The organism is [Clostridium] ammoniilyticum (assembly GCF_025566905.1).
Taxonomy (GTDB): domain Bacteria; phylum Bacillota_I; class Bacilli_A; order Erysipelotrichales; family Coprobacillaceae; genus Faecalibacillus; species Faecalibacillus intestinalis.
This window is the reverse complement of sequence record NZ_JAOQJR010000008.1, coordinates 57,006-113,968: the sequence shown is the minus strand read 5'-3', so window position 1 is coordinate 113,968 and position 56,963 is coordinate 57,006. Positions and strand designations below refer to the sequence as shown.

Below are 56,963 nucleotides of genomic sequence, written 5' to 3'. Positions count from 1 at the left end.
ATTATTATTTCTTGTGAAAACCCAAAAGGAATTGTACAAATTTCTCATGGTATGTGTGAGCATAAAGAGAGATACATCGACTTTATGAATTTCTTATCAAATCAAGGATATTTATGTATTATTCATGACCATCGTGGGCATGGAAAAAGTATAAAAGACAAAAATGATTTGGGGTATTTTTATGATAATGGTCATCTAGCAATTGTTGTTTAATCATCAAATTACTTTGATGATTAAACAACAATATCCTTATCTCCCACTCTATCTTTTAGGACATAGTATGGGGTCTTTAGTCGTGCGCTGTTTTTGCCAAAAGTATGATCAAGATATTGATGGTTTAATTGTTTGTGGAAGTCCTAGTGATAATCCTCTTGCTCCTATAGGAATAAAAATAGCTCGTATCTATTCAAAAGTCAAAGATGATCATTATCGTCCTCAATTAATTCAAAATTTAAGTTTTCAAGCTTTTAATAAAAGGTTTCATACAGATATTCCTAACAGTTGGATTTGTAGTGATGAAAATATTGTAGATTCTTATAACAAAAATCCTTTATGTTATTTTACTTTTACCGCAAATGGCTTTGAATCTCTCTTTAATCTTGTAATAAATACATATCATAATGAAAACTGGACAATGTCTAATCCCTCTTTACCTATTTTATTTATTGCTGGTAAAGATGATCCTTGCATTACAAATGAAGTAAAATTCAACAAAGCTGTTTCCAACATAAAATCTAAAGGTTATATGTGTGTAGATTCCTATCTTTTTGAAAATATGCGTCATGAAATTTTAAACGAAAAGCAAAATCAGCTTGTATATCAATATATATTAGATAATTTAAACGCATGGCAAACAAATATATAAAAATTGTAATTTGAAATACTTATTAATCATTTAGATTATTTTTCAAATCATACCGTGATATAATAAATTAAATAAAAATGACTTGAAAGTGGCGATTAAGATGAACAAAGAAATAAATAATAATCTTCCTCTTAATATAATTGATATTTTTAACGCTTTGGAAAATAACTTCAGCAAAATTTATACAGTTGATTGACAAACAAAAAGTATTACCATTTATCGTTATAAAAATTCAAACATGAACGATGAAGAATTTCCTAAAGATGTTCTTCCTTTTGAAGAAGAAATAAAAAAATATATTGATAAATATGTTTTAGGAGAAGATAAAGAAGCTCATGTTTCAACATCCTCTTTTTATCGTCACTATAAAGATAAATATGACGTAATGAATGATAATTATAAAAGGATTCTAGACCAATATATGCATAGTAGTCAAAATCACAATTATGAAGATGTCTTCATTAATTTATTTAATATGAGTAAAGAGCTTCATTATTTAAAAAATGCTTTTGATTATACCGGTATTAATTCTTTAGGAGATTTTATCTACCAATATTCCTATAATACCTTTATTGAGATGTGTAAAATAAAAAACATCCAATTTGAAGATAAAGATCTTCTTTTATTAGATGTTTTTTGTGGTGGCGCTTCTATCATGTACCAACATTATATTCTTGGTAAGTTTGATTTGTCTCCTCAACAAGCTGGTAAAATACTTTATCAAATGTTTCCTGACGTTTTTAAAATTTCATGGTAAAAAATCAATTACTTTTCATTTTCTTTTAAAATTTGATGCTCTTTTAATAATTTTTCAATAACCGTTCCTTTAATACTTCTTATTAAAGGCTTTTTGATTATATTTAAAGGACCTAAATTCATCTCTAAGGGTGATTTACCATCCATTAATTTTACTGAACTGTCTAAAAGTTCTCGAATATCATAAACACTGCCCCATACTTCTGGAACGCCTCGATCAACACCTAATAAACCATAAACAGCTTCCATCGCTGTTCTTACCGAATATTCTGTAGTAAATACAGTATCTCTTGGTGTATGTGCAAATTGTCCTAAAAAGGCAAAATTAATTGCATCTTTGACAATAACATCCGGACGATCTTCTTTTCTTCTTGGCATAAAGAAAGCTGTAATATAAGGCATCATAGTTGGTATACAGATAGCACTGTTGGTTGCATAGTCTTCTATTAATTCTTCTGGAACACCAAGGTGATACAACCATTCCATGGTAATTTCTTTTCCTGTACAATCTTTCATTGGCTTTTTAACATAATCTCCTATTGTATCAGTAAATAATCCATAAACCCACACACAGACTTTATCTTTATCTTGTTGTTTAAATTGACCTTGACGATTAATGGTCCAACTTAAAAGCCATGATGAATCTTGACAACTGACAATTCCTCCTGTAACAACATGTCCTGTTTTAGGATCTCTTTTACAAATATTCGTAATATAGGGAATAATCTTATCATCTAATGTTGTAACTGTTGCCGATTCCCAATTTGTTTTTTGAATATCACTACAGAATTTTTCAGGATGACCAAAAGATTTATCTTGTTTAGCAATATTTTTCCATAAATTCCAACATCCACTTGTTCGTATTTCTGCATTTCCATTAGGAGCATGATTTTGATCTCCATAAATTGTACCCTCTGTACAGCTTCCATTGGTAATTAAAACCAAATCATTTTCGCTAAGGGAAATTCTTTTTTCTTTTCCTTTTACGTTACATTCAATCGTTTTAGCAACTTTTTTATCAGGTTTAATATCAAATAAAACATTCGTTACCTCTGTGTTAAATTGAAAATCAACCCCATGTTTTTCAAGATACTTTTGCATTGGTAAAATAAGTGATTCATATTGATTATAACGCGTAAATTTTAAAGCGCTAAAATCAGGTAAGCCCGAAATATGGTGAATAAAACGTTGAAAATAAAGTTTCATTTCTAAAGCACTATGCCAATTTTCAAAGGCAAACATGGTACGCCAATACATCCAAAATGTTGAATTAAAAACTTCTTCATCAAAAACATCTTCAATCGTTTTATCATAAAGATCTTCATCTTTTGTCATAAACAGTTTCATGATTTCCATGCAACCTTTTTGACTTAAATTAAATTGTCCATTGGTTTTAGCGTCTTGTCCTCTATTAATAGTTGCTCGACATAAAGAATAGTTAGGATCTTCTTTATTTAACCAATAAAATTCATCTAATACACTGGCATCTTTGATTTCTAGTGAAGGAATACTTCTAAATAGATCCCATAAACATTCAAAATGATTTTCCATTTCACGACCACCACGCATGATATAACCTCTAGAAGGATCAAAAATACCATCACAGGCACCACCAACAATATCCATTGCTTCTAAAATATGAATATTTTTTCCAGGCATTTGTCCATCTCTTACCAAGAAACAAGCTGCCGCTAAACTTGCTAGACCACTTCCTATTAAATACGCATTTTTATTTTCAACACCTTCTGGTTTTTTAGGTCTGGCAAAAGCTTCATAATTTCCATTTGTATAATAAATTCCTTTATCATTTTTATCATACCTTCCTAATTCTGTATTTCGATACGTATTTACCTTTTCATCCTTTTTATTATTCTTTACTTTTTTAGCAACAAGGACTGCTGATGAAACGGCCGTCACTGTTGTTGCAGCAATCGTTAAACTTTTACGATTCATAAACAACTCCACCTTTCTTTTTACACTTCAATCATAGCATTCCCCTATTTTAGATAAAATTTACAATAAAAAAGAAATGATAAATTTTTTATCACTTCTTCTTATTTGTAAAGTTTTGTATCGATAAATCGATTATTCCTAATACCGTCATTTCTAAATCATCTAGAATCATTTGATAATCTTCATCCATTCCCGAATCAATCCAATCCAACATTACACCAACAAACCCATATTTATAAAAATGAGCAATAAAATCCTTTTGTTGATTTAAAATCAAAACATCTTTACTTCTTTCTTCAACAACAGATTCTATCAATTCATGAACAAGTTTGAATCATATTTTTTCAATTTTATCTCGAGAAATATCATGATAGACATTTAGAATAAATGGTTTATTAATATAAACCGCTTCAAAAATATTAGAAAGTCCTTCTTTCCAATGTGCATAATTTTTCTTTTCATTCAAAGCTTTTCGAGCATCTTCTATTAAAATCCATTCTATTAAATCATACAAATCTTGAAAATGACAGTAAAAAGCTATGCGACTTACATGGCATTTATCCGTAAGATCTTTAATCGTTATTTTACGAAATGTTTTTTCTAATAAAAGTTCTTTAAATGCATCTTCTAATTGTAATTTTGTTCTATTTGACATATTTATCAATTCCTTTAAACAATCTTTTACTTGTTTTGGTGGATTCTTCTTATAAAGCAAACCATAAGGCATCTGATAGTCCCATTCAACCGGTAAAGTAATTAAAGAAGGATGGATATTATCCCAAGCATCCAATGTTAATAAAAGACAGCCCTCTTCTTCACAACGATTAAAAGTATCTAAATCATAAAAATAACCAACATCCTCTAAAATAATTTGAGGATAGAATGTTTGCATATCCTTTCTAAAATCATCAAGATTTAAACAATCTCCACTGCTGACACATAAAAGTTTTTCATTATATAAATCCGTAATTGATAGTTTTTCCTTTTTTGCAAGTGGATGACTTCTAGGCAGAGCTACACAAACATTATAAGTTCCTAATTGTTTGCAAGAAGCAAAAGAAAGAATTGGATTTGAATTAAACGCACCAATTAAAAAATCAAATTTTGTCCCTAATGATTGATACACTTCCATAATTTTATCATAATCATCTTCATAAGGAACAACACGTAATTTATAACGTTGAGATAAGGTTGGTATACTATGACATAAATCAATATGAATCATAGAAGATGTTTTCTCTTGGATTTTATTTAAATAATTATCTAAATTTTCGATAAGTATTTTAGCTTCATCATAAACTTTTTGTCTCTATACTGTTAATTTAATGCCAAAAAGACCATTGCAAGCAAAGCAAATAAAACAGCATGCCATCCATAACTTTTAATATGGATTGCTTCATTGAAGTTTGGTCTTACTTCTAATACCTCTTTGAGGATACGCCACATATCATAAAAAGGAACTAAAGCAATAAAAGCACTAATAGCAGCTAAAATACATGAAGCATAAACGTAATACTTATGATTTCCTGCAAAGTGCATCAACTTTGATAATGTACTCTCTTTCTTTTCTTTCATAAAATCCCTCCTATTGGTTAGTTTTTGCTAACTATCGATGTTAACTTTAGACAGGTTTCCCTGTCTATTTACTCATCAATTCCCATAACTGCTTTCCAGCCAGCAACATTAAATAACTTTGTGCTATTCATAAATGATTGAGCTTCTTTATAGGAACAATCATGTGCAACAAGTTCATACATCGTTTGCCATCCTGCCCGGCAAAATACATGAATAAAGAATGGATCTACTGTAAAACCTTCTTTACCATATTTATCAACAAGCTCTTGGTAATAGGATTCTTCGATTTTTCCAAGTTCATCTAAAAAATGTTCATATTGAGAACCGGTAGAACAACAAAAAATCAATTTAAACTCTGTAAAATGTTGATAAATATAATCTAAAACAAAATCTGTTCCTTCCTCTCCTTCATAATTAGCTTGATTTAGATCAGGACTATAAGTTGCTTTTTGAATACTCTCAAGATAAATATTCATCAACCCATCCGCTGTTTCTTTGACAATTGTTGAAAACAATCCTTCTTTATCTTTAAAACGAGTATAAATAGAATTCGTACTGACCTTGCTTTTGGCAGATATATTTCTTAGACTTGCTTTCATAAATCCTTTTTCTAAAAATTCTTCTGTTGCACTTTTTAATAGGTTTTCTGTAACACCTACGGTTTCTTGCCTCATAATTGCCTCCATCATTAAATAACACCGTTATTATAACAATGTTATTTAATGTATGTCAATAAAAAAGCCTTAATGAATATTTATCATTAAAGCTTATATAAATCTTTATTCTATTTTTCTTTTAACTCTGATAATAAGTTTTTAATTCTACTGAAAGCTTCTTCAATATTTTCTTTTGATGAAGCAAATGAAATTCTAATAAAATTATTTAAACCTTTCCCAAAACCACTTGCTGGTACAACAGCTACACCATAATCAAGTAACTTATCCGCAAATTCTTGTCCATTAAATCCCGTCTTAGAAACATCAACCATAATATAGAAAGCCCCATGAGGTTTAATGTATGAAAGATTTTCACATTGATCCAATTGTTCCATAATGAATGTTCTTCTTTCATGAAATGTTTGAATCATATGTTGAACTTCTTTTTTTACATCTTCTTGATCTATTGCTTTAGCCATTCCTATTTGCGCAAATGTCATTTGTGAAGTTGTTGTATATTGATGTACTTTTAAAATATGATCAATATGTTTTTTACTTGCAGCAATATATCCCATTCGCCAACCAGTCATCGCATATGCTTTTGAAAAACCATTAACAATAATTGTATAATCTTTCATGTTTTCAAATGAGGCAATAGAAACATATTGCTTTTCATAATCGAGTTGATTATAAATTTCATCAGCTAATATTAAAATATTGTTTTCTCGAGCTAGTTGGCATACCTTTTCTAAGGTTTCCTTTTGATAAACAGCTCCTGTTGGATTACTAGGGTTATTGATAATCATCATTTTTGTTTTATTTGTAATTTTTGATTTCAATTCTTCAATATCAATTTGAAATTCATTACTTACTTTTAATGGAATTTCTACAGGAATTCCCTCACATAATAAAACTGTATTTTGATAAGAAACGAAGGCTGGTGTAAATATAATAACTTCATCTCCTGGTTCAATAAAAGCAAGACATGCATTATTGATTGCTTCACTACAACCACAAGTCATAATGATTTCTTGATCACTATCATAATCAACTGTTGTTTGTTCCTTTAACAATTGAGCTACTTTTTGTCTTAAACCTAAATATCCTCTATTAGAACTATAATGCGTTTGATTATTATTTAAAGCTTCTATCGTTGCTTTCTTAATTCCCTCTGGTGTATTAAAATCAGGTTCTCCTGCACATAAAGATACAACACTTTTCCCTTGACTTTTTAATTTTTCAACCTTTTCCATAACAACACGAATAGATGACATTTGTACTTGATCTATTCTTTTAGCGTATATATTTTCTTTTTCCATTTTGACACTTCCTTTTTGATAACTATTATATACTAATTATCGTCAAATACACAACAAAACATCTTAAATAAAAATACCTAATTTCTATAAAATATATCTATAAATTTTCTTCTTAATATCTATTAGATTTATCTATTTTTTGTTTTTATAATAAAGATAAGGAGGATTATATTTATGAATAAAGAATTTGAAGGAAAATATGCTGTTGTTACTGGAGGAGCTGGCGGAATCAGTTACGAAGCTGCAAAAACACTTGCAAAAAAAGGATTATCTGGTGTTGTTTTAGCTGATTTAAATTTTGAGCAAGCAACAGAAAGTGCTAAAAAACTAGAAGAAGAAATAGGATGTCACTGTTATCCATGCAAAGTAGATGTTTCTAATCCTGAAGATATTGAACATCTATTTGAATTTGCATTAGAAAAAATGCCCGCTGTTCATATTTTGATTAATGGAGCTGGTGTTTGTCCAACAACCCCTATTGAAGATTTGGATGCTGATAAATGGGATTGGTGCATGAATATTAATTTAAGAGGTGCTCATTTATGTGTAAGAGAAGCCATCAAAACTATGAAAAAACAAAAATATGGAAAAATCGTAAACATTTCTTCTGTGGCTGCACGAATTGGAGGTATCGCTTCTTCTGTAAGTTATGCTGCAAGTAAAGGTGGTCTTTTATCTGCTACAAAAAGTTATGCAAAAGTTTTAGGAACTTATAATATTAATGTTAACGCTGTTTGTCCTAGTGTCATCAACACAAATATGACAGCTAATACAAATTACAGTGCTGCTGGTATCCCACTTGGACGTTTAGGTGAAACAGAGGATGTTGCAGAAGTTATTGCCTTTCTAGCAAGTGATGCCTCTAAATATATTACTGGTCAAGGTATAGATATAAATGGTGGTTCTTATATGAACTAAAACACAAAAAAAGCTTCATCATGAAGCTTTTTTATTATCTTTATTTTTCTTTAACAAGTTTACTTCCTGAGTTGAAACCAATCATTAATCCTAATGCAACAAGTAAGATTGCGACTACTAATTGTAAACCATCAACCATTAAAACAAATCCACCTGTTACAAATAATTTCATAACGATTCCATAGATAGCTTGTACTAATGCTGTCATTGTAACGATAAACATTAATACCATTGGGATATATAACATAAATCCTTTTCTTCCAGTAACTTTTAAGAAAACAGCTAATGAAATTAAAACCATTGCAGCTAATAATTGGTTAGCTGATCCGAATAATGGCCAAATATTAACATATCCACCTAAACTTAATAAATATCCACAAACTAAAGAAATAATTGTTGAAACGTATTTATTAGTTAAAACTTTAACTAAACCACTTGGTTCTTGTCCTTCTTCTACTTCAAAGAATTCTTGGAAAGACATTCTTGAAATTCTTGCAACAGCATCTAATGAAGTTAAAGCAAGAGCTGAAACAAACATTGTCATAATGCATAATCCCCATGATTGAGGTAAACCAAGTTGAGCAACTAAACCAGTAACACCAGCTGAGAATTTAGTAAATGGTGTCGCTGTATCAGCTAAAGCCATATTAGCAAGTGTACTATCTAAGACACCCGATGCTTTTAAGTTTGGTAAAGCACCAACAATAACGATAACTAAGATAGCAAGTAATGATTCAAGTAACATAGAACCATAACCAACTTGTAACATATCTTTTTCGTTTTCTACTAATTTTGAACTTGTTTCAGATGAGACAAGTGAATGGAAACCAGAAACGGCACCACAAGCAATTGTAACAAATAATGTTGGGAAGATATAACTTCCTGAAGCAGATTTAAATCCTACAAAAGCAGGTGTTGTAATTGTTGGATTGCTTACAAATACACCAATTACAGCAGCAACGATCATTCCAATGAATAAGAATGTTGTTAAATAATCACGTGGTGTTTTAAGTAACCACATAGGTGTAACTGAAGCAAAGAAAATATATACAAAGACAACATAAATCCAAGTTGTTTTAGTAGCATATACTGGAAACATAATTCCAAGTGCTAACATAGCAATAATTAAAGCAATACCAAGAATCACTTTTGGTAAACCTTCTAGTTTAACTTTTTTCAAGAATAAACCAAAGGCCATTGCTACGAAAACATATAAAATTGAAATTGAAGCAGCACTCGCATTTGGTGCAAGTTTAGCTCCATCAGCACTAATTCCATTAAATGTTCCAGCAACCATATCAGCGAAAGCTGCAATAACAATTAATGTAAAAATCCAACAAAATAAGAAAAATAATTTTTTACCTTTACGTCCAATATATTTTTCAATGATTTGTCCCATTGATTTTCCTTCTGTTTTAACAGAAGCATAAAGTGCTCCAAAATCTTGTACAGCACCAAAGAATACACCACCAACGATAACCCATAAAAAGGCTGGTAGCCAACCAAACATCATTGCCATAACTGGTCCAGTTACAGGTCCAGCTCCTGCAATTGATGAGAATTGATGAGCAAAGACTGACCATTTGTTTGTAGGTACAAAGTCTGTCCCATCTTCTTTTGCAACAGCAGGTGTTGTTGCTTTTGGATCAATTCCCCATGTTTTAACTAAGTAACGACCATAGAATAAATAAGCCACTACTAAAATTAAAGCACTTAATCCAAGTAATAGTAAACCATTCATAAATGAATCCCCCTCTTTTAAATCAATCATCACATATAAAAAGGTTTTCGCTTAACTTTACGCTAAGACGAAAACCTTGTTCCGCGGTACCACTTAGATTGCGATATTTAATCGCCCCTTCACATCTTTTTATAATGCTATTTCTTTAACGCAGAAATTACGATTTCCCTACTTTTATTTCAAGATAATAGCTCACAAGTGATGGTCTTATATCATTACCTACATTCTTTCCACCAACCGAATGTTCTCTATAGGAAGCGGATGTAAAATCGTATCTTGTTCATCGCTCATTTATATGTATGCCTATATATTATACCTCTTTTTTTGTTTGTCAATAGTTTTTTATTTTAATAACTATATTTTTTATCAATAAATATTTATTTCGTTCAGTCAACTCATCTTTTGATACATATAATATATTGGTGATTATATGTCTCTACCTTACATGAATACTGTTTTACTTAATCAGATGATTGTCATCATTTCACAATCATTTAATGAATGTTTTTCAAATGATGAACAGGCCATTATTGGCGCTTTTTTAACAACTCTAGGAGATATGCTCTCTTTAAATAGTGCTTATATCTCTTATTTACAAGATCAAAATTCCCTTTCTAAACAAAATCAAAATGATTATGATTTATTAGAAAAAAGTATTGAAAAAATAAAAGTAGAACTTAATAAAATGAAAAGTAATGTCCAAAAATGAACATTACTTTTATTAATTATTAACACTTTGATGTGGGGCATATGTCGCATCATCAATTCCTTTAAAAGTATAGCCTAAATTTTTATAGTGTTCAATAATAGCAGGTAAGGCTTGAACAGTGGTATCCTTAGCTTGTGTATCGTGGCATAAAATCATGACATTATTATCATGACATGATGTCCCGTTTCTAATCAACTTATCTACAGCTACATGATTTCCTGAAGCATCTGTTGAATCTCCATTCCAATCATAATATTGATATCCTTTTTCAACAACTTCTTTTGTAAGAGTTGACATAATTCCTTGACAATATCTTCTTGACACTGTATTTGAACTTCCACCTGGGAAACGAATATAATGTGGTACAAAACCGATTTCTTTTTTTACCATTTGACCTACTTTATTTAAATCATCAAAATAAGCATCAACTGAAGCATAGACAGTTGAATATTCATGACTATACGTATGAAGAGCAATCGTATGTCCTGCATTATAAGCATCTTTAATCAAATAATTATAATCTTGATTTCTTCCTGTTACAAAAAATGTTGCTTTAGCATCATATTTTGCAAGTATATCCATGATTTTTTTAGTATTTTCTGATGGACCATCATCAAATGTTAAATAAACAACTTTTTCATTAGATTGTTTATCACTACCAATTTTTTTAATTACATTTACTTTTCTTTTAACAGTTATTTTGTTTCCAGAACTATCTTTTGCCACATAAGTAACTTCATACGTTCCTTCTTTAGAAGTATCTAAATTTTTATCATCAATTTTATATTGGATATCTTCTAAACTATTATCACTTACTTCCACACCAGCTTTTAAATCAGGTGTTGTATTTAAAGAAACCGTCAAATCATCCAATCCCTTAAATACAGGTTTTTGTGTATCTACAACTTGAATCGTTGTTGTATATTCTCTATTTTTATATGTATATGTCACTTCATATTTTCCTAGCTTTTTAATATTTAAATTTTTGCTTTGACATGCTACATCTTTAACATTTCCATGTTCAACTTCACTAATATAGCTATTGGGATTAAACTTCCCATTAATTTCTACTGTCAGATTTTCTTTAAAATGCAGTTGTTTTTTTATAAATGTTTGATAAACAAATAAACCTATTCCTAAGACGATTACTCCAATCAAAGTAATCACTAATTTTTTTCTATTTTTCATATAGACTCCTACTCTTTTCTAAATATTCTTGTACTTTTTTAATAAACCTATCAATAACTGGTGAAAGACGTGTATATTTCTTCCATATAAAAACGGTATTTGTTGATAGTTCTGGATAAAAAGGAATGAAACAAATATTCTTTTGATTTAACACCTGATAGGCTCCTTCTACTGTAATCGCTGCTCCTTGATCATCTTGAATAAAAGGAAGAATTGCTGAAGCAAAATTATAAGAAAACATGCTGTGCAACGAAACATCCCCTTTTAACCAATTAGAAATTTCACTTTGAACAATTTCCCTATTTGTTAAAAACAATGGTAATTCTTTTAAATCCTCTTTTTTAACATAGGGCTTATTAGCCAAAGAATTAGTTTTTGAAACAATGATTCCCCATTTTTCTTGAAGCGGTATACGTAAATGATTATATTTTGAAATATCTACTGGTTCCAACAAAATCCCAACATCTACTAATCCTTGATCAACTCTTTCTTTAATCAAATCCGCATTTCCTACATAGATATCAAATTTTACAAGAGGGTATTCATCATGAAACTCTTCAATCACTTGCGAAAGAACCGTTTGTGAAGATGAAAAAATACCCGTTCCAATCATAATTTGACCAACCATTTCTTCTTCACTTTGAGTAATCTCTTGTTCTGTTTTATTAACAAGTGATAAAATTTCTTCTGCTCTTCTTCTAAGTAAAACACCCTCATCTGTGAGTTCTATTTTTCTTTTTCCTCGAATAAATAAAGGCTTCCCTAATTCATCTTCCAACTGCATTAATTGTCTTGATAATGTAGGTTGTGTCATATGTAGTTGCTTAGCTGCACGCGTAATATTTTTCTCACGCGCAACCATTAAAAAATACTGAAGTATTCTAAGTTCCATGATTTTTACCTTCCTTTTTATTTTAACCCATATTTCTTAAAAAAAATCTAAATTATTCTAAAGATTTCTAAAGAATTATATTTTTTCTAAATATCCGCTTTCTATCCAGCCTATTTCTTTATTTTTGATAATATAGGCAAATTTTCCATATAATCCTATTACTTTAACATCTTCATTTTCATGAACCGTTATAAAATGATCAATATAATCATCTAAACAATAAAAGTGTTTATTTTTCAAATAAATAAATTCATTTTTGATCCATAACATTTGGTTTGTATGAATAACTTTACAAAATGAAAATTCTTCTCTTTTTTCTAAAATTTCTATTTCAAAATTTGGCCAGGAAACCTTATGATTTTCCTTATTTTCTACAAATTTGTCTTGTTTTATTCTATAGATTGGTAAAGGTTGTACAAAATGATTCTTAAAAGTTAAATTCTTACCATCATTTTCAATAATAAGTGCATTCAATTGACTGATAAATTTAACCCCTGTTCCGCCATCAATACTAATTATTTTTTTATCAAAATCCATCAAAACATCATTTTTAATTTGATTTTGATAAAAATTTGACGTTGGCAAATGGCCTACTATGACATATTTTTTTAAACAATGACCTACTTTTTGAAAATCTCTTTTTTCGATAAATGAAGAAAGCGGTGCATTTTGCCAATCATTTTTGTTTTCAATCCCAGCATGAATACATAAAAAATCATCGGTTTCTATTGAAGTAGGCAAACTCGCTATATAATTAAGTTCTTCTTGTAAAGATTCTCTTACAATTTTTTGTAAAATTTGTGGTTTTTCTTTCTTCAAATCTAAATGTTTTCGAGAAACAATTTGATCAATCATTCCACTTTTACCAATTTTACGTAAGTAATGTAACATTTCTTGGCAAAGATCATCATCATTAATCAATGCATCTAAAGCATATTCACAATTACCTAGTAAAACATATACCCTTTGGCTTTTTTGTTGTAAATATTGAAGATAGTGTACTGTTTCTATGGCTTGTGTTCCCTTTTCTACAAAATCTCCATCAATGATCAAATAGTCTTGTGTAGTATATCGTGCTTCTTTTAAAAGCTGTTTGAAACGATCTAAATGACTATGAATATCAGAAACAACAATACATCTATAAGGTTTTTCTATATTTAGTTTTTCATGTCTTATTTCTATCATATATCACCTATTTAAAAAGGATAGAAATTCTATCCTACTTTCTTTTTAACATTGTTTCAATAAGTTCATCATTATTTTTAGTATTTCTAAATAATAAAAGCGCATCATCTAAATTTTGACTCGCACGTGTCCCATTTAATGAATAATGAATCATATGGTTCACTTGTAGTTCTTTTTCACTTAATAATAAATCTTCTCTTCTTGTTCCAGATTTAGCTATGTCGATTGCTGGAAAAATGCGTTTTTCTTGCATTGCACGAGATAATACAAGTTCCATGTTTCCTGTTCCTTTAAACTCTTCATAAATAACATCATCCATACGACTTCCTGTATCTACAAGAGCAGTTGCAAGAATCGTCAAACTTCCCCCTTCTCTCATATTTCTGGCCGCACCAAAAAATCTCTTTGGCATATAAAGACAGTTTGGATCTAATCCCCCTGAAAGTGTTCTTCCTGATGGCGAACAAATCAAATTATAAGAACGTGTTAAACGTGTTATACTATCTAATAAAATCATTACATCTTGACCATGTTCAACAAGACGTTTTGCTCTTTCGATGACCATTTCTGATACTTTTTTATGTCGATCTGGTGTTTCATCAAACGTTGAATAAAGAACTTCCACATTATCTCCTTCAACAGCTTCTTTAATATCCGTTACTTCTTCTGGTCTTTCATCAATTAATAAAATTAAAATATGTATATCTTTATTATTTTCTTTAACAGCTAAAGCTATATCTTTTAAAAGCGTTGTTTTTCCTGCTTTTGGAGGAGAAACAATAATTCCTCTTTGACCTTTACCAATAGGAGCAAGTAAATCTATCATTCTCATTGCTATTTTTCCACTTTTGCCAACACTAATTTTTTCATTTGGAAAAATTGGTGTTAAGCTTTCAAAGGATTTTCTTTTCATTGCTGTTTCTAAATCATAATGATTGATTTTTTGAATATGTAAAAGAGATCTAAACTTTTCAGATGCTTTTGGTTCCCTAACAACACCTGTAATAAAATCACCTGTTTTTAATTTAAATTTATAAATTTGTGATTGAGAGACATAGACATCATGAGGATCTGATAAATAATTTGCATTTCTAATAAAACCAAATCCATCAGGCAATACTTCTAAAAAACCTGTTGTAATGATTCCATCATCTAATGAATCTTTTGTATATTCTTTCTTTTCTTTTTTTGTATTTTCCATAATATCACCTCAACCATTATGTCATATTTTCTTCTTTTTAGCTATAAAAACAAAAGAAAAAGTAGATTTCTATCTACTTTATTCAACAAAGGTAAAAACATCTTTTGCTTTAATATGTTCTAAAATAAAGATTTCATTTTCATCAATATGTCCTAATAAATTTCTTTGACCATCTACCTTCATTTCTTTTAAAACGATTTGAATTTCTCCTCGATAATGTACAAGATTGTCATTGACAATTACAACATCACCCCTTGTATAGTACGCTTTATCACAAGGACGACATGGAATTTCTTTTCCTTTATAAATCATTCTTGTCCAACGTGAACGTAACATATAATTCATACAATCACCTAAATCACTATGACTTGGATAATTAAATAAAATTTCTTTTTCCAAAGCAGTAATACCCTTATCTAAATGAATCTTGAAAGGTATTCTTTTAGTTAAACCATGGGGCACAAAATCTGCTAAAAAACCTAAAGATTCATTTTTAGGAATATCTACATACACTTGTTTCATTACTTGATCGATTGCTTTAAATTCTTCATCACTAGCATAGGCATTTCCAATGATTATTTCATCTACATTGTCTAAAGCTAAACAGTGTTTTAATTGAATTTCTATCGGCATATCTCGATGTTCTTCAATGGTTGGAAGACCATCACTCACTGGCCATGGTCCATGACTTCCTTTAACTAAACTTGAAATAAAGATAGCTACCGGAATATTTTTAGCTTTCCAATAATTATTAATATCATTAATAGCTTCTAAACTTGGAGCCGTATATCTTTCTGGATAGAAATTATGACATGTAGAAATATTTTCTGGTTTAGCTCCATTTTTAATAGCTGTTTCAATGACATCAATAAAACTTGTAGACATTTCAATTTTAATGCCTTCTTTATTATTAATAAGAGTGGCATCCCTTTCATCGTTAAAACTAAAATCCATTCTTAAAATATCTACCCCAATATCTTTAAAAACCGAAAGGTCTGTTTCTGTTGCTTCTAATCTATGAAATAATTCACTATTACAGTCACCAGAAACAATCATGCCATATTTATGAACGATTTTTGTAAAATCTTTAAAATAAGCAATAATTTCTTCTTTTGTCCCTGGTACTGAAAACATGCTTGTAAATACTTTTTTAAAACCATAAGTCGATGCTTTTTTTAAATAGGCATCAATTTCTTCTAATGTTTCTTGTTCTGGATATAAAGAAACACCTAACATTACTTTTTTCATAAACATCCTCCTCATAAACATTATTCTATCATGTATATACAAGTATCACAATAAATAAAAAGAGGATTTCTCCTCTTTAAACAAAAGCATGATCAATTTCAATGACACAATGATATTCGTCACTGATTTGTTTGACTTCTGCACTTATTTTATTCTTTAAAATTTGATGACTAATTTGATCATTAGCTGGTATTAAAACATCAAATATTAAATTTGTATGACTCTTTCCTGGAACCATTCTAAAATCATGAATCGAATAATGTTCATCTATTCCTTTTACAATTTCTAAAACTTGTTGTTTTAAAGCTAATAACCTTGGATTATGCACATCCACTGGATCATAATGAATGGTCGTATGAATATGATATTTTTCTTGAATTGCTCTTTCAATATCATCGATTTCTTCATGAATTTTCATAACATCTTCTTGACAATCTACTTCCACATGAAGTGTCATAAACATTCTTCCTGGTCCATAATCATGCATCATTAAATCATGAATACCTAAAGGTTTATCATATGACATAATAAAATTTTCAATGTCATCTATCAAGGCTTTATCAGGTGCCAATCCTAATAAAGGATTGATTGTATCTTTAAATACATTAATTCCTGCAAAAATAACAATTAAAGAAACAATTGTCCCAATAATTCCATCAACTGGTAAATCAGTTATCAATGTAAGTATTAAAGAAACAAGTGTTGCAAATGTTGTCACAACATCATTTAAACTATCTTGTCCTGCAGCTTTTAAAGATGATGAATCAATTTTTTTACCAATTTGATTATTAAAATAATACATCCATAGCTTCACTAAAATAGAAAATATTAAAATCACTACTGCAACAAATGAAAACATAACTTTTTCAGGATTAAAAATCTTAACAACTGATTCTTTTAAAGATTGAATACCTACTACTAAAATTAAAAAAGCAATCACCATTCCTGCAATATATTCATAACGTCCATGACCATATGGATGATCTTTATCAGGATGTTTATTAGCAAGTTTAAAGCCAAATAAAGAAGCTAAATTACTTCCTACATCCGATAAGTTATTTAAACCATCTGCTTGAATAGCAACCGAATGAACAATTAAACCAATTGTTATTTTAAAAATAACTAAAACAATATTGCATATAATGGACAAAATGGAACATAACGTTCCATAAGCTTGTCTTACTTTTTGATTTTTATAATCATCATAATTTTCAATAAATCTTTGTGTTAAAAAATGAATCATGATAAAACATCATAAACAAAAATATTTTGTTTATCTACCTTTATTAATTCAACTTCTTCTAATTCTTTTAAATATTTATTTACTTTTTCTTGATCAACTTCTTTATTAGCAAGTATTGCAAGATTTACTTGAATTTGGGGATTATCCACTTTAATATAAGCTGTATTTTCAGTTGTATAACCTGCTTTATTTTTCATTGTTTCTAGAATTGAAACATAAGCAAGTTTTGTTTCTAATCTTAAACTTTTATAATGATCAAATAATACCTTTGGCATATAAAATTCATCCTTTGATTTTTCAATAACTTCTTTTAAACTTTCTTTAGTATATAATTCCATACTTCTTCACTCCTTTTGTTTCTATATTATACCATATCTAGAAAAAAAGAACATTGTGTTAATCTCTTTTTCTTTGCGTAAATGTACTGACATCGTCAAAACCAATTTCCTGATATTTTTTTGCTACATTTAAACAATTTTCACCAACACGTTCACTTGTATGACTATCAGTACCAATGGTAATAATACGTCCTCCTAAATCATAGTAACGTTGTACCTGTTCAAAATTAGGAAATCCACATGTTTTTAAATCTCGATATCCCGATGTATTGACTTCAATACCTTTTCCTTTTTGAATAAGTGTTTTAAAGATTTCATCTATAATATCTTGATATTTTTGATGATCAACAGTTTTATCCTCATAAGGTCCATATCTTACAATATAATCTAAATGGCCTAAAACATTAAAACAATCGAAAGCTTTTACACATTTTAATGTTTCTTCAAAAAATTCACGATGTGCTTGTTCCTTTGTTTTTCCTTTAAAAAATTCACCATAATAAAATTCTGTATGATGAATCACATGAATAGATCCAATAACAAAATCAAAAGGATATTGTTGAATTAAATTTTCAATTTCTTCTTGATGATCTAAATCCAATCCCATTTCAATACCCCATTTAATTTTTATTTGATCTTTGAATTCCTCTTTTAAACTTTGAATCTCTTGATAATAGTTTTCAACATCTAATTCAAAAGAATCTATTGGATAATCAAAATCACGATGATCTGTAAAACAGATTTCATCTAAATTCATTTCTATCGCTTTTAAAACATGTTCTCTAGGATTTGCTTCACTATCCCCTGAAAAATGTGTATGCATATGATAATCTATAACTCTCATATTTTATCCTCCATTTTTCCTTATTATAACAAATAAGAGAAAATATTGCTATTTTCTCTTATTCATAAATTATCTGTTAAATTAATCTAAATCAGTTCCGTTTGATTCTATTACTTTTTTATACCAATAGAATGAATCTTTTGGTCTTCTTGATAAATCTCCAGTTCCATCATCATGTTTATCTACATAAATGAAACCATAACGTTTTCTCATTTCTCCAGTTCCAGCAGAAACTAAATCAATACATCCCCATGTTGTATAAGCAATTAAATCAACCCCATTATCACAAGCAGCTGACATTGCTTCAATATGTGGTCTATAGTAATCAATACGATAATCATCATGGATTGATCCATCTTCTTCTACTGTATCATAAGCACCTAGTCCATTTTCTACGACCATTAGTGGAATTCTATAACGGTCATAGATTTTTTCTAATGAATATTGAAGTCCTAATGGATCTAAAGCCCATCCCCAATCTGAATAAGTTAAATATGGGTTACGAATACCTGCCGCAAAGTTACCTTGTACTGTATCTTCTGTTTCATGAGTTGTCACATTGTTTGTCATATAGTAACTATATGTAAACATATCAACAACACCTTCTTTTAAGACTTTTAAATCTTCTTCAGTGATATCTAAATCTGTAATGTTATGTTCTTTCCAAATTCTCTTTGCAAATGGAGGATAAGCACCAAAGCATTGAACATCTCCACAATACCAGAAGTTTTCTTCCATTGTTTGTTGATTTAATAACATGTCTTTTGGATCACATGTATGTGGATATGTGATTGCTCCTCCAAGCATACATCCAATTTTGTTTTCAGGATCAATTTCATGTCCTAATTTAACGGCTTTTGCACTTGCCACAAATTGATAATGTAAATGTGTTAAACGTTTTTTGTAATCTTCATCAGTTGTCCCATCACCAAACATATTAATAACATTTAAAGTATTATTGATTTCATTAAATGTTAGCCAATATTTAACAAGTCCTTTGTATTCAGTAAAGACTGTTTTACAGTATTTTACAAAGAAATCAATGTATTGACGATCTTGCCAATCTCCATATTTTTCTACTAAATAAATTGGTGTATCAAAGTGATGAATCGTAACTAATGGTTCAATATTATATTTTCTTAATTCTTTGAAAACATCTCTATAAAATTCAATACCTTCTTGATTAGGTGTTTCTTCATCTCCACGAGGATAGATTCTTGACCAAGAAATAGACATTCTAAACATCTTGAATCCCATGTCTGCAAATAATTTAATATCTTCTTTATAATGATGATAGAAATCAGTACCTTCATGATTTGGATATAAGTATCCATCTAAACAAGCATAATGATCTCCACCTTCTGGTAAAGCATCATCAAAATGAACTTGTGGTGTTGCATGTGCATTTCCATCTTTATCGATCCAAGTTACTTTTCTTGGTTCTTTGACACTACCACCTGTTGTAAAGTCTGTTAAGGCTGGACCACGTCCACCTTCATTCCATCCACCTTCATATTGGTTTGCAGCTGTTGCTCCTCCCCAAAAAAATCCTTCTTTAAATCCCATTTGAATTCCTCCTTTATCATTGATTATTATTATATTCATTTTCATGTATTCATTTACATTTTTTCATAATATGAAACATAAAAAGAGAAGATTTAATAATCTCCTCTTGTATGAAATTCTTTTTTGTTTCCAGTTACTTGATGTCTTTCTTTAAGTTTATTTTGAATATCTTCTAAACTGACACCTCGATCATTCATTAAAACAAAAGTGTGGAATAATAAATCAGATATTTCTCCAACCAATTCTTCTTTATTATCATTTTTTGCTGCAATAATTGTTTCGCTTGCCTCTTCACCCACTTTTTTACAAATCTTATCAACCCCTTCATTCAATAAGTAATTTGTATAAGATTTTTCAACTGGATGAATCTTACGATCAGCAATTGTTTTTTCCAATTCTCTAAAAATATCTCTTGCATCATAAGCTTGTACTTCATTAAAGAAGCATGAATAAGCCCCAGTATGACAAGCCGCTCCTGTTTGTTTGACATAAATCAATAAAGTATCTAAATCACAATCTAAATACATTCCTTTAATATCTTGAAAATGTCCTGATTCTTCTCCTTTATGCCATAACTTTTGTCTGCTTCTTGAATAAAAAACAGTTTGTTTAAGTTCTAACATTTTATCATAAGCTTCTTCATTGACATAAGCTAACATTAATACTTCTTTTGTTTGATAATCTTGGACAATTGCTGGAATTAATTCCATTTTATTAAAATCTGGTCTCATTATCTTGTTCTCCTTACATTTATACCATGTTTTTTACATTCATTTCTTACATCTTCAACAGTTGCTTCATTAAAGTGGAAAAGTGAAGCCACTAATGCTGCATCAACATTTGTTTTTTCAAAAACATCAACAATATCTTGAACACTTCCACAACCACCTGAAGCAATAACTGGAATATCAACAGCCTTACAAACAGCATTAAGCATTTCAATATCATAACCCGCTTTAGTTCCGTCCGCATCCATCGAAGTAAGCAATACTTCTCCAGCACCTAAACTTTCGCATTTTTTTACCCATTCAATTAAATCTAAACCTGTATTTTCTCTTCCACCTTTAACGTAGACATTCCATCCACTTTGGTCTTCTCTTTTTTTGGCATCAATAGCAATTACTACACATTGAACCCCAAATTCATCAGCGGCTTCTTTAATTAGTTGAGGATTAGCAATTGCTGCAGAATTAATAGAAACTTTATCAGCACCTGAGGCAAGAATCATTCTAAAATCATCTAATGTTCTAATTCCACCTCCTACTGCTAGAGGAATTGTTAGTTCTGAAGCCCCGCGTTCAATAATATCTTTCATAATGCCTCTATCTTCATAAGAAGCTGTAATATCCAAAAAGACAACTTCATCTGCACATTGTACGTCATATTTTTTAGCAAGTTCAATAGGGTCTCCAACATCTTTTAATCCAACAAAATTGACTCCTTTAACCACTTTCCCATCTTTGATATCCAAACAAGGAATTATACGTTTTGTAAGCATTTGATTGTCTCCTTTAAATCAATTTTCTTTTCGTAATAAGCTTTTCCAACGATACATGCATAATAATCTTTTTGAGCAACTTTTTGGATATTATCAAAATCTTTAATTCCTCCAGAAACAACAAATTGAATTTGACTGTTTTTAGCGATTTCATCATACATTTCAAAATTAGGTCCTGTCAAAGTTCCATCTTTAGAAATATCTGTTGCTACAATATAGCCAACACCAATAGATTCCAAATATTGAATAAATTCAATATAAGGCATTTGACTTGTTTCTAACCATCCTGCTGTAGAAACAAAACCATTTTTAACATCTACACCGACAACTATTTTCTCACTACCATATTGTCTTAATACTTCTTTTAAAAATTTGGGATCTTTTAAAGCTGCCGTTCCTAAAATAACACGATCAATTCCTACTTCATCTAAATAGAGTTGAACTGTTTTTAAATCACGGATTCCTCCACCAAGTTCCATTTTCATTTTTGTGCTATTTCTAATTTTTTTAATCGTTTCTAAATTTTTAGCAAAACCATCTTTAGCGCCATCTAAATCTACAACATGTAAATAAATAGCTCCTGCTTTTTCAAAAGTTTGAGCAAGTTCTTCTGGATGATCACTATAAACCGTTTTTTGATTATAATCTCCTTTAAATAAACGTACTGCTTGTCCATCTTTTAAATCTATTGCTGGAATAACTAACATTCGACCATCTCCTTAAACGCAAGTAATATTTTATGCCCAACCATTCCTGATTTTTCAGGATGGAATTGGCACCCAATGACATTTTTATTTTGCACTAAAGCTGTAACTTTAGTAGTTCCATAATCTGTATACGCTACAAGATTTTCATCTTTACAATGTGCCATATATGAATGTACAAAATAAACATCATCATTTTCATGTACATATTTCAAAATTGGTTGATGATTTGTTATATGTAATTGATTCCATCCCATATGAGGAATCTTTTCATCAATATCCATATAACGTACTGAACCTGGAATAAATCCTAGTCCTTTTGTTTCTTTTACTTCACACCCTTTTTCAAATAAAATTTGCATTCCTAAACAAATCCCAAGAATAGGAATTCCTGCCTCTTTTCGCTCTGTTAAAATATCAACTAAATGATACTTTTCTAAATTCTTCATCGCAGTAGGAAAAGTTCCTACTCCAGGTAAAACAATTCCCTTAGCTTCTTTAATAACTTTTTCATCTCTAGAAACAACAGTTTCAAGTCCAATTCTTTTAAAAGCACCGACAACACTTTTTAAATTTCCTACATTGTAATCAATAATAACAATCATTTATAAAACTCCTTTTGAAGAAACGATCTTATCTTTATTTTTTTCATCAATGCGTACCGCCTCTTTTAAAGCTCTTCCAAAAGCTTTAAAACATGCCTCGATTACATGATGAACATTATTTCCATAAGCCTCATTTAAATGCAATGTTGCATTCATATTGTAAGCAACCGCTCTAAAAAATTCTTCTGTCATTTCACTTTCATAATTTCCTAAATTAACTTTAGGAATATCTACATTAAAAACAAGGAAACTTCTTCCTGAAATGTCTAAATTGCATGTTACTAGTGCTTCATCCATAGGAATTGTAAAATGCCCATAACGTGTAATACCCTTTTTATCACCTAAAGCTTCTAAAATAATTTTACCTAAAGCAATTCCCATATCTTCAACGCTATGATGACTATCTACTTCTAAATCACCATGACAAATCATTTTGATATCCATTTCACTATGGAAAGCAAACAAGGTCAACATATGATCAAAAAACCCAATCCCTGTTTGAATCTCTGCTTTCCCTGTACCATCTAAATTAATTTCTAAACTAATTTGTGTTTCATTTGTATTTCTTTTTAGTTTGGCTTCTCTCATGATTATTCCTCCTCAAAACGTACAGCAATACTATTTGCATGAGCATCTAAACCTTCACTTTTTGCGAAAGTTTGAACATCATCTTTAAATGTTTCTAAAACATCTTTTGGATAATAACTATAAGATGAATATTTAACGAAATCATAAACACCTAACGCTGAATAGAATTTAGCTGTTCCTCCTGTTGGTAAAACATGGTTTGTTCCTGACATATAATCACCTAGAGGTTCTGGTGAGTATTCTCCAAGGAAAATAGAACCTGCATTTTTAATATAAGGAAGTGTATTGACTGGGTTTTCAACTAAAACTTCTAAATGTTCTGGCGCTAAATAATTAGATACTTCAAAAGCTTCTTTTAAGTCTTTTACAAGAATTGCTCCTCCATAATTTTGAAGAGATTCTTCAATAATTTCTTTACGTGATAAATAAGCCATTTGTCTTTTGAGTTCAACATTGACTTTTTCAGCAAGTTCTTTACTTGTTGTTACAAGCATTGCACTAGCAAGTTTATCATGTTCTGCTTGTGACATTAAATCAGCAGCAATATATTTAGGATTCGCATTTTCATCAGCAATAACTAAAACTTCGCTTGGACCTGCCACCATATCAATATCGACAACCCCATAGCTTAATTTTTTAGCTGTCGCAACAAAGATATTTCCTGGTCCTACGATTTTATCTACTTTTTCAATTGTTTCTGTTCCATTAGCGATAGCAGCAACTCCTTGTGCTCCACCAAATTTATAAATAGTATCAACACCTGATACTTTTGCAGCTGCAACAATAACAGGATTAACTTTGCCATCTGCTTTAACCGGTGTAATAATAACTAAATCTTTAACTCCAGCAAGTTTTGCAGGAATGGCATTCATTAAAACTGTTGAAGGATAGGCAGCTGTTCCACCTGGAACATATAAAGCAACTCTTTCAATTGGTCTTACCATTTGTCCCATGATCACTCCGTTATCTTTATATAATGACCATGATTTATCAATTTGATTTTTATGGAATTCTGTAATTTGTTGTTTTGTTCTTTCAAGGATTCTTATGTAATCTTGATCCACTTGTTTTAAAGCTTCTTCTTTTTCTTGATTTGAAACAACGAAATCATTTTCATCTTTAATTTGATAACCATCAAATTTTCGACAATAGTTGATCAAGGCTTGATTTCCATTTTTTCTAATATCATTAATAATATCATTTACAGCATTATTAACTTCTATCGAAATTTCTTCTTTTCGATTATTTAATTTTTGTGCAATTTCTTTTAAATTCCCATCATATTCAATTACTTTAAGCATCTTAATTTCCCCCTATTACTTTTTCTAATTGATTTACAATATTCATAATTTCATCCTTCTTAAATTTAAAAGCTACCTTATTAACAATCATTCTTGTTGAAATATCACTTACTTTTTCAATTACTTCTAGACCATTTGCTTTAAGAGTTGAACCTGTTTCAACAATATCAACGATTGCATCAGAAATTCCTGTCACTGGTCCTAGTTCAACAGAACCTTCTAATTTAATAATTTCCACATCTTCTTGTTTAGAAGCAAAATATTTCTTCGCAACATTTGTATATTTGCTGGCAATCTTTTTACGACGATTAAATACTTTATTTCGATATTCTGGATAAGCAGCTACTGCGAAATAACATTTTCCTATTTCCAGATCAAGAAGTTCATAGTAATCTTCAAAATCTACATCATCCAACGTATCCTTTCCTACAAAACCAATATCAACAATCCCATGTTCCAAAAATGTAACAACATCATTGGGTTTACCAAAAATCATTGAAATTCCATCTTTTGTTTCAATTAATAATTCTCGATTTTTATTAAAAATAGGATCCATATCAAAACCTGCTTCTGCAAGCAGTTTACATACTTGTTTTTCGATTCTTCCTTTAGTAATAGCTATTTTAATCATGTTACTCTCCCTCTTTTTCAATGGCTTTTAAAATATGATTCATATGAAAGCAGAACCCAACAGCTGTTTTATCAACATTAAATCTAGGAAGCAAATCATCATAACGTCCTCCTGATAAAATTGGATTTGCACTTTGATCACTATATCCTTTAATCATAAAGCCTGTATAATATTTCATGGTTGGAACCATTCCTAAATCAAAAATAATTCCTTCTTTACTATCTAATGATTCATAAAGATCTTTTAATTCTTGTAATGCCCCTAACAAAACAGAATCTTGACATTTATCCATCATTTGATGAAGTAAATCAATATTTCCAAAACATGTTGGTAAAGATAACAGCAATTGATTCAAGCTTTCTTCAAAATCATTTTTAGAAACAAAACGTTTCATTTCACTAATATCTCTTAATCTTAAAATATCTTCTAATTCATTTCTTTGATTTCCCACCAATTCTAATAAACGATTATAGAATTTAGCAGAGCCCAATTCTAAAAGAATATTTTTTAATGAAATTCCTGGTAAAGATTCTTGAATCATTGTCATAACTTCCTTATCTCCTTGAAGTCCTGGCTTATTCATTAATTCTACACCACCTTGAAAAAACTCACTGCTTCTTCCTTTATGCATTATTTCTTTACGATACACTTTTCCAAAATAACTGTAACGTGCTTCCCCTTCATTTGCACTATTAGCATAAAGTCTGGCAAGAGGTATTGTAAAATCTAAACGCATGGCAACATTTTTACCTTCGTGATTGATGTATTGAAACATCTTATCAACCGTAAAACCACAATCCAATTTTGTATATAAATCAACATATTCAAATGATGGCATCAACACTTCATTGTACCCATGATTTGAAAAAACATGTCGTAAATGATTTTCAATTTCCCTTAATTTTTCTACATTTGTAATAATTGCATCTATGCTTTCTTCAGGTATCAAATATTTAAACTCTTCCATAAAAATCCCCCTTATTACTAAAAAAACGAGTCATCTAATGACTCGTTTCAACATCATTAGATACAGCTTAATTGTGATAGACAAAATGGGCTGTATCATAAATGATATAACCCTACTTTTTCCAATGATGGTGATGTAATTGTGTGTTATTTAGTATTTTCATAGTAATCACCTCTTGTTGTGCTTTATTCTAGCATAGATTGTATACAAAGGAAAGATGATTATGCATTTTTATGAAATATTTTATACTTTAAACACTTTATTGTATACAAATCATAAGTTGTAATTTTTTATTTTTTTGATAATTGATTGTATACAATTTTTATCGTGATAAAACACGTTGTGTAGTATTTTTATTATCACGATAACTTATTTATGTGATAATTTTTTCTTAATTTATTCATTTATTATTATTAAAGATGTATGATAACCCTAGGAGGATATAACAATGGAATATATTGAAAGAGTATTAACAAACTTAAAAGCTAAAAATACTGATCAACCTGAATTTATCCAAGCTGTTGAAGAAGTATTAGAAAGCTTAGAACCAGTAATCAAAGCTCATCCTGAGTATGAAGATATGGCTATTTTAGAAAGATTAACTGAACCAGAAAGAACTTTAATGTTTAAAGTACCTTGGATGGATGATCAAGGTAAAGTTCAAGTAAACAGAGGATATCGTATTCAATTCTCTAGTGCTATTGGACCTTATAAAGGTGGTTTAAGATTCCACCCTTCTGTTAACCTTGGAATTATTAAATTCTTAGGATTCGAACAAATTTTCAAAAACTCATTAACAACACTTCCTATCGGTGGTGGTAAAGGTGGCTCTGATTTCGACCCACAAGGTAAATCAGATGCTGAAGTTATGAGATTCTGTCAATCATTCATGACTGAATTATATCGTCACATTGGACCTAGCGTTGACGTACCTGCTGGAGATATCGGCGTTGGTGGTAGAGAAATCGGATATTTATTTGGACAATACAAACGTATTAAAGATGCTTATGAAAACGGTGTTTTAACTGGTAAAGGTATGACTTATGGTGGTTCATTAATTAGACCAGAAGCTACTGGTTTTGGTGCTGTATACTATGGTAAAGAAGTATTAGCTCATTTCAACGATACTTATGAAGGAAAAACAATTGCTGTTTCTGGATATGGTAACGTTGCTTGGGGTGTATGTATCAAAGCTAAAGAATATGGAGCAAAAGTTGTTTCTATTTCTGGTAGAGATGGATACGTTTATGATCCTGATGGAATCAATACTGATGAAAAAATTGATTTCTTATTAAAAATTCGTTCATCAAATGATGTTAAATTAAAAGACTATGCTGAAAAATTCGGATGTGAATTCCATCCTGGTGAAAAACCATGGGGATTAAAAGTAGATATGGCTTTCCCTTGCGCTACTCAAAATGAAATTGGTGAAGAAGAAGCTAAACAATTGATCGCTAATGGATGTAAATACATCATCGAAGGTGCTAACATGCCAAGTACACCTGAAGCAATTGCTTACTTTACAGCAAATGGTGGTACTTTAGGACCTGCAAAAGCTGCTAACGCTGGTGGTGTTGCTGTTTCAGCATTAGAAATGTCTCAAAACTCTATGAGATATAACTGGACAAGTGAAGAAGTTGATGAAAAATTGCATAATATCATGAAATCAATTTTCAACAACTCTGTTGCTGCTGCTGAAAAATATGGATTAGGATTTGACTTAATCAAAGGTGCTAATATTGCTGGTTTTGAAAAAGTAGTAGAAGCTATGATTTCTCAAGGAATCTATTAATAAACAAAAAAATGGACAGGAGATTAAATCTCTTGTCCATTTTTATATTGATTAAATTTTTTATCTAATTCTTCATAAAATGATGTAGCGTTTACTAAATAAATATTTTTTGTATGATTATTAAATTGTAATTCAATTCGATGTTTTGAGTTGAGTGAATATGCTGTTAAATCCTTAAATTCAATCATTTGAGGCATAAAACCGATCCCCTTAAAGAAATATACTAATAAACCATCTTCAAAAACAGAAGCGTTAAAACGTATTAATAAAGTAGGAAGTACCCCTAACGCTAGTAATAAAACAACCACTAATTTCATTCGATCATAACGAAAATAAATTCCACTAAACGCACATAAAATAACCAAAATAATTGAAATAACGACCATTCTTAAATCTTTATATTTAAACATAACTTTTCTCCTTTAAAGATAAAAAAATGGTGGTTCCGGGCGGAATCGAACCACCGACACGAGGATTTTCAGTCCTCTGCTCTACCGACTGAGCTACGGAACCATCATTTGGCGGTCTGGACGGGACTCGAACCCGCGACCTCCGCCGTGACAGGGCGGCATTCTAACCAGCTGAACTACCAGACCATTTTGGTTGCGGGAGAAGGATTTGAACCAACGACCTTCGGGTTATGAGCCCGACGAGCTACCAGACTGCTCCATCCCGCGATATTAAGTTTTTTAATAAATGGCGGAGATTGAGGGATTCGAACCCCCGCAGGACGTTAATCCTCTGCTGGTTTTCAAGACCAGTCCCTTCAGCCAGACTTGGGTAAATCTCCGCAATATTAATGGTGGACCCTGTAGGACTCGAACCTACGACCGATCGGTTATGAGCCGATAGCTCTAACCAACTGAGCTAAGGGTCCGCAGTATATGCCCTATAGGCACCTTAAATAAAAATGGTAGCGGGAGGGGGATTCGAACCCTCGACCCTCCGGGTATGAACCGAATGCTCTAGCCAGCTGAGCTATCCCGCCATAATATTGAAATTTATTAAATTAATTGGTGGAGCCAAGCGGGATCGAACCGCTGACCCCCTGCGTGCAAGGCAGGTGCTCTCTTTTTTTGTATAAGTAAAATCAAATAAAAAAATGGTGGTTCCGGGCGGAATCGAACCACCGACACGAGGATTTTCAGTCCTCTGCTCTACCGACTGAGCTACGGAACCATTAATTGGCGGTCTGGACGGGACTCGAACCCGCGACCTCCGCCGTGACAGGGCGGCATTCTAACCAACTGAACTACCAGACCAAAAGATAAAAATGGCGGAGATTGAGGGATTCGAACCCCCGCAGGACGTTAATCCTCTGCTGGTTTTCAAGACCAGTCCCTTCAGCCAGACTTGGGTAAATCTCCGCAATATTAATGGTAGCGGGAGGGGGATTCGAACCCTCGACACTCCGGGTATGAACCGAATGCTCTAGCCAACTGAGCTATCCCGCCATAATATTGAAATTTATTAAATTAATTGGTGGAGCCAAGCGGGATCGAACCGCTGACCCCCTGCGTGCAAGGCAGGTGCTCTCCCAGCTGAGCTATGGCCCCAATTTTTATAAATGGTCGGGAAGACAGGATTTGAACCTGCGACCCCCTGGTCCCAAACCAGGTGCACTACCAAGCTGTGCTACTTCCCGTTACTGCCCTTATAATTATACATATATTTTCACTTTAATCAAGCTTTATTTTAAAAAAATATTAAAATAAATTTTACTCTATTTTAATATACTTTAAAAAAGTGTGATAGAATGAATGTAATTTAAAATTTTAAGGAGTTGAAAAAAATTGAATAATTTATGGAAAATTTATGAAAAAGAGCCTTTAGAATTTATAAATAGTCTTATACATGTTCCATCAATGCAAAGACTTAAAGATATTGGGATGAATTGCGGAGTGGAATATACTGCTTTTGACTTCTTTTCAAACATTGTACCATATTCTCGTTATCAACATAGTATAGGGGTTGCATTAATTGTTTATCATTTTTCACATGATCTTAGACAGACAGTTGCAGGTTTGCTTCATGATATAGCAACTCCTGTCTTTGCACATACGATAGATTTCTATCACCAAGATCATTTAAAACAAGAATCAACAGAATTAGATACGAAAAAGGTAATTGAAAAAGATACCTTATTAGTTTCTTTGTTACATAAGTATCATTTAACGATAGAAGATGTTTGTAACTATCATTTATATCCGCTGGCTGATAATGAATCTCCTAAACTTTCTGCAGATCGTTTGGAATATACATTAGGAAATATGTATAGTTATGGATTTTGTGATTTAGAGATGATACAAATGATTTATAAGGATCTCAAAGTAAATGACAAGAAAGATGAACTTATTTTTAAACATGAAGATAAAGCTGTTCTTTTTACAAAAATGATGTTGGAGTGTTCACATGTTTATATTTGTGATGAAGATCGTTATGCGATGCAATATTTATCTTATGTTATTAAAAAAGCAGTTGATAGAGGTGTAGTTAAAGAAGATGATTTTTATCTTCAAGAAAAGAGTTTTATTGATTTATTAATAAAAGATAAAGAAATTAAACAGTTATGGGATGATTTTCGACAATTAAATTGTGTTTATAAAGGAAAAAATAAAGATTTTTTTTGTAAACAAATTCCAGCTAAAAAAAGATATATCGATGTTTATGTAGAAAATAAAGGGAGAATTTCTAAGATAAATAAGGAAATGGCTCAAGAAATACAAATGTTTTTAGCAACAGATTTAAGTGAATATTTGTGGGGGAAAGTGTGAATAAGTGCATAAAAGGTGAATAACTTGAGTTATTCACCTTATTCACATGTTTGTTCACGTTTTGATGAAGTAAATGAGGGATTATAAGCGTAGTAGTTCTTCTTATTTAATTGACTCTTGACATATTCAAGTCCTTCAGCAAAACGTTGATAATGCACGATTTCTCTTTCTCTTAAAAAACGAATGACTTTATTGACGTCTTCATTTTTACTTAAAGCAAGAATGTTATCATAAGTGGTTCTAGCTTTTTGTTCAGCAGCCATGTCTTCTGTTAAATCAGAAATAGGATCTCCCACAGATTGGAAAGTATCGGCACTAAAAGGAATACCCGCACTATTTGTTGGATAGACACCTAATGTATGATCAGTAAAATAGGCATCTAATCCACCTTCTTTAATTTCTTGAGGTGTTAGACCATTGGTAAGTTGATAGAAAAGGGTACTAATAATTTCAACATGAGCAAGTTCTTCTGTTCCAATGTCTGTCAATAAGGCTTGAATTCTTGGATAAGGCATCGTATAGCGTTGATTTAGATAACGAAGTGCTGCTCCTAATTCACCATTAGGTCCACCAAGCTGTGAAATAACGATTTTAGCAGTTTTAGCATCAGGTTTTCTTACATTAACGGGATATTGCAAGCGCTTTTCATACAACCACATGTTGATCCTCCTTTCATCCAAGGAAATGGTTCATTAATATAGTTTTCAATATTCTTTCCGTCTCTATTTGTAAGAGCACCGCCATTTTTTAAATAAGTTTCTTTCATCTTTAAAAGATGCTTCATCCCTTCTTTATAATATTTTTTAGCTTCTTGATCATCAGGGTGGGTATCTAAAAACAAAGTAACATCTTGGATACAAAAATCCAATTTACTTATTTGTAATAATGTATCATCCACGTTGCATCACCCATGGTTTATCCAATTGTTTAAAAATAGTTCCTTTATCAAAAGCAACATTCATTTTATAGATATCTTTAAATGTTTGTATTTTGATAGAGGATATAGTTAATTCTAATTCATTCATATTTAACCTCCTCAAAATTATCTTATGAGACATTTTTTTTAATTTATAGGCAATTAACTATTGCTTAATTGTTTTTTATATGATATATTAATTAGGCAAACCCAACTAGGGGTATAGTTCAATGGTAGAATACCGGTCTCCAAAACCGTTGATGTGGGTTCGACTCCTACTACCCCTGCCAGTTTGTGATAAACACATCTTAGATGTGTTTTTTTATTTGTGTATTGTGAATATGGTTGTGAATAAAGTGAATAACTTAAGTTATTCACTTTTTTGCGCACAATTTGAACATTAATGTGAATAAAATGATATGATAGATAGGGTGATAAAGATGTTTAAACAAGTAATTTATTATTTTATAGCAGTAGTCGAACAAGGAAGTTTTTCAAAAGCAGCCAAAAAATTTTATCTATCACAATCAGCAATTTCTCAGCAAATCACAAAATTGGAAAATGATTTGGGATTTTCTCTTTTTGATCGTAGGACTTATTATCCAACATTAACAGAAGAAGGAAAAAGGTATTATGATCTTGCAAAGAAATTATTGAGTGATTATAAAAATGAATATAATGATATTAAAGAAAATTTACAAAAAGATGTGTTAACGATTGGGATTACAGGTCCTTTTGAAAGAAAGCATGTACCATTTATTGTTAAACAATTCAAAGAAAACGATGCTATTTCAATTGATATCAAAGCTTTTAATTTATTTACCTGTATTGAAAAATTAAACAATCGAGAAATAGATATTGCTTTTGGCTTAAGTAATAACTTTAAAAATTATCCAGATCTTATTTATCGTACAATTTATCATTCACATATTTGTGTCGTTACTTCTTTAGAACATCCTTTAAGTCATAAAGAATATGTAACAATTAAAGATATCAAAAATGAACCTCTTATTGTTTTATCGAAAAAACAAGGAAAAGAGTACTATCATGATTATATGGAAGCTTTCCGTTTAGATGGAATGATTCCTTATATAAAAAAAGAAGTAGATGATTTAAATGAATATGTGATGGCTATTTCTTTAGGGGAAGGAATAGGACTTTCGGCCACAGAGGTCATCAGTGAAAATGATCAAGTAGCAGTGATTCCTTTAAAAGAAAGTCATCATCATGCTGATTATGCTGTAGGATATCATCAAGATAATGGAAAAAAGGCGATACAACAATTTATGAAATATGTAGAAGATTATTTTAGACTATAAGAAAAACTTATAGTCTTTATTAATTTTTAAGGTCTATTTTATAAAAATATTCATGATATAATTTTCACATGTGGAGGTATGAACGATGAGTAAAATTGTTATTAATGGTGTTGATGGAAATTTTGGTTCATTAGTGGCTAAATACGCTTTAGAATTGATGAACAAAGAAGATTTAGTATTTACAGCACCTAAAGAAGAAAGTTTAAAAGAATATAAGGAACAAGGGATTCAAACAGCTATAGCTAATTTTAATGATCCTGAAGGACTTGTTAAAGTTTTTGAAAATGCGGATAAAGTTTTATTGATTTCAATGCCTTTTGTAGGTGAAAAAAGAAGACAAGCTCATAAAAATGCAGTAGATGCATGTGTGAAAGCAAATGTTAAACAAATTATTTATACATCTGTTTTATCAGCAGCACATCCATTTAACCCAAGCATTGAAAATGTAGATCATTCTTATACAGAAGCAATTATTCAAAATACATCGCTTGATTATATCTTTTTAAGAAATTCTCTTTTTGTTGAAGCATTTACAAGTGACTATTTAAGGGCAGTAGAAGCTAAAGAAACAACAATTTCTAAAAACATGGGTGATGGACGTGTGTGGTTTATTTCACGTAAGGATTGCGCTTATGCAGCAGCTTGTGCTTTAAATAATCATTTATTACATCGAGCTGTTTTAAATATTAATGGTTTAGAACCACTATCTTATGAAGATTTCTTAGCTATTGGAAACAAAGCAACAGGAAATCATATCACTTATACAAGACTTACAGATGATGAACTTTATGCTTATTTTGATTCAATTGGTGTTCCTAGAAATACGGATGGAGATTTTTCAAAAAGTCCAATTAAAGCAACATCAGAAGGAATGGTTACTTTTGGAACAACTGTCACACAAGGCTATTTAGATGTTCCTGTTAGTGATTTTAGTTCACTTACAGGAAGAAAACCATTATCTATTCAATATATCTTTGAACATGTAGATGATTATTTATTAGGTGATCGTCATCCAACAGAATAAAAAAATGAGGGAGACCTCATTTTTATTATGCACAATTGTGAATAACTTGTGATTTATGTGCGTTAATTGTTTATAAGAATAATAACGATCAAAGAAACAAATAAAATCGTTACAATAGCTTCTAATGCTAAAATAATTTTATTGGTCTTCTCTTTAAAAATCTTTTTTAAAAGATAATAAAGACCAACACCGACAAGTACTCCTGTTGTATTCGTAATTAAATCTGTAATATCACTTGCTCCAAGACAAAAGATATATTGAGATAATTCTAATGAAATGCTTAATAGAAAACCAAGAAATATTGTTCGATCACTATTAATATTTAATGTTTTTAAATAGAGTCCAAAAGGAATAAAAATAATCAGATTATCAAGAACTTCTCTTATTTGATAAGTTGTCTTATTTGGATAATAGAAGGGAATTAAATTAATGCTTCTAAAATGTGGTAATTGATCAATAGAAACAGATAATTTAAAAAGTATGATCCAGATGACTAAAAATATGTAAATAGTAAATAATATATGTGTAGTTTTTTTCATAAAGACTCCTTCTATAGAAATAGGTTGATGAAGCATCAACCTATTTTAATTAACTTTTAAATTTGTAAAGATTGTATTTAGCCACTAAATCTAATACTTTTTCAATATTTTTTTCTTCGATAACATAATCACGACTTGCATATCTACCTAGATCAGTTGGTGATTGAATTGAATAATAAACACCTATTGTATAAAAATTTTTATTGATTGGATCATTGTAAAAATCATCATATTTTGTAATGAGTTTTTGATTGATAATATCGTTTATAAAATTCACGAAATTTGTATTATCTTTAGATGATTTCTTTGGACCAGTACTATAATTAATATCAGTTACATCGATTCCTTTATATTTAAGTTCAGTTTTTGTTTCATAGTTAGTCATAAATGAAAAACTAAAACTAGCTGATCTAATTGAGGAAGTAGATGGTACCTCATAAATTGAATGAAATCCTTTTGTATTAGCATAAATACTTGAAAAACCGATACAACTTACGACTAAAAGAATAAAGATCGTTGGGATTTTCCAATTAAAGTAAACTTTTCTTTTAGAAAAATAATACATAATTAAATAAATCATAAAGATTATTGTAAATGATAGAACATTTGATTTGAAATCTGTGGTATACATAACAAGTAACATCGCAAATGTTCCAAGAATAATAATTGATGGATACATAAAGAATGATTTTGTATGTGATTCACTTTGTTCAACTGTACGCTTGATAAATAAGCGATAGTTTACAAAAGAGAGAACTAAACTGATGATCAACCAATAGATTGATGAGATATGAGTTACATGTAGTTCTATATATTTCATTTGCGCTAATCCATTATAAGGAATACTTAAATAATAAAGAATAGCATTAAGACCTTGTGTATAATTTCCTTCACCAAGCATCATTTTATATACGATATTTGTGGCACACTTATTAAGTGCAATATAGATAAGTAGAGGAAGGAAAATATAAGCAAATGAACAAATAAAGTTATCAACACTATTTTGGGTTAAAAGAGTAATTGTTGTAATAAGGGTATTCATGGCAAACATATGGACGATTGTTATAATTATTGCTAGAATAAAGGCGCCAATAGAAATACCCATTTTATAAGCGAAAATGCCTTGTGCTATGAGTTGATAAATAACAACAGGTAAAATGGTTGCAAAATAAGAAAATAAACTTGTTGTTAAGTAAAGTGATTCTTTCTTTATTGGTAAGGAAAAGTAAAGAATATTACTTTTCTTTTTTTGTAAAAAAGAAAATAAATAAATAGGTACAATACATGATAAACCTAATCCATAAACAAGAGAGAGTGTGCCTGTTAAATCTAATGAAGGTGTATACTCATTAAATACCCAAAAAGGAATAATGATACCAACAAGATAAATAAGAATAAGATATTTCTTATTTTGTTTTATTAAATATTTAAAATAATCTTTATTAATCATAGACACCATACCCCTTTCTTTCCATTTCATAAATAAATATTTCTTCTAAATTTACAGGTAAAACTTCTAACATAATTGGATTGAACATTCTTAAATAATCTTTAATTTCATTGATGTCTCCTTTAACAACCATATTAATCACACGGGATTGTTTATGGAAAGAGAGAACATCTAAATGACTGAATTCTTCTTTGTTTAATTCTTCTTTAAAAGCTAATTGTATTTTATGAATATGATCTTTAATATCATAGAGATCACCCGATGTTGTCATACATCCATTGTCTAAAATCCCAAAGCTATCACAAATATCTTCTAATTCTCTTAAATTATGAGATGAAATAATGACTGTCATATTTTCATCAATCATTTGATTTATAGCTTTTTTAAAAGCTAAACGCATAACAGGGTCTAAACCATCAAAAGCTTCATCTAATAATAAATATTTTGGTGCAATTGCAAGTGCTAAAGCAAACATTGCTTGTCTTTTCATTCCTTTTGAATAGTCTTTTAAAGGTTTATTTTGTGGTAAACGGAATAAATTGACATAATGTTGGTAGGTTTCTAAATTGAATTGTGGATAAAAAGTAAGATAGAAATCTTTCATTTCATCAATAGTAGCAAAGTGAAAATAGTATGGATCATCACTAATGAATAAAATATCTTTTTTAACATCAGGATTTTCATAAACATCTTTTCCATCAAATAAAATACTTCCTTCATCGCATTTAGAAATCCCATTTAATAAATAAAGTAAGGTTGATTTTCCAGCTCCATTAGGACCAATCAAACCAAAAATACTTCCTGAGGAAATTGTGACATTTAAATGATTTAAAACATTTTTATTTTCAAAAGATTTCATCACATCTTTAATTTCAATCATACCGTTTCCTCCTTATATACTTCTTCAATAATTTCTAATAATTTGTCTTTGGTAATTTGATGCTTTTTCATTTCATTGACACATCCTTTAAAATCATCTAATTTATCGTCTTTAATCAATTGATCAGTTTGATTATCAGCAATAAAACATCCTTTTCCTTTAATGGAATAAATATAACCTTGGTTCTCTAATTCTTGATAGGCCTTAGAAACAGTATTAGGATTAACGCCAATATCTGTTGCAAGAGATCTTACCGAAGGTAATTTATCATTAGGAAGTAAAATGCCAATAGAGATAAATTCTAAGATTTGTTTTTTGAGTTGTTCAAAAATAGGAACTTTACTTTGAATATCTATTATAAACATAGAGCCCTCCTAACTGTATTAGTGTCACTAGTACACTAATACAGTATAATACATTTAATGATTTGTCAATAAGGTAAAGAAAAAAAGAATTCAATCATTGAATTCTTTTTCGTGTTTTTTGAAAAAATCATAAAAATAGCGAACATTTTCTAATTTATACCAAGGGGTAACTTCGTATTCTCTTGCATCTAAATTATAAATTTTAGCGTTTAAAGTACCTAACATAAAAGGAGAGTGTGTCGCAATAATAAACTGACACCCTAAATAATGTGTTAGTTCATTAATTTCTTGAGCTAAAGCAACTTGATTTGCAGGAGATAAAGAAACTTCTGGTTCATCTAATAAATAAAGAGCATTTGGTAAAAGATATTCTTGAAAGAACTGTAAAGAGGTTTCACCATTGGAATACTTTTCTTGAGAAAAAATGATATTTTCAATACGTTGTTCTTTCTTTTTATTTAAAACACTTTGTGCTTTTTCTAAAGATAATCCTTCTTGCATATAATCATAAGTTAAACCATGTTCTAAAATAGCTTTTTGTTGTATTTTTTTAATTTCATATAAAATATCTTCACTTTTAATATAACGACTATTTTCAGGTAGTTGATAAAAAGGAATACCATCTTCATTGCTGCCTAAGCTATAGGCACATTCATTTTCAAATCTTTCACAATAATTTTCATAGTAAGCATTACTTGCAGGCATTTCTTTTCCTTTTATTTTTAATTTACCAGCAATGATGTTAAGAAGTGTGGATTTTCCACACCCGTTATTTCCATAAAAAATGGTAATAGGTGCAAAAGAAAAAGGCTCTATGTACTTATCTCTAAAGATATTATAGGGATAAATATTAGGATTTTTGAGTGTTTGATTGCTTAATTTAAAACTACTTAAATAGATCATAGAATAACCTCCTTTAATAATTTTATTTTATTGAACTTTCAATATAAAAACAATTGAGAAAGTTAATAAAAATTATTATTTTTGTTTAAACAACTAAAGAAAGAAGTTATATAATTATTGATAAATATTTTGTATAATATTTTAAAAAGAAGGGAAAGTTATGAAAAAATTATATTTAATAGGTGGCACGATGGGCGTTGGTAAAACAACAACGTGTCAGATTCTTAAAAGAAAATTAGATAAAAGTGTTTTTATAGATGGAGATTGGTGCTGGGATATGCATCCGTTCATGGTTAATGAAGAAACAAAAAAGTTAGTTTTAGAGAATATCTGCATGTTATTGAATAATGATTTAAAATGCAGTGTGTTTGATCATATTATTTTTTGTTGGGTCATGCATGAACAAAGTATTATTGATGATCTGCTTTCACACCTTGATTTAAAAGATGTAAAAGTGATATCTATTTCTTTAGTTTGTCAAAAAGAAGCTTTGGAAAAAAGAATTCAAAAAGATATCGATCAAGGAATTAGAAAACCAGATGTCCTTGCTCGTAGTGTAGAAAGATTAGAAATGTATCAAAAATTAAATACATATAAAATTGATGTTTCTAATAAAACAATTGAAGAAATTGTTAAAGAAATAATAAAAGTAGGTGATGAAAATGATTAGACATATTTTATTTTGGAATTATACAAAAGAAGTTAAAGAAAACCATTTAGAAAAAGAAACACTTCAAAAATTAAAAGAATCGGTTCAAACTTTAGAAGGAATTGAAGGCTTATTATGTGTGGAAATGGAAGAAAACTTGACTTCAGGTTATGATCTTGTTTTTTATAGTGAATTTGAAAATTTAGAGGCATTAAAGAATTTTCAAAATCATTCATTACATGAAGCACATAAAAAGCGTTGTAGGAATCTTGTTTGTGAGCGTTTATGTGGAGATATTGAAAGATGAAAACAGAACATATTGAAGTTGTAGATTATGATTCGAAGTGGGTAAATGATTTCAATCAAATTAAAGGGGAAATAGAAGAAGCTTTAAAAGATTTAGTGCTTGCTGTTGAACATGTAGGAAGCACTTCTGTTCCTTTACTAGCAGCTAAACCAATCATTGATTTAGATGTTGTCATTGATCGTAAAGATTTAAAAGAAGTGATTTTTCTTTTAGAAAAGCATGGTTATATTTATGAAGGTGATTTAGGTCTTAAAGATCGTGAAGCTTTTAGATATGAAGGAAAAGAGCATTTAAGAACACATCATCTTTATGTATGTCCACAAGATTCTAAAGAATTGAAACGACATCTTGCTTTTAGAAATTATTTAAGAAAACATCCAAATACTGTAAAAGAATACGGTAAAATTAAAAAAGAAGCAGCAAAGTTGTATCCAAATGATATTGAAAAATATTGTATGTATAAATCACAAATTATTGAAAAAATTTATAAGGAAATAGGTTTATAAAAATGAAAAAAAGTTATAAAGGATTTATGGCATGGCTGGTTTTATTTTGCGTAGGTGTGTTGGCGATTATTTTTATGGATATCAAGAATATAGATTTAGTAGGTTTGGTTTTAGGTAATTATATGTTTATAACTCTTGCCATTCTTACGGGCATGATTTATAAAAATGAGGCAATCTATTGGTATACAGGGATTTCTTATCAAGAAGCATGTGCGGTTACAAGCAAGCAAAGAAAAGAGTATGCGTATAAACATTTTATAAGATTTTTAATGGTTTGTTTAGGTTATTTTGTTTATTCAATTATTGCCTATTTTTTATCATTTTCATTTGGCATGAGTATCATTATTTGTTGTCTTTTAATGACAGTTTGCGCATTAAGTACGGTGTCAATTAAGTTATAGGAGTATTTTATGAGTTTTATTACAACGTATACAAAAAAATATTTTGATCCATTAAATGTTGATGAAAATTTATTAGATATTAAAGATATTGCACATGCACTTTCTTTAATATGTCGAGGAAATGGACATGTTCAATATTTTTATTCCGTAGCTCAACATAGTCTTGCTTGTGCTAAGGAAGCAAAGACAAGAGGATATAGTAAAGAAGTTATTTTAGGATGTTTGTTGCATGATGGAAGTGAAGTTTATTTAAGTGATGTTACAAGACCAATAAAAAAAGAACTTACTTATTATTTAGAAGTGGAAGATGTTTTACAAAATGTTATTTGGAAACATTTTATTCAAAGAGATTTAACAAAAGAAGAAACTAAATTAGTTTTTGAAATTGATGATGAAATGTTATCTTTGGAACTAAAAGAATTATTAAATGATGAAATCAATCGGAATTATTTAAAGTTGCAAAGAAAAGTTGATTTAAGTTTTGTAGCTTTTGAAATAATTGAAAATGAATTTATAGAATTTTATAAAGAGACGATGGAAATTTAAAATCGTCTTTTTCTTTACCCTTTCCTTATTTCTGTGCTAAAATTTGAGTATATATTTTTAAGGGGGACTCTTATATGGAACATGTTACATTTGATGAATTTTTTGATTTTGTAAAGAATGAAGATGCTGATTGGTATATTCCTGGCCTAAAAGAATATTTTGAAGGTTTAAATCAAGATGAAATTTATATACAAGACAATTTTTTGGGAAAACTTGTTTTTCAATTTAATAAATTTGAAAATAATTTAAAGAAAGCTGTTTTTGATAAGTTTATCTGTTATAAAAAAATGATGGATGAAAAAGAAAAAAGTAAACTTAAAAACAGTGCTAATGAAATAGCCAATGTTGATTTAGAAAGTGCTTATTCTTACAATGAACTTTTTGACAATGTTTCTCATAACAAATTATTAGAGGATATCAATAAATATAATAATTGTGGGGATGTTGATTCTGATTTTGGAATAAAATTAAGATTTAATGAAATACATGAAGAAGAAACTTTTAACCAAGGTTCTTTAGATATTATAGGAAGTGTTTCATTTAACTCATATAAAAGTGGAAAAGTCTTTGATTTTCCATTTACAATGACCATTGGTTTAGATTCAGACTCTTATTTTGAAAAAGAGGGGGATATCTATAAGATATATAAATTTAGGGAGTTCTATGCTTTTTCTAAAACCTATGGTACAGAAGATACAATACATTATAGATATAGAAAAAATGATTTTCCATTAGAAAAATATGGTACATATGGTGTACATGTTGATAGTGATATTCCTTTTGCCAGTGATAAGTATTCAATTTATATGTTTAGAAATGACTATGCCCCATTTAAATATGCTTTCCAATATGACTGTCTAACTCATTTAGTTAAATCTGAACTTGGGAAAGAGCTTTTAGAAAATGGTTCTAAAGAAGATTTATTAAGAATTCTATACAATAGGATAGCTTATGCTGTTGATGAAAGCCTTATGCCAGAATATGATTAAGATGGTATCTTTAAAACAATTGAAAATGAATTTATAGAGAAACGATGAGATGAATCATCGTTTTTTTACTTTTACTTAACATTTCTTTTCGTAAAAATGATAGTTGATTATCTTAAAAATAAGTATGCTTTTTCTAAACTAAAGAAAGGGAAATAAAAAAATGCCATCAACTTATGCACATTATCGATTTGGACAAGAAGTTTTAAAAGAACTACCAAACGATATTAAAAAAATAATTATAGAAAATAAAGAACTCTATGATATTGGACTACATGGTCCAGATCTCTTGTTTTATTATTTACCATTAAAAACCAATGAAATTAATTCAATAGGTTATAACATGCACGAAAAAGCAGGAAAAGAAGTCTTTGATACTTTTAGAAAAATGATGACTTCTAAAAAACAAATCAATCATTACCTAGCTTATTATTATGGATTTATTTGTCATTTTGCCTTAGATGCAACGTGTCACGGTTATATTGAAAAAAGGATTCATGAAAGTGGAGTATCACATGGAGAAATAGAAGTTGAATTTGATCGTTTTTTAATGATTGAAGATGGATTAACTCCTATTTCATATTATTTGACTTTTTGGGGTTATGCTGCATCAATTGTTACAATTATTGTTGCTTTTTTAGGACCGGTCTTAGGGACTGTAGCTGATACAAAAGGTTATAAAAAACCAATCTTTATAATCACTTTATTAATTGGTTGTATTGGATGTTTTTTACAAAAATCATTTCTTTAGAAAAATCAGGAGAATACTTTGGTTTAATGGATGTTTGTGGAAAAGGAGCTTCGTTTTTAGGAACAACAGTTGTTGGTGTTTTATCACAAACAACAGGTCAAATTAATCTTTCTCTAGGAGCTCTATCTATTTTCTTTATGTTAGGAATTGTATTTTTTAGAATGTCTGAAAAAAGAGAAGGTTAGTGAACTATAAGTTCAATGACAGCCTTCTTTTTTTATTTTAAAATAATAGTGGTGATAGAAATGAAGAAAAAATTAATAAATCCTTTAAAAATAGGAAAGAATTTAAAAAGATGTGTTGATCAAATGGGGTATAGAGTAAAAGATATTCAAGAGTATTTATGTTTAGAATGTCCTCAACCAATTTATCGTTGGTTTAAAGGAAGTACATATCCTTCAATTCATCATTTATATGCATTAAGTTGTTTATTTGGGGTAAGTATGAATGAATTAATTGAAGAAGATGAAAGAAAAGAATGGGGTTATTGTATTTATCAAATGAAAGAGGGGAAAATGACATTAGAAAATCAAGAAATTTTGTAAGCGTATTTCTTGCTTATTTTTTAGTATTCAAGTATGATATAGATACCCTATAGGGGTGGGAGGTGTTTGGATGAAAAAGAAATATGATGTCGTTGGGATGACATGTAGTGCTTGTTCAACTCATGTAGATAAAGCTGTAAGAGGGTTGGATGGTGTTGATGATGTCAATGTCAATTTATTACAAAACTCAATGACTGTTGAATTTGATGAAAATAAACTAAGTGAAAGTCAAATTTTTGAGGCCGTAGATAAAGCAGGTTATAAAGCTCAAAATATTGGTGAAAAACAGGTTTCGAATGTTCAAGAAAATGAAAATGAGCATAAAAAGAAGAATTTGATTTTATCATTTATTTTCTTGATTCCTTTATTTTATATCAGTATGGGACATATGATGAATTGGCCTTTACCAAGTATTCTCTTAGGTCATGAAAATATGATGATCTTTGTTTTAGTTCAATTGTGTTTGGTTGTTCCTATTATGTTTATTAATAGAGGATATTATATTCGAGGATTTAAAACTTTATTCAATCGTAGTCCAAATATGGATTCTTTGATTGCCTTAGGTTCTTCAGCAGCTTTTATTTATAGTTTATATGCAACATTTATGATGGCTTATTATCTAGGAAGAATGGATATGGATATGACCCATCATTATATGATGCAACTTTATTTTGAATCGGCAGGAATGATTTTAACATTAATTTCTTTAGGTAAATATTTAGAATCACGTTCTAAACAAAAAACGTCAGAAGCGATTGAAAAATTGATGAAGCTGATGCCTTCAACAGCTATTGTCTTAAAAGAAGGGAAAGAAGTTGAAGTGGCCATTGAAGATGTTCAAATTGGTGATGTTGTGATTGTTAAACCAGGTAACAATATTCCTTTGGATGGAAAAATCATTCAAGGACATGGTTCTATCAATGAAGCGATGATTACTGGAGAAAGCTTACCGGTCGATAAAACAGTTGGTGATCAAGTTATTGGTTCAACCAATAACTTAGATGGTTATATGCAAGTAGAAGTTAGTCATGCTTCAAATGATACAACGCTTTCTAAAATCATTCGTTTAGTAGAAGAAGCAGGCGCTTCTAAAGCACCAATTGCGAAACTTGCCGATAAGATCAGTGGTGTCTTTGTACCAACCGTTATTACAATTGCAATCATTACTTTCATTTTATGGTTGACCCTTGGAAATAAAGATTTCCACTTTGCCTTAAACTGTGCAATTTCAGTCCTTGTTATTTCTTGTCCATGTGCTTTAGGGCTTGCCACTCCTACAGCAATCATGGTTGGAACAGGGAAAGGGGCTAACTTAGGTATCTTAGTTAAATCAGCACAACACTTAGAAGAACTTTCTAAATGTGATACGATTGTTTTAGATAAGACGGGAACACTTACTGAAGGAAAACCTCAAGTTACAGAAGTTTATCCAATTGGTGTAAGTGAAAATGATTTATTGAAATATGCGGGTTCGATTGAACAATATTCTAAACATCCACTTGCCAAGGCGATTCATAGTTATGTCTTAGAACAAGGAATATCTATTGATTCATTAGATCATTTTGAAATGAAACAAGGATTAGGACTTGTGGGTAATTTAAAGGGAGAAATTCTTTTATCAGGAAATAGACGTTTGATGGAAGAAAATGATGTTGATCTTTCTTCGATTGAAGATCTCTATAAAGAATTATCATCTAAAGGAAAGACACCTTTATTTTATAGCTATGCCAGTCAACTTATTGGTTTAATCGTTGTTTCAGATGTCTTGAAACAAACAAGTAAACATGCCATTGATTGTTTAAAAGATATGAACATGAATATCTATATGTTGACAGGAGACAATCAATTGACAGCCAATGCGATTGCTGATGAATTAGGTATTGAAGCTATTGGAGAAGTCTTACCACAAGATAAAGAAAAACATGTAAGAGACTTACAAGAAAAAGGACATCGTGTCATCATGGTGGGTGATGGAATCAATGATGCACCTGCTCTTGTTAGAAGTGATGTTGGTATTGCGATGACTTCAGGTATTGATATTGCTATCGAATCTGCTGATATCGTTTTAATGAAAAATGATTTACAAGATGTTGTTGTGGCTTATGAACTTTCAAAAGCGACAATTAAAAATATTAAAGAAAACTTATTTTGGGCATTCTTCTATAATGTCATTGGTATTCCTGTTGCTGCAGGAGTGTTCTATTCTATCTTTGGCTGGTTGTTAGATCCAATGTATGGAGCAGCAGCAATGTCATTAAGTTCTGTCTTTGTTGTATCAAATGCACTTAGATTAAGATTCTTTAAACCAAAACATCAAATTATTCAAATACGAGAAAATAGGAAAAAGGAAGAAAAGAAAATGAAAAAAGTATTAGTAGAAGGAATGATGTGCGAACATTGTAAAGCACATGTAGAAAAAGCATTAAATGCTATTGATGGTATTCAAGCAACAGTTGATCTAGAAAAAAACTGTGCTTTTGTAGAAGGTGAAGTTGACGAAGCAACACTAAAACAAGCCATTGAAGAAGCTGGATATACTTATAAAGGAATTGAATAAGTATGATGGCCGATAAAAAACAGGTTACAAGACTTTTAAAAACCGCAAGAGGACAAATTGATGGTATCTTAAAAATGGTGGAAGAAGATCGCTATTGTATTGATATTTCACATCAAATCATGGCAAGTGAAGCTATTTTAAAAAGAGCCAACAAAGAAGTCTTAAAAGCTCATATGACACATTGTGTACATGATGCAGTCAATAGTAAAGATTGCGATCAAAAAATAGAAGAAATGATTAAAGTATTAGATAATTTATTGAAATAAGAAATCTTGAAAAAGGTTTCTTATTTTTTGTACAAAAAAGTATAATACCGGCTTATATAAGCCGGTATTTAGAAACTTGTGGGTTTATAATGTAGATAAAAGAATTTCTAATAAGGTAAATATTTTAATTGCAAGGCGTGAATGGTACAATAGTTAATATAAAATAAAAAAAGTTCCGAAGAACTTTTTTAATCACCTAAGTGATGTCAAATAATTGACGCTTTAGCATAAGCTTTATTTTAACTGTGTTGTGTTATTTTGAATAATCAAAACCTATTTGTTTTGACATAAATAGAATAACGCTTAAGAAAGGGGATGTCAATAGTGAAAAATAGAGAGAATATAAAATATTATATAGGTGTAGATATTGGTACTAATTCTGTAGGTTGGGCTGTTATTGATGAAAATGGAAATTTGTTGAAAAAAGGGAAGCATCATTTATGGGGATCACGTTTGTTTGATCAAGCTCAAACTGCCCAAAATCGTAGAAATTATCGTTCTTCACGTAGAAGATACAATAAGAGAAGACAAAGAATTGGATTATTGCGATTGATTATGAGTGATATGGTATTAGAAGTTGATCCATCTTTTTTCATTCGTTTAGAAAAAACAACTTTTTTGGATAAAGAGGATAAAAAAGCTATATTAAAAGATAATTATAAAATGAATTATAATTTATTTTGTGATGAAGATTATAATGACAAAAAATATTTTAAAGATTATCCAACAATCTATCATTTAAGAAAAAAATTATGTGAAAGTGATGAAAAAGCAGACCCAAGATTAATTTATTTAGCTTTACATCATATTGTCAAATATCGCGGGAATTTTTTATATGAAGGACAAGAGTTACATTTAGAACCATCTAATAAAGAAGAAGATTTAAAAATACTTTTTGATATCCTTGGTAAGAATAATGATACAGTTTATGATATTAGTGAAGAACAAATTCAATTTATATTAAAAACTGTTGTTGAAAATATTTCTAAAACAGCAAAAGTAGATGAATGCATGTCACAATTAAAATTAAATAGTGAAGATAAAAAAATAGTTAAAGAGTTTATGAGAGGATTGGTTGGAAATAAATTCAATGTAAGTAAGTTATATATGCATGAAGATTTACAATTTGATGATGAAGATTTGAAATTACAATTTTCAGACAAATCTTATGAAGAAAAAATAACTGAATATGAAAATGTATTAGAAGAAAAAATGGAATTTATTGATTTGATGCAACGATTTTACAGTTGGATTGAATTAAGTAAGATTGTTGGTTCTGATAGTCAACATGCTTCTATTTCTGGTGCAATGGTCAATATTTATGAAAGCCATAGAGAAGATTTGAGAACTTTAAAAGAAGTGATGTTAAAAATTGGAAAAAAAGAATATGATGAAATGTTTAAACCAACTTCAAAGAATGTTGTTAATTATTACAATTATGTTAATCCTGTAGCTTGTTCAGGGGATAAAACAGATGGTTTTTATAAATATGTAAAGAAAGCAATTGAAAAATCTGATGATTCAAGAAAAGATGAAATTCTTCAAAAGATTGCTAACGAAACTTATATGTTAAAACAAACAAGTAAAAATAATGCTTATATTCCTTACCAAATGCAAAAAGATGAACTTATAAAAATATTAGATCATCAAGAAAAATATTATCCTGTTTTAAAAGAAAATAGAGATAAAATTATTTCAATTCTAGAATTTAGAATACCTTATTACTATGGACCTTTAGATGGTAATAAACAATTTGGGTGGCTGATAAAGAAAAAAGGCAAGGAAAATGAAAGAATATTACCATGGAATCATCAAGAAATTGTTGATGTCCAAGAAACAGCAGCACAATTTATTAAAAAATTGACAAACTATTGTACATATTTGCCAATAGAAAAAGTAATGCCTCAAAAATCATTAACATGTTCTATGTATGAGGTGTTATCAGAAGTTAATAAAATAAGAATTGATGGAAAATTGTTGCCTATAGATACAAAGAATAGATTGATTGAGGACTTGTTTTTTAAAAGAAAAACTGTTAAAGAAAAAGATTTAATTAACTGGTTAAAACAAAATCAATTAACAGTTGGTGAAATAACAGGTTATCAAAAAGAAAAAGCATTTTCATCTTCTTTAGCACCATGGATTGATTTTAAAGAAATATTTGATGAAATAAATGATAGCAACTATGATTTAATTGAAAAAATTATAGAAGATATGACAATTTTTAATGAAGGAAGTATTTTAAAAGAAAGATTAAAAAAAGCTTATAATTTAGATCAAAATAAAGTCAAAAAAATTATGAAATTAAAATATTCTGGTTGGTCAAGGTTATCTAAAAAACTTATAAATGGTATTAGAGCTGATAATAAGTTTGGTTCAAGTGTTTCTATATTAGATGTAATGAAGGAAAGTCATATGGCTTTAATGGAAATCATCAATGATCAAGATTTAGGTTTTAAACAAATTATTGAAAAAGAAAATTTCAAAAACGAAACAGGTTCTTTTGAATATGAAGATATTGAAAATTTAGCAGGATCTCCAGCTCTTAAAAGAGGAATATGGCAAACATTACAAGTTATTGAAGAAATTAAAAATTATATGGGGCATGAGCCTAAAAATATCTACATAGAATTTGCTAGAGAAGAACAAGAAAAAGTTAGAACTACAACAAGAGTAAAAAAATTAAAATCAATATATAATGATATCAAAAATCAATTAGATGTTCATGGAAAAGAAGTATATTCTAATTTAAATAAGCAAGATGAAAAAAGTTCTATTGAAAAAAGATTATATTTATATTACACCCAATTAGGAAAATGTATGTATAGTGGTGAATCATTAGATATTGATAAATTATCAAATTACGAAATTGATCATATTTTTCCTAGAACACTTACGTCAGATGATAGCTTAGATAACTTGGTATTAGTTAAGAAAAAAGAAAATCAAAGAAAATTAGATGATTTAGTTTTACCTTTAGAAATAAGAAATAAAATGGAAGTTTTTTGGAAAAAACTATACGATAATGGATTAATAACACAAACAAAATATTATCGATTAATGAGGGATGAATTTAGACGAGATCAAATTGATAAATTCATTAATAGACAATTAGTAGAAACAAGACAAATTATTAAGCATGTTGCTAATATTATTGAAAATCATTATGAAGATACTAAAGTATTTACAGTAAGAGCTAATCTATCGCATGAATTTAGAGAAAAATACGGAATATATAAAAATAGGAACGTAAATGATTTTCATCACGCTCATGATGCTTATATTGCTTGTATTATTGGACGATATATACAAATAAGATTTCCAGGATTAGAAGCAAAATATGTTTATGGTCAATATATGCAAAATGTAAAGAAAACAAAAAACAATATTGATAAAGAAAATCATGGATTTATCATAAATAGTATGAAATATGAATGTATTGACGAAGATACAGGAGAAGTTATTTGGAATCCAGAGAGAATTTTAGATTACATTAAGTGTTTTAATTATAGAGATGTATATATAACTAAAAAATTAGATACGAATAATAGGGAACTTTTCAACGTGACTATTTTACCAAATGATAAGAATAGTGAAAAAGGAAAGACAAAAGCAACGATACCAGTAAATAAATTGCGTAGTAATGTACGTAAGTATGGAGGATTTAGTGGATTACAAAGTGATATTGTGGCTATTGAAGGAAAGAAAGGAAAGAAGATAGATCGAAGACTTATAAATCTTCCTATTTTATTGCGATATGTATCTATCGAGGATCAATGTAAATATATTATGGAAAATAATAAATACAGCGATGTTAAAATAATAAAGAAAATAAAGAAAAATCAACTAATTGAAATAGATGGTATATGTTATTATTTAAAATCAGCTGATGAACTAGATACAGCTTATCAATTGATTTTATCAAGAGATGATAATGAGATGATATATCGTATTGATAGAGCTATTCAAAATAATGATTTTAGTTATTTTGATAATAAAAAGGAAAATATTGATGAATTATATAGATTGATTTGCCATAAAATGATAGAAAATTATCCAAAATATAAGAAAAAGGTATACGAATTTATTAAAGAAAGAGAAGAAGAGTTTTTTGAATTAGATAATTCTCAAAAATGTATCGTTATTTTTGAAATGATTAGAGTTATGAAAAGGGGAGAACAATATATTAACATTCCATTTGAACCATATAATTTAAAAAATGATAGAAAAGGGAGACTTAATTGTCAATCAATATTGTTGGATAATACTTACTTTTATGATGTTTCTATAACAGGCATATATTCAAAAAAATACAAGTTATGACATGGAGAACAGTAGTTATAACAAATAAAGCAAAATTATCTTATAAAAATGATTACTTGATTGTAAGAAATGATGAAGTAAAATTAATTCATTTATCAGAAATTAATACTCTTATCATTGATACAACAGCTGCAACCATGACTTCCTACTTAATATCTGAAATGTTAAGTAGGAAGATTAAGATAATTATTTGTGATAAAAAAAGAAATCCACAAGGAGAAATAGTATCCTATTATGGAAGTCATAATACAAGTGAACAAATTTTTAAACAAATAAAATGGGATGATTATTGTAAAATTATTTGGACAAGAATAATTGAAGAAAAGATAATTAATCAAGCTAATTTTTTAAAAGAGTTAAATATTGAAAATTATCAGATGTTATATGACTATGTAGGTGATTTGGTTTTATTTGATGAAAGTAATAGAGAAGGTCATGTAGCAAAGGTTTATTTTAATAGTTTATTTGGAAAATCTTTTACTAGAGAAGATCAATGTGATATCAATTATGCATTAAATTATGGATATACGATATTATTATCTCAATTTAATAAAGAAATTGTTTCTCAAGGCTATTTAACACAGTTAGGTATTAAACATCACAATGTATATAATAGTTTTAATTTATCTTCGGATTTAATGGAGCCTTTTAGACCATTGGTAGATAAAATTGTTAAAGAGAATTTTAATGAAAGATTTGATGGTGGCATGAAAGTAAAATTAGTGGATGTGCTAAATCATAAGGTAAGAATAAAAGGAAAAGATCAATATGTTTCTAATGCTATTAGTATTTATGTAAAGAGTGTATTTAATGCTATAGATAAGAAAGATGTTGATTTGATAAATTTTTTTGAATATGAGTTATAGATATATGAGAATGATAGTGTTTTTTGATTTACCATCTGTTACTTATGTTGATCAAAAAGAATATAATAAATTTCATAAATTTTTAATAAAAAATGGATACATTATGATGCAAGAAAGTGTATATACAAAATTGGCATTGAACAATTCTATTGTAATAAGCGAAAGAGATAAATTAAAAAAGAATAAACCATCAAAAGGATTAGTTCAGTTATTGGTCATTACTGAAAAGCAATTTGCGCGTATTGAATATGTTGTAGGAGATAAGAAAACAGATGTTGAAGATACAGAAAGCAGGTTGATTATATTATGATTATGAAAATAATGGGATTTGATATAGAGGTTGATATTAATAAAGATAAGACAAATATATTGGTAATTGATGATCATAAATTATTTGGAAGTTTTTGTTACGATCTTAATAGAAAAGATACTGAAAAAATTGTTTTTATAGATAATGATAAGTTAGTAAACATAAAAGATATTATTATTTTTAATGATATATTAAGTTTTAATTTTAATGATAAAACTATTATTACTAAATTATATAATAAGTTATCTAAAAGTATAATATCGAATGTAGAGATTGATAATGAATTAAAAAAATATTTTATGAAGATTTCAAATGTTTTATATGATGAAATTGAATACTATAATGTTGATATTGATTTAAATGAAGAAATAGATTTAGTGAAATATTTTAAATTAGCAGGAATTGAGTTTGATAATAAATATAACAATCTAATCGATAAATTTATAGATATATTAGAAATATATTCAGAGCTATATGATCAAACAATGATATTTATTAATGTACTATCATATTTTTCAAATGAAGAAATTAGAGAAATATTAAAGTATATAACTTATAAAAAAATAAGTGTTTTATTTTTAGAAAATAGTTATAATAGGAGTGTGTATTTTGAAAATAAATATGTCATAGATGATGATTTCTATGATTATATCATTCATGATGACAAAAGTTAGTGTTGGCTTTTATAACTTTAAAACCTGATTTGAGGTTTTAGAAGTGTGTTATTTTGAATGATTACAAAACTAAAAGTAATTTTTCTAACATAGTGAATGTGTTTTAGAAGTGTGTTATTTTGAATGATTACAAAACATCGGCATTTAACTCAAGCCATCCATAGGCGTTTTAGAAGTGTGTTATTTTGAATGATTACAAAACTGGAACACTTGCGTTAGAAGGTAGTTTCTAGTTTTAGAAGTGTGTTATTTTGAATGATTACAAAACATTTATTAAAGAAGCACACTTAATCAAATAGTTTTAGAAGTGTGTTATTTTGAATGATTACAAAACTTTACAAAAAATGTATGATGATGTATCACAGTTTTAGAAGTGTGTTATTTTGAATGATTACAAAACCGATTATCAAACTGATAATATCCCATTGCGGTTTTAGAAGTGTGTTATTTTGAATGATTACAAAACTGGAACACTTGCGTTAGAAGGTAGTTTCTAGTTTTAGAAGTGTGTTATTTTGAATGATTACAAAACATTTATTAAAGAAGCACACTTAATCAAATAGTTTTAGAAGTGTGTTATTTTGAATGATTACAAAACTTAAGAGGTGAATTGTATGGCACTAAATAAGTTTTAGAAGTGTGTTATTTTGAATGATTACAAAACTTTAGCTACTGTTATTTCTTCATTTCTCGCGTTTTAGAAGTGTGTTATTTTGAATGATTACAAAACCGATTATCAAACTGATAATATCCCATTGCGGTTTTAGAAGTGTGTTATTTTGAATGATTACAAAACTCGATGTCGATATTGCAATGTCGAATGACAGTTTTAGAAGTGTGTTATTTTGAATGATTACAAAACTGATGCGGCGACATATTCAGTTACATTTACGTTTTAGAAGTGTGTTATTTTGGAATAAAAATATTTTAGCAAAAATCCATAGTTTTATAGCTGTGTTTATATTTTGAATAGTAATAAAAAATCCAGAGATTTCTTTATCTCTGGATTAAGTGTATTTAAATATAAATTTATAATATATAATAAAAATATTTACATAAAATAAAAAACAACCCGAAGGTTGTTGTTTATTAAATGGCGTCCACGAAGGGATTCGAACCCTCGACCCTCCGGGTATGAACCGAATGCTCTAGCCAGCTGAGCTATCCCGCCATAATATTGAAATTTATTAAATTAATTGGTGGAGCCAAGCGGGATCGAACCGCTGACCCCCTGCGTGCAAGGCAGGTGCTCTCCCAGCTGAGCTATGGCCCCAATTTTTATAAATGGTCGGGAAGACAGGATTTGAACCTGCGACCCCCTGGTCCCAAACCAGGTGCACTACCAAGCTGTGCTACTTCCCGAAAAAATGGCGCGCTAGGCAGGAATCGAACCCACAACCTCTTGATCCGTAGTCAAGCACTCTATCCAGTTGAGCTACTAGCGCATATCAATGGTGCCCAGGGCCGGAGTCGAACCGGCACGGATTTTAAGGTCCGCAGGATTTTAAGTCCTGTGCGTCTACCAATTTCGCCACCTGGGCATTCATTAATGGAGGTTCCTACCGGACTCGAACCGATGATGACAGAGTTGCAGTCTGTTGCCTTACCAACTTGGCCAAGGAACCACTTCTTTATTTTGTTTCGCGTCTCTTATCACGCTGCCCCATTATTATATGCTATAAAAAAATTTTTTGCAATAGTTTTTTATAATTTTTTACAATCTATTTTTTATGGATTTAAAATTTTATACGTATATTCATCATTTTTTTGATTTTATTTTTTTAAAAAAAATTCTATGAGAAAACTCTCATAGAACTTTTATTATTCACTTTTAGCATTAGAGGCTGCGATTTTTACTTTAGCCCAATAATTAGCCATTACCTTTCTTGTTTCAGCATTATAGTTAAAGACTTCATCATATTTATTTGTTCTAATTGGATTGTAAGCATTAATTCCTTTAAAGTCATTTTGCGCTAAATCGTTCATAACTTCCGTGTTTGGTGAAGTATACCCTACATAAGATGAATTACCATAAGCTGCTTCATAACTTGATACATAGTTAATAAATTCATGTGCTAAATCTACATTTTTAGAACTTTGTGGAATAACCATGCCATCACACCAAATATTTGTTCCTTTTTTTGGCATGTAATAACCAATATTTTCATTTTCAGACATAATATAGGTTGCATCCCCGGAATAAACAAGTCCTAAAGCTTTTCTTGCTTGTGCCATGTTATCAATAATTTCATCCGTTACAATTTCTGGTGACATCGTATTAACACACTCTAAAAGCCAATTATAAGCTTCTGCAAGCTCTTTTTCATTATCAGTATTCATAGAATAGCCAAGTGCTTTTAAAGCCATCATAAAGGAATCACGTTCCGAATCGTATAAATAAATGTCTCCTTTATATTTTTGATTCAAGAAAATATTAAAACCTTGTTCTTTTAAATCTTTTTCACTTACTTTTGTTTTATCATAAACGATTCCTACACTTCCCCAAAAATAAGGAACAGAATATTCATTATTCGGATCATAAGATAAATTTTTAACAGAATCATTAATATCTTCTAAGCAAGTGATTTTATCTTGATCTAATGGTTGAATAAGCTTTTCTTGTTTTAATCTTTCAATCATATAATCACTTGGAATTAAAACATCATAAGCTTCACCATTAGCTACTTTAATATACATTTGTTCATTCGAATCGAATAAATCCATAACTACTTTGCATCCCGTTTGTTTTTCAAAATTAGAAAGCAAATTTTCACCCGTATACTCCCCGGCATTATAGACATGTAAAGTTTGTCCTGCATATTTTTTAGTCGAAGAAGTTGTTTTTTGAACAAAAACTAGTCCCATACATACACATGCTGCAACAATTCCAGCAATAATTCTTGGTGCTTTATTTTTTTCTTTAAGTTCTGTCGTTTGAACTTTTCTTTTTTCTCTAATCACCGGAACAACATTGACAAGAATTAAAACAATCGTAATAAAAATAACAATTAAAGTTGAAATAGCATTAATACTAGGATTTACACGTTTTGACATTGTATAAACCATAATACTCAAGTTTTTAATTCCTTTTCCTGTAACAAAATAAGAAATAATAAAATCATCAAAAGACATTGTAAAAGCAATCAAAGCCCCTGAAACAATACCAGGCATGATTTGTGGTACGATTACTTTAATTAAAGCCATCCAAGGTGTACACCCTAAATCCATTGCAGCATCCGCTAAATTTGGATCTAGAGAGCGAATTTTAGGCATAACAGATAATATAACATAAGGAATGCAAAATGCGATATGTGCCAATAATAATGTTGCAAAACCTTTTTCAATATTAAAGGTAATAAAGAATAACATTAATCCAATCGCTGTAACGATTTCTGGATTCATCAAAGGAAAATCGTTGATTTGCATAATTAAATCATGCACGATTTTTTTTGATTTAGAAAGTCCAATTGCACTAATTGTCCCAACAATCGTAGAAACAACTGTCGCAATAATCGCTACTATAATTGTGACATATAAAGATTCCATCATTGAAGCATCCGCTAACATTTTTGAATACCATTGCATCGAAAAACCTGTAAAATGCGTTAATGACTTGCTTGAATTGAATGAAAAAACAATCATAAAGCCAATTGGTAAGTAGAAAAATAAGAGCATTAAAACCATTAAAATTTTTAATAAAGAATGTTTTTGTTTTTTCATACTTTTTTCTCCTTTCTATTACCAGAATTACGTTTTTCAACATATCTTACTAAATACATGATAGCCATCATTACAAAAGCCATAATAACAGAAATAGCAGATCCAAAATTCCATTCTCCTACAGTAATAAACTGATTTTCAATAACATTACCAATTAAGAAATATTGACCTCCACCCAATAATTTAGGAATGAAGAATGAACTTACTGCCGGTAAAAAGACAAGTGCTATTCCACTAATAACTCCTGGTATTGAAAGTGGAAAAGTAACTTTCCAAAAAGTTTGATAGCGATTTGCGCCTAAATCAGAACTTGCTTCTAATAACGATTTATCCATCTTAGATAAAGATGTATTGATTTGTAAAATCATAAAAGGAATAAAGTTATAAACCATTCCAAGTAAAACAGCACCTTCTGTATAAAGAAGTTGTGTTGATTTAAATCCTAATAAATTCAATAATGATTGTAAAATACCTCCATCAGATAAAATACCAATCCAAGCATATGTTCTTACAAGCATATTGATCCACATAGGAAGTGTAATTAATAAAATTAAAATATTTCTTGTTCGATCTTTACAACGTGAAATAAAATAAGCTACTGGATAACCAAGTAAAATGCAAATAATTGTTGTTTTTAAAGCAATTGAAAGTGATCTCCATAAAATAAGTAAGAAATCAGGGTCGGTAAAAAATTTCACAAAATTTTGTAAAGTAAAACTAAAGTTAACAACAGTGTTACCTCTATCAGTTATTGCATAAAAAGCAATAAGTAATACTGGTAAAAGTAGAATAATAATACTCCAAATAATATATGGAAGTGCTAACTGAGAAAATTTTTTCATCTAAAATCCCATCTTTTCCATTACATGAATATCTTCTACTTCAAAAGTCAATCCGACCTCTTGACCTTCTTCTACATAATCTGTTGTATGTACTTTTAATTCTCTACCTTCTGTAGAGAAAGTAACTTGATAGATTCCTTCTTGAATATTTTCAGGATCAAAATCATAATCTACATAAATATCCACTGCTTCATCTTCATTAGATAATTTCCAACCAATAGCATTGGCCCATGTCTTTAAATCTGTATCTAAAGCAACAGA

At 29.5% G+C, this 56,963-nt stretch carries 59 protein-coding genes, 19 tRNA genes, 1 pseudogene, 1 CRISPR repeat array and 1 other annotated feature (2 of these 81 cut by a window edge); of the genes and pseudogenes, 25 read left to right on the top strand and 54 right to left on the bottom strand.

Annotated elements, in window-relative coordinates; genetic code table 11:
* The 3 genes from OCV55_RS09210 to OCV55_RS09200 form a co-directional block, all read left to right on the top strand.
* Positions 1–213, top strand: partial view of an alpha/beta hydrolase gene (locus OCV55_RS09210; protein WP_267309885.1) — the 3' portion only. The gene continues 54 nt to the left of window position 1, outside the view; only the last 213 of its 267 coding nucleotides appear in the window; its start codon lies off the left edge, out of view; it ends in the stop codon at positions 211–213.
* A gap of 16 nt (positions 214–229) precedes the next feature.
* Positions 230–865 (top strand): alpha/beta fold hydrolase, encoded by a 636-nt coding sequence (locus OCV55_RS09205; RefSeq protein WP_394802860.1) that lies wholly within the window; start codon positions 230–232, stop codon positions 863–865.
* Positions 866–1,103: 238 nt separating this feature from the next.
* Positions 1,104–1,622 carry a TetR/AcrR family transcriptional regulator gene (locus OCV55_RS09200; protein WP_032090169.1) on the top strand — a complete coding sequence of 173 codons (519 nt, stop codon included), beginning with the start codon at positions 1,104–1,106 and terminating at the stop codon, positions 1,620–1,622.
* An 8-nt stretch (positions 1,623–1,630) separates the two neighbouring features.
* Here OCV55_RS09200 and OCV55_RS09195 read toward each other — a convergent pair whose 3' ends face one another.
* From OCV55_RS09195 to OCV55_RS09175, 6 genes and pseudogenes are all read right to left on the bottom strand, one after another.
* Complete coding sequence (locus tag OCV55_RS09195; RefSeq protein WP_147580427.1) at positions 1,631–3,574, bottom strand: oleate hydratase; 1,944 nt, start codon at positions 3,572–3,574, stop codon at positions 1,631–1,633.
* A 91-nt stretch (positions 3,575–3,665) separates the two neighbouring features.
* Positions 3,666–3,896, bottom strand: a pseudogene (locus tag OCV55_RS13975) (TetR-like C-terminal domain-containing protein); the annotation flags it as partial.
* A 12-nt stretch (positions 3,897–3,908) separates the two neighbouring features.
* Complete coding sequence (locus tag OCV55_RS13970; protein WP_317233025.1) at positions 3,909–4,799, bottom strand: LysR substrate-binding domain-containing protein; 891 nt, start codon at positions 4,797–4,799, stop codon at positions 3,909–3,911.
* Between the two features lie 92 nt (positions 4,800–4,891).
* Positions 4,892–5,149: a hypothetical protein gene (locus tag OCV55_RS09185; protein ID WP_147580426.1), complete on the bottom strand. Its 258-nt coding sequence runs from the start codon at positions 5,147–5,149 to the stop codon at positions 4,892–4,894.
* A 68-nt stretch (positions 5,150–5,217) separates the two neighbouring features.
* Positions 5,218–5,823 carry a TetR/AcrR family transcriptional regulator gene (locus OCV55_RS09180; RefSeq protein ID WP_147580425.1) on the bottom strand — a complete coding sequence of 202 codons (606 nt, stop codon included), beginning with the start codon at positions 5,821–5,823 and terminating at the stop codon, positions 5,218–5,220.
* Between the two features lie 110 nt (positions 5,824–5,933).
* Complete coding sequence (locus OCV55_RS09175) at positions 5,934–7,124, bottom strand: pyridoxal phosphate-dependent aminotransferase (RefSeq protein WP_147580424.1); 1,191 nt, start codon at positions 7,122–7,124, stop codon at positions 5,934–5,936.
* A gap of 174 nt (positions 7,125–7,298) precedes the next feature.
* Between OCV55_RS09175 and OCV55_RS09170 the strand changes: the two genes are divergently transcribed.
* Positions 7,299–8,042, top strand: a complete 744-nt coding sequence (locus OCV55_RS09170; RefSeq protein WP_147580423.1) for an SDR family NAD(P)-dependent oxidoreductase — start codon at positions 7,299–7,301, stop codon at positions 8,040–8,042.
* A 40-nt stretch (positions 8,043–8,082) separates the two neighbouring features.
* On the opposite strand, the gene OCV55_RS09165 is transcribed toward OCV55_RS09170, so the two are convergent.
* Positions 8,083–9,783 carry a carbon starvation CstA family protein gene (locus OCV55_RS09165; protein ID WP_048923931.1) on the bottom strand — a complete coding sequence of 567 codons (1,701 nt, stop codon included), beginning with the start codon at positions 9,781–9,783 and terminating at the stop codon, positions 8,083–8,085.
* 60 nt (positions 9,784–9,843) lie between these two features.
* Positions 9,844–10,076 (bottom strand) — a binding site (T-box leader).
* A 137-nt stretch (positions 10,077–10,213) separates the two neighbouring features.
* Between OCV55_RS09165 and OCV55_RS09160 the strand changes: the two genes are divergently transcribed.
* Entirely contained in the window at positions 10,214–10,492 is a 279-nt protein-coding gene (locus OCV55_RS09160) for a hypothetical protein (protein WP_032090184.1), read from the top strand.
* A 12-nt stretch (positions 10,493–10,504) separates the two neighbouring features.
* Here OCV55_RS09160 and OCV55_RS09155 read toward each other — a convergent pair whose 3' ends face one another.
* The 17 genes from OCV55_RS09155 to OCV55_RS09075 form a co-directional block, all read right to left on the bottom strand.
* The gene (locus OCV55_RS09155; RefSeq protein ID WP_147580422.1) at positions 10,505–11,680 is read right to left on the bottom strand and encodes a polysaccharide deacetylase; all 1,176 of its coding nucleotides are present in this window, start codon (positions 11,678–11,680) and stop codon (positions 10,505–10,507) included.
* Positions 11,670–12,572 carry a LysR family transcriptional regulator gene (locus OCV55_RS09150; RefSeq protein ID WP_147580421.1) on the bottom strand — a complete coding sequence of 301 codons (903 nt, stop codon included), beginning with the start codon at positions 12,570–12,572 and terminating at the stop codon, positions 11,670–11,672. The genes OCV55_RS09155 and OCV55_RS09150 overlap by 11 nt, the downstream gene beginning before the upstream one ends.
* 75 nt (positions 12,573–12,647) lie before the next feature.
* Complete coding sequence (locus OCV55_RS09145) at positions 12,648–13,757, bottom strand: metallophosphoesterase (protein ID WP_147580420.1); 1,110 nt, start codon at positions 13,755–13,757, stop codon at positions 12,648–12,650.
* Between the two features lie 34 nt (positions 13,758–13,791).
* Complete coding sequence (rho, locus tag OCV55_RS09140) at positions 13,792–14,958, bottom strand: transcription termination factor Rho (protein ID WP_119363481.1); 1,167 nt, start codon at positions 14,956–14,958, stop codon at positions 13,792–13,794.
* Between the two features lie 78 nt (positions 14,959–15,036).
* The gene (locus OCV55_RS09135) at positions 15,037–16,206 is read right to left on the bottom strand and encodes a MupG family TIM beta-alpha barrel fold protein (RefSeq protein WP_267309883.1); all 1,170 of its coding nucleotides are present in this window, start codon (positions 16,204–16,206) and stop codon (positions 15,037–15,039) included.
* A 76-nt stretch (positions 16,207–16,282) separates the two neighbouring features.
* On the bottom strand, positions 16,283–17,449 hold the full coding sequence (locus OCV55_RS09130; protein ID WP_147580418.1) for a cation diffusion facilitator family transporter: 1,167 nt from the start codon (positions 17,447–17,449) through the stop codon (positions 16,283–16,285).
* Positions 17,446–17,787 (bottom strand): hypothetical protein, encoded by a 342-nt coding sequence (locus OCV55_RS09125; protein ID WP_032090190.1) that lies wholly within the window; start codon positions 17,785–17,787, stop codon positions 17,446–17,448. The genes OCV55_RS09130 and OCV55_RS09125 overlap by 4 nt, the downstream gene beginning before the upstream one ends.
* Positions 17,788–17,845: 58 nt before the next feature.
* Positions 17,846–18,631, bottom strand: coding sequence for a histidinol-phosphatase HisJ family protein (locus OCV55_RS09120; RefSeq protein WP_147580417.1), 786 nt, complete (start codon positions 18,629–18,631; stop codon positions 17,846–17,848).
* 81 nt (positions 18,632–18,712) lie between these two features.
* On the bottom strand, positions 18,713–20,197 hold the full coding sequence (locus OCV55_RS09115) for a family 1 glycosylhydrolase (RefSeq protein WP_119363483.1): 1,485 nt from the start codon (positions 20,195–20,197) through the stop codon (positions 18,713–18,715).
* Between the two features lie 92 nt (positions 20,198–20,289).
* On the bottom strand, positions 20,290–20,928 hold the full coding sequence (gene hisIE / locus OCV55_RS09110) for a bifunctional phosphoribosyl-AMP cyclohydrolase/phosphoribosyl-ATP diphosphatase HisIE (RefSeq protein WP_032090192.1): 639 nt from the start codon (positions 20,926–20,928) through the stop codon (positions 20,290–20,292).
* Positions 20,928–21,695, bottom strand: a complete 768-nt coding sequence (hisF, locus tag OCV55_RS09105) for an imidazole glycerol phosphate synthase subunit HisF (protein ID WP_147580416.1) — start codon at positions 21,693–21,695, stop codon at positions 20,928–20,930. Before hisF ends, hisIE begins: the two co-directional genes overlap by 1 nt.
* Positions 21,677–22,402 (bottom strand): 1-(5-phosphoribosyl)-5-[(5-phosphoribosylamino)methylideneamino]imidazole-4-carboxamide isomerase, encoded by a 726-nt coding sequence (gene hisA / locus OCV55_RS09100; RefSeq protein ID WP_147580415.1) that lies wholly within the window; start codon positions 22,400–22,402, stop codon positions 21,677–21,679. The genes hisF and hisA overlap by 19 nt, the downstream gene beginning before the upstream one ends.
* The gene (hisH, locus tag OCV55_RS09095; protein ID WP_147580414.1) at positions 22,396–23,004 is read right to left on the bottom strand and encodes an imidazole glycerol phosphate synthase subunit HisH; all 609 of its coding nucleotides are present in this window, start codon (positions 23,002–23,004) and stop codon (positions 22,396–22,398) included. Before hisH ends, hisA begins: the two co-directional genes overlap by 7 nt.
* On the bottom strand, positions 23,005–23,592 hold the full coding sequence (gene hisB, locus OCV55_RS09090; RefSeq protein ID WP_147580413.1) for an imidazoleglycerol-phosphate dehydratase HisB: 588 nt from the start codon (positions 23,590–23,592) through the stop codon (positions 23,005–23,007).
* Positions 23,593–23,594: 2 nt separating this feature from the next.
* Complete coding sequence (hisD, locus tag OCV55_RS09085) at positions 23,595–24,893, bottom strand: histidinol dehydrogenase (RefSeq protein ID WP_032090197.1); 1,299 nt, start codon at positions 24,891–24,893, stop codon at positions 23,595–23,597.
* A 1-nt stretch (position 24,894) separates the two neighbouring features.
* Complete coding sequence (gene hisG, locus OCV55_RS09080) at positions 24,895–25,524, bottom strand: ATP phosphoribosyltransferase (RefSeq protein ID WP_119363489.1); 630 nt, start codon at positions 25,522–25,524, stop codon at positions 24,895–24,897.
* 1 nt (position 25,525) lies between these two features.
* On the bottom strand, positions 25,526–26,491 hold the full coding sequence (locus tag OCV55_RS09075) for an ATP phosphoribosyltransferase regulatory subunit (protein WP_147580412.1): 966 nt from the start codon (positions 26,489–26,491) through the stop codon (positions 25,526–25,528).
* A 448-nt stretch (positions 26,492–26,939) separates the two neighbouring features.
* On the opposite strand from OCV55_RS09075, the gene gdhA reads away from it, so the two are divergent.
* Positions 26,940–28,283 (top strand): NADP-specific glutamate dehydrogenase, encoded by a 1,344-nt coding sequence (gdhA, locus tag OCV55_RS09070; RefSeq protein WP_032090200.1) that lies wholly within the window; start codon positions 26,940–26,942, stop codon positions 28,281–28,283.
* Between the two features lie 23 nt (positions 28,284–28,306).
* On the opposite strand, the gene OCV55_RS09065 is transcribed toward gdhA, so the two are convergent.
* The 13 genes from OCV55_RS09065 to OCV55_RS09005 all read right to left on the bottom strand — a co-directional run bounded on the left by OCV55_RS09065 (position 28,307) and on the right by OCV55_RS09005 (position 29,928).
* Positions 28,307–28,693 (bottom strand): hypothetical protein, encoded by a 387-nt coding sequence (locus OCV55_RS09065; RefSeq protein ID WP_032090201.1) that lies wholly within the window; start codon positions 28,691–28,693, stop codon positions 28,307–28,309.
* A 27-nt stretch (positions 28,694–28,720) separates the two neighbouring features.
* A tRNA-Phe gene (locus tag OCV55_RS09060) sits at positions 28,721–28,796 on the bottom strand.
* A gap of 6 nt (positions 28,797–28,802) precedes the next feature.
* A tRNA-Asp gene (locus tag OCV55_RS09055) sits at positions 28,803–28,879 on the bottom strand.
* A gap of 4 nt (positions 28,880–28,883) precedes the next feature.
* Positions 28,884–28,960 (bottom strand) — tRNA-Met (locus tag OCV55_RS09050).
* A gap of 20 nt (positions 28,961–28,980) precedes the next feature.
* A tRNA-Ser gene (locus OCV55_RS09045) sits at positions 28,981–29,073 on the bottom strand.
* Positions 29,074–29,083: 10 nt separating this feature from the next.
* Positions 29,084–29,160: transfer RNA gene (locus tag OCV55_RS09040), tRNA-Ile, on the bottom strand.
* 34 nt (positions 29,161–29,194) lie between these two features.
* Positions 29,195–29,271: transfer RNA gene (locus OCV55_RS09035), tRNA-Met, on the bottom strand.
* A gap of 115 nt (positions 29,272–29,386) precedes the next feature.
* Positions 29,387–29,462, bottom strand: a tRNA-Phe gene (locus tag OCV55_RS09030).
* 6 nt (positions 29,463–29,468) lie between these two features.
* A tRNA-Asp gene (locus tag OCV55_RS09025) sits at positions 29,469–29,545 on the bottom strand.
* Positions 29,546–29,557: 12 nt separating this feature from the next.
* Positions 29,558–29,650: transfer RNA gene (locus tag OCV55_RS09020), tRNA-Ser, on the bottom strand.
* A 10-nt stretch (positions 29,651–29,660) separates the two neighbouring features.
* Positions 29,661–29,737 (bottom strand) — tRNA-Met (locus tag OCV55_RS09015).
* A gap of 26 nt (positions 29,738–29,763) precedes the next feature.
* Positions 29,764–29,839: transfer RNA gene (locus OCV55_RS09010), tRNA-Ala, on the bottom strand.
* Positions 29,840–29,851: 12 nt separating this feature from the next.
* Positions 29,852–29,928, bottom strand: a tRNA-Pro gene (locus tag OCV55_RS09005).
* Positions 29,929–30,076: 148 nt separating this feature from the next.
* On the opposite strand from OCV55_RS09005, the gene OCV55_RS09000 reads away from it, so the two are divergent.
* Complete coding sequence (locus OCV55_RS09000; protein WP_032091631.1) at positions 30,077–31,057, top strand: HD domain-containing protein; 981 nt, start codon at positions 30,077–30,079, stop codon at positions 31,055–31,057.
* A gap of 38 nt (positions 31,058–31,095) precedes the next feature.
* Here the strand turns inward: OCV55_RS09000 and OCV55_RS08995 are convergent, their stop codons facing one another.
* Genes OCV55_RS08995 through OCV55_RS08985 form a run of 3 tightly spaced genes read right to left on the bottom strand, consistent with a single transcriptional unit; the run spans position 31,096 to position 32,082 of the window.
* A complete protein-coding gene (locus tag OCV55_RS08995) occupies positions 31,096–31,716 on the bottom strand; it encodes a manganese catalase family protein (RefSeq protein ID WP_032091630.1) in 621 nt (206 codons plus the stop codon).
* On the bottom strand, positions 31,674–31,955 hold the full coding sequence (locus tag OCV55_RS08990; protein WP_117813763.1) for a spore coat protein CotJB: 282 nt from the start codon (positions 31,953–31,955) through the stop codon (positions 31,674–31,676). Before OCV55_RS08990 ends, OCV55_RS08995 begins: the two co-directional genes overlap by 43 nt.
* The gene (locus tag OCV55_RS08985; RefSeq protein ID WP_081919096.1) at positions 31,948–32,082 is read right to left on the bottom strand and encodes a spore coat associated protein CotJA; all 135 of its coding nucleotides are present in this window, start codon (positions 32,080–32,082) and stop codon (positions 31,948–31,950) included. The genes OCV55_RS08990 and OCV55_RS08985 overlap by 8 nt, the downstream gene beginning before the upstream one ends.
* Before the next feature lie 107 nt (positions 32,083–32,189).
* Between OCV55_RS08985 and OCV55_RS08980 the strand changes: the two genes are divergently transcribed.
* From OCV55_RS08980 to OCV55_RS08970, 3 genes are all read left to right on the top strand, one after another.
* Positions 32,190–32,263: transfer RNA gene (locus OCV55_RS08980), tRNA-Trp, on the top strand.
* Between the two features lie 150 nt (positions 32,264–32,413).
* The gene (locus OCV55_RS08975; RefSeq protein WP_267309882.1) at positions 32,414–33,292 is read left to right on the top strand and encodes a LysR family transcriptional regulator; all 879 of its coding nucleotides are present in this window, start codon (positions 32,414–32,416) and stop codon (positions 33,290–33,292) included.
* A gap of 85 nt (positions 33,293–33,377) precedes the next feature.
* The gene (locus OCV55_RS08970; protein ID WP_032091627.1) at positions 33,378–34,316 is read left to right on the top strand and encodes an NAD(P)H-binding protein; all 939 of its coding nucleotides are present in this window, start codon (positions 33,378–33,380) and stop codon (positions 34,314–34,316) included.
* A gap of 62 nt (positions 34,317–34,378) precedes the next feature.
* Here the strand turns inward: OCV55_RS08970 and OCV55_RS08965 are convergent, their stop codons facing one another.
* The 5 genes from OCV55_RS08965 to OCV55_RS08945 all read right to left on the bottom strand — a co-directional run bounded on the left by OCV55_RS08965 (position 34,379) and on the right by OCV55_RS08945 (position 38,453).
* Positions 34,379–34,855, bottom strand: coding sequence for a VanZ family protein (locus OCV55_RS08965; RefSeq protein WP_267309881.1), 477 nt, complete (start codon positions 34,853–34,855; stop codon positions 34,379–34,381).
* A gap of 49 nt (positions 34,856–34,904) precedes the next feature.
* Positions 34,905–36,305 carry a hypothetical protein gene (locus OCV55_RS08960; RefSeq protein ID WP_147580409.1) on the bottom strand — a complete coding sequence of 467 codons (1,401 nt, stop codon included), beginning with the start codon at positions 36,303–36,305 and terminating at the stop codon, positions 34,905–34,907.
* Positions 36,298–37,185, bottom strand: a complete 888-nt coding sequence (locus tag OCV55_RS08955; RefSeq protein WP_147580408.1) for an ABC transporter ATP-binding protein — start codon at positions 37,183–37,185, stop codon at positions 36,298–36,300. The genes OCV55_RS08960 and OCV55_RS08955 overlap by 8 nt, the downstream gene beginning before the upstream one ends.
* Positions 37,182–37,550 carry a GntR family transcriptional regulator gene (locus OCV55_RS08950; protein WP_032091623.1) on the bottom strand — a complete coding sequence of 123 codons (369 nt, stop codon included), beginning with the start codon at positions 37,548–37,550 and terminating at the stop codon, positions 37,182–37,184. The genes OCV55_RS08955 and OCV55_RS08950 overlap by 4 nt, the downstream gene beginning before the upstream one ends.
* Positions 37,551–37,640: 90 nt before the next feature.
* Positions 37,641–38,453 (bottom strand): AAA family ATPase, encoded by an 813-nt coding sequence (locus OCV55_RS08945; protein ID WP_032091622.1) that lies wholly within the window; start codon positions 38,451–38,453, stop codon positions 37,641–37,643.
* Positions 38,454–38,613: 160 nt separating this feature from the next.
* On the opposite strand from OCV55_RS08945, the gene OCV55_RS08940 reads away from it, so the two are divergent.
* The 15 genes from OCV55_RS08940 to csn2 all read left to right on the top strand — a co-directional run bounded on the left by OCV55_RS08940 (position 38,614) and on the right by csn2 (position 52,140).
* Positions 38,614–39,123: an AAA family ATPase gene (locus OCV55_RS08940; RefSeq protein WP_147580407.1), complete on the top strand. Its 510-nt coding sequence runs from the start codon at positions 38,614–38,616 to the stop codon at positions 39,121–39,123.
* Positions 39,116–39,409, top strand: a complete 294-nt coding sequence (locus tag OCV55_RS08935; RefSeq protein ID WP_022001073.1) for a Dabb family protein — start codon at positions 39,116–39,118, stop codon at positions 39,407–39,409. Before OCV55_RS08940 ends, OCV55_RS08935 begins: the two co-directional genes overlap by 8 nt.
* On the top strand, positions 39,406–39,915 hold the full coding sequence (locus tag OCV55_RS08930; RefSeq protein ID WP_147580406.1) for a GrpB family protein: 510 nt from the start codon (positions 39,406–39,408) through the stop codon (positions 39,913–39,915). The genes OCV55_RS08935 and OCV55_RS08930 overlap by 4 nt, the downstream gene beginning before the upstream one ends.
* Before the next feature lie 2 nt (positions 39,916–39,917).
* Positions 39,918–40,316 carry a hypothetical protein gene (locus OCV55_RS08925; protein WP_032091618.1) on the top strand — a complete coding sequence of 133 codons (399 nt, stop codon included), beginning with the start codon at positions 39,918–39,920 and terminating at the stop codon, positions 40,314–40,316.
* A gap of 9 nt (positions 40,317–40,325) precedes the next feature.
* Positions 40,326–40,862: a phosphohydrolase gene (locus OCV55_RS08920; RefSeq protein ID WP_147580405.1), complete on the top strand. Its 537-nt coding sequence runs from the start codon at positions 40,326–40,328 to the stop codon at positions 40,860–40,862.
* A 74-nt stretch (positions 40,863–40,936) separates the two neighbouring features.
* Positions 40,937–41,851, top strand: coding sequence for a hypothetical protein (locus OCV55_RS08915; RefSeq protein WP_147580404.1), 915 nt, complete (start codon positions 40,937–40,939; stop codon positions 41,849–41,851).
* A 160-nt stretch (positions 41,852–42,011) separates the two neighbouring features.
* Entirely contained in the window at positions 42,012–42,599 is a 588-nt protein-coding gene (locus OCV55_RS08910) for a zinc dependent phospholipase C family protein (protein WP_147580403.1), read from the top strand.
* Positions 42,572–42,784: an MFS transporter gene (locus OCV55_RS08905; protein WP_147580402.1), complete on the top strand. Its 213-nt coding sequence runs from the start codon at positions 42,572–42,574 to the stop codon at positions 42,782–42,784. Before OCV55_RS08910 ends, OCV55_RS08905 begins: the two co-directional genes overlap by 28 nt.
* Positions 42,785–42,844: 60 nt before the next feature.
* Entirely contained in the window at positions 42,845–43,144 is a 300-nt protein-coding gene (locus tag OCV55_RS08900; RefSeq protein WP_267309880.1) for a helix-turn-helix domain-containing protein, read from the top strand.
* 70 nt (positions 43,145–43,214) lie between these two features.
* Positions 43,215–45,701 carry a heavy metal translocating P-type ATPase gene (locus tag OCV55_RS08895; RefSeq protein ID WP_147580400.1) on the top strand — a complete coding sequence of 829 codons (2,487 nt, stop codon included), beginning with the start codon at positions 43,215–43,217 and terminating at the stop codon, positions 45,699–45,701.
* Between the two features lie 2 nt (positions 45,702–45,703).
* Positions 45,704–45,967 carry a metal-sensing transcriptional repressor gene (locus OCV55_RS08890; RefSeq protein WP_032091612.1) on the top strand — a complete coding sequence of 88 codons (264 nt, stop codon included), beginning with the start codon at positions 45,704–45,706 and terminating at the stop codon, positions 45,965–45,967.
* 324 nt (positions 45,968–46,291) lie between these two features.
* On the top strand, positions 46,292–50,290 hold the full coding sequence (cas9, locus tag OCV55_RS08885) for a type II CRISPR RNA-guided endonuclease Cas9 (RefSeq protein WP_267309879.1): 3,999 nt from the start codon (positions 46,292–46,294) through the stop codon (positions 50,288–50,290).
* Positions 50,287–51,156: a type II CRISPR-associated endonuclease Cas1 gene (cas1, locus tag OCV55_RS08880; protein WP_147580398.1), complete on the top strand. Its 870-nt coding sequence runs from the start codon at positions 50,287–50,289 to the stop codon at positions 51,154–51,156. The genes cas9 and cas1 overlap by 4 nt, the downstream gene beginning before the upstream one ends.
* Positions 51,157–51,166: 10 nt before the next feature.
* The gene (gene cas2, locus OCV55_RS08875; RefSeq protein ID WP_267309887.1) at positions 51,167–51,466 is read left to right on the top strand and encodes a CRISPR-associated endonuclease Cas2; all 300 of its coding nucleotides are present in this window, start codon (positions 51,167–51,169) and stop codon (positions 51,464–51,466) included.
* The gene (gene csn2, locus OCV55_RS08870; protein ID WP_147580397.1) at positions 51,463–52,140 is read left to right on the top strand and encodes a type II-A CRISPR-associated protein Csn2; all 678 of its coding nucleotides are present in this window, start codon (positions 51,463–51,465) and stop codon (positions 52,138–52,140) included. The genes cas2 and csn2 overlap by 4 nt, the downstream gene beginning before the upstream one ends.
* A gap of 34 nt (positions 52,141–52,174) precedes the next feature.
* A CRISPR array of direct repeats spans positions 52,175–53,002; the repeat unit is 36 nt; unit sequence GTTTTAGAAGTGTGTTATTTTGAATGATTACAAAAC.
* 232 nt (positions 53,003–53,234) lie between these two features.
* Here the strand turns inward: csn2 and OCV55_RS08865 are convergent.
* The 9 genes from OCV55_RS08865 to OCV55_RS08825 all read right to left on the bottom strand — a co-directional run.
* Positions 53,235–53,303: transfer RNA gene (locus OCV55_RS08865), tRNA-Met, on the bottom strand.
* 34 nt (positions 53,304–53,337) lie between these two features.
* A tRNA-Ala gene (locus OCV55_RS08860) sits at positions 53,338–53,413 on the bottom strand.
* A gap of 12 nt (positions 53,414–53,425) precedes the next feature.
* Positions 53,426–53,502 (bottom strand) — tRNA-Pro (locus OCV55_RS08855).
* 6 nt (positions 53,503–53,508) lie between these two features.
* A tRNA-Arg gene (locus tag OCV55_RS08850) sits at positions 53,509–53,585 on the bottom strand.
* A 7-nt stretch (positions 53,586–53,592) separates the two neighbouring features.
* Positions 53,593–53,681, bottom strand: a tRNA-Leu gene (locus OCV55_RS08845).
* A gap of 9 nt (positions 53,682–53,690) precedes the next feature.
* A tRNA-Cys gene (locus OCV55_RS08840) sits at positions 53,691–53,765 on the bottom strand.
* A 196-nt stretch (positions 53,766–53,961) separates the two neighbouring features.
* Positions 53,962–55,860: an extracellular solute-binding protein gene (locus OCV55_RS08835; RefSeq protein ID WP_147580396.1), complete on the bottom strand. Its 1,899-nt coding sequence runs from the start codon at positions 55,858–55,860 to the stop codon at positions 53,962–53,964.
* The gene (locus OCV55_RS08830) at positions 55,857–56,702 is read right to left on the bottom strand and encodes an ABC transporter permease (protein WP_032090203.1); all 846 of its coding nucleotides are present in this window, start codon (positions 56,700–56,702) and stop codon (positions 55,857–55,859) included. Before OCV55_RS08830 ends, OCV55_RS08835 begins: the two co-directional genes overlap by 4 nt.
* Positions 56,703–56,963, bottom strand: the final stretch of a protein-coding gene (locus OCV55_RS08825) for an ABC transporter ATP-binding protein (RefSeq protein WP_032090204.1). 1,317 nt of this gene lie beyond the right edge of the window; 261 of the gene's 1,578 nt are visible here — the last part of the coding sequence; the start codon falls outside the window, past its right edge; its stop codon occupies positions 56,703–56,705. It lies immediately after the preceding gene.

Excerpts from the sequence above, each read along its gene's own strand:
- OCV55_RS08835 (WP_147580396.1), bottom strand. The coding sequence starts at position 55,860 with ATGAAAAAACAAAAACATTCTTTATTAAAAATTTTAATGGTTTTAATG.
- OCV55_RS09065 (WP_032090201.1), bottom strand. The coding sequence starts at position 28,693 with ATGTTTAAATATAAAGATTTAAGAATGGTCGTTATTTCAATTATTTTG.
- OCV55_RS09175 (WP_147580424.1), bottom strand. The coding sequence starts at position 7,124 with ATGGAAAAAGAAAATATATACGCTAAAAGAATAGATCAAGTACAAATG.
- OCV55_RS08965 (WP_267309881.1), bottom strand. The coding sequence starts at position 34,855 with ATGAAAAAAACTACACATATATTATTTACTATTTACATATTTTTAGTC.
- OCV55_RS08955 (WP_147580408.1), bottom strand. The coding sequence starts at position 37,185 with ATGATTGAAATTAAAGATGTGATGAAATCTTTTGAAAATAAAAATGTT.
- OCV55_RS08895 (WP_147580400.1), top strand. The coding sequence starts at position 43,215 with ATGAAAAAGAAATATGATGTCGTTGGGATGACATGTAGTGCTTGTTCA.
- OCV55_RS08925 (WP_032091618.1), top strand. The coding sequence starts at position 39,918 with ATGAAAAAAAGTTATAAAGGATTTATGGCATGGCTGGTTTTATTTTGC.
- OCV55_RS08935 (WP_022001073.1), top strand. The coding sequence starts at position 39,116 with ATGATTAGACATATTTTATTTTGGAATTATACAAAAGAAGTTAAAGAA.
- OCV55_RS09115 (WP_119363483.1), bottom strand. The coding sequence starts at position 20,197 with ATGGGATTTAAAGAAGGATTTTTTTGGGGAGGAGCAACAGCTGCAAAC.
- OCV55_RS09150 (WP_147580421.1), bottom strand. The coding sequence starts at position 12,572 with ATGGAACTTAGAATACTTCAGTATTTTTTAATGGTTGCGCGTGAGAAA.
- OCV55_RS08970 (WP_032091627.1), top strand. The coding sequence starts at position 33,378 with ATGAGTAAAATTGTTATTAATGGTGTTGATGGAAATTTTGGTTCATTA.
- hisB (WP_147580413.1), bottom strand. The coding sequence starts at position 23,592 with ATGAGAGAAGCCAAACTAAAAAGAAATACAAATGAAACACAAATTAGT.
- OCV55_RS08900 (WP_267309880.1), top strand. The coding sequence starts at position 42,845 with ATGAAGAAAAAATTAATAAATCCTTTAAAAATAGGAAAGAATTTAAAA.
- OCV55_RS09200 (WP_032090169.1), top strand. The coding sequence starts at position 1,104 with ATGAACGATGAAGAATTTCCTAAAGATGTTCTTCCTTTTGAAGAAGAA.
- OCV55_RS09180 (WP_147580425.1), bottom strand. The coding sequence starts at position 5,823 with ATGAGGCAAGAAACCGTAGGTGTTACAGAAAACCTATTAAAAAGTGCA.
- OCV55_RS09185 (WP_147580426.1), bottom strand. The coding sequence starts at position 5,149 with ATGAAAGAAAAGAAAGAGAGTACATTATCAAAGTTGATGCACTTTGCA.
- gdhA (WP_032090200.1), top strand. The coding sequence starts at position 26,940 with ATGGAATATATTGAAAGAGTATTAACAAACTTAAAAGCTAAAAATACT.
- csn2 (WP_147580397.1), top strand. The coding sequence starts at position 51,463 with ATGATTATGAAAATAATGGGATTTGATATAGAGGTTGATATTAATAAA.
- OCV55_RS09125 (WP_032090190.1), bottom strand. The coding sequence starts at position 17,787 with ATGGAATTATATACTAAAGAAAGTTTAAAAGAAGTTATTGAAAAATCA.
- OCV55_RS08890 (WP_032091612.1), top strand. The coding sequence starts at position 45,704 with ATGATGGCCGATAAAAAACAGGTTACAAGACTTTTAAAAACCGCAAGA.
- OCV55_RS09195 (WP_147580427.1), bottom strand. The coding sequence starts at position 3,574 with ATGAATCGTAAAAGTTTAACGATTGCTGCAACAACAGTGACGGCCGTT.
- OCV55_RS08950 (WP_032091623.1), bottom strand. The coding sequence starts at position 37,550 with ATGTTTATAATAGATATTCAAAGTAAAGTTCCTATTTTTGAACAACTC.
- OCV55_RS08995 (WP_032091630.1), bottom strand. The coding sequence starts at position 31,716 with ATGTGGTTGTATGAAAAGCGCTTGCAATATCCCGTTAATGTAAGAAAA.
- OCV55_RS08915 (WP_147580404.1), top strand. The coding sequence starts at position 40,937 with ATGGAACATGTTACATTTGATGAATTTTTTGATTTTGTAAAGAATGAA.
- OCV55_RS08920 (WP_147580405.1), top strand. The coding sequence starts at position 40,326 with ATGAGTTTTATTACAACGTATACAAAAAAATATTTTGATCCATTAAAT.
- OCV55_RS08945 (WP_032091622.1), bottom strand. The coding sequence starts at position 38,453 with ATGATCTATTTAAGTAGTTTTAAATTAAGCAATCAAACACTCAAAAAT.
- hisIE (WP_032090192.1), bottom strand. The coding sequence starts at position 20,928 with ATGAGACCAGATTTTAATAAAATGGAATTAATTCCAGCAATTGTCCAA.
- OCV55_RS09205 (WP_394802860.1), top strand. The coding sequence starts at position 230 with ATGATTAAACAACAATATCCTTATCTCCCACTCTATCTTTTAGGACAT.
- OCV55_RS08975 (WP_267309882.1), top strand. The coding sequence starts at position 32,414 with ATGTTTAAACAAGTAATTTATTATTTTATAGCAGTAGTCGAACAAGGA.
- rho (WP_119363481.1), bottom strand. The coding sequence starts at position 14,958 with ATGGAAAATACAAAAAAAGAAAAGAAAGAATATACAAAAGATTCATTA.
- hisA (WP_147580415.1), bottom strand. The coding sequence starts at position 22,402 with ATGTTAGTTATTCCAGCAATAGATTTAAAAGATGGACAAGCAGTACGT.
- OCV55_RS09160 (WP_032090184.1), top strand. The coding sequence starts at position 10,214 with ATGTCTCTACCTTACATGAATACTGTTTTACTTAATCAGATGATTGTC.
- OCV55_RS09165 (WP_048923931.1), bottom strand. The coding sequence starts at position 9,783 with ATGAATGGTTTACTATTACTTGGATTAAGTGCTTTAATTTTAGTAGTG.
- OCV55_RS13970 (WP_317233025.1), bottom strand. The coding sequence starts at position 4,799 with ATGATTCATATTGATTTATGTCATAGTATACCAACCTTATCTCAACGT.
- hisH (WP_147580414.1), bottom strand. The coding sequence starts at position 23,004 with ATGATTGTTATTATTGATTACAATGTAGGAAATTTAAAAAGTGTTGTC.
- hisF (WP_147580416.1), bottom strand. The coding sequence starts at position 21,695 with ATGCTTACAAAACGTATAATTCCTTGTTTGGATATCAAAGATGGGAAA.
- OCV55_RS08940 (WP_147580407.1), top strand. The coding sequence starts at position 38,614 with ATGAAAAAATTATATTTAATAGGTGGCACGATGGGCGTTGGTAAAACA.
- OCV55_RS09145 (WP_147580420.1), bottom strand. The coding sequence starts at position 13,757 with ATGATAGAAATAAGACATGAAAAACTAAATATAGAAAAACCTTATAGA.
- OCV55_RS08910 (WP_147580403.1), top strand. The coding sequence starts at position 42,012 with ATGCCATCAACTTATGCACATTATCGATTTGGACAAGAAGTTTTAAAA.
- OCV55_RS08960 (WP_147580409.1), bottom strand. The coding sequence starts at position 36,305 with ATGATTAATAAAGATTATTTTAAATATTTAATAAAACAAAATAAGAAA.
- OCV55_RS09075 (WP_147580412.1), bottom strand. The coding sequence starts at position 26,491 with ATGGAAGAGTTTAAATATTTGATACCTGAAGAAAGCATAGATGCAATT.
- OCV55_RS09155 (WP_147580422.1), bottom strand. The coding sequence starts at position 11,680 with ATGAAAAATAGAAAAAAATTAGTGATTACTTTGATTGGAGTAATCGTC.
- OCV55_RS08930 (WP_147580406.1), top strand. The coding sequence starts at position 39,406 with ATGAAAACAGAACATATTGAAGTTGTAGATTATGATTCGAAGTGGGTA.
- OCV55_RS08905 (WP_147580402.1), top strand. The coding sequence starts at position 42,572 with ATGTTTTTTACAAAAATCATTTCTTTAGAAAAATCAGGAGAATACTTT.
- OCV55_RS08985 (WP_081919096.1), bottom strand. The coding sequence starts at position 32,082 with ATGAATGAATTAGAATTAACTATATCCTCTATCAAAATACAAACATTT.
- OCV55_RS08830 (WP_032090203.1), bottom strand. The coding sequence starts at position 56,702 with ATGAAAAAATTTTCTCAGTTAGCACTTCCATATATTATTTGGAGTATT.
- OCV55_RS09120 (WP_147580417.1), bottom strand. The coding sequence starts at position 18,631 with ATGAGAGTTATAGATTATCATATGCATACACATTTTTCAGGGGATAGT.
- OCV55_RS09170 (WP_147580423.1), top strand. The coding sequence starts at position 7,299 with ATGAATAAAGAATTTGAAGGAAAATATGCTGTTGTTACTGGAGGAGCT.
- OCV55_RS09135 (WP_267309883.1), bottom strand. The coding sequence starts at position 16,206 with ATGAAAAAAGTAATGTTAGGTGTTTCTTTATATCCAGAACAAGAAACA.
- hisG (WP_119363489.1), bottom strand. The coding sequence starts at position 25,524 with ATGATTAAAATAGCTATTACTAAAGGAAGAATCGAAAAACAAGTATGT.
- cas1 (WP_147580398.1), top strand. The coding sequence starts at position 50,287 with ATGACATGGAGAACAGTAGTTATAACAAATAAAGCAAAATTATCTTAT.
- OCV55_RS09130 (WP_147580418.1), bottom strand. The coding sequence starts at position 17,449 with ATGATTCATTTTTTAACACAAAGATTTATTGAAAATTATGATGATTAT.
- hisD (WP_032090197.1), bottom strand. The coding sequence starts at position 24,893 with ATGCTTAAAGTAATTGAATATGATGGGAATTTAAAAGAAATTGCACAA.
- cas2 (WP_267309887.1), top strand. The coding sequence starts at position 51,167 with ATGATAGTGTTTTTTGATTTACCATCTGTTACTTATGTTGATCAAAAA.